The organism is Streptomyces sp. CNX435 (assembly GCF_059570575.1).
In genome coordinates this window covers 169,577-214,567 of sequence record NZ_JCANTA010000012.1, presented here as the reverse complement: position 1 = coordinate 214,567, position 44,991 = coordinate 169,577, and the positions used below count along the sequence as shown (strand labels likewise).

Annotated in this window: 39 protein-coding genes, 1 tRNA gene and 2 pseudogenes; 26 read left to right on the top strand and 16 right to left on the bottom strand. The window is 72.7% G+C overall.

All coding sequences use genetic code 11. The features are described 5' to 3' along the window. Positions 1-397: pseudogene (locus T328_RS21245) on the bottom strand (MmyB family transcriptional regulator); the annotation flags it as partial. After that, entirely contained in the window at positions 343-1,557 is a 1,215-nt protein-coding gene (locus T328_RS21240) for a P1 family peptidase (RefSeq protein WP_496497695.1), read from the bottom strand. The gene T328_RS21240 and the pseudogene T328_RS21245, both read right to left, overlap by 55 nt. Positions 1,558-1,916: 359 nt before the next feature. On the opposite strand from T328_RS21240, the gene T328_RS21235 reads away from it, so the two are divergent. After that, entirely contained in the window at positions 1,917-2,075 is a 159-nt protein-coding gene (locus T328_RS21235) for a hypothetical protein (RefSeq protein ID WP_496497694.1), read from the top strand. A gap of 97 nt (positions 2,076-2,172) precedes the next feature. Here T328_RS21235 and T328_RS21230 read toward each other — a convergent pair whose 3' ends face one another. The 5 genes from T328_RS21230 to T328_RS21210 all read right to left on the bottom strand — a co-directional run bounded on the left by T328_RS21230 (position 2,173) and on the right by T328_RS21210 (position 6,871). Next, positions 2,173-2,685, bottom strand: a complete 513-nt coding sequence (locus T328_RS21230; protein WP_496497693.1) for an MscL family protein — start codon at positions 2,683-2,685, stop codon at positions 2,173-2,175. 114 nt (positions 2,686-2,799) lie between these two features. After that, positions 2,800-3,723: a hypothetical protein gene (locus T328_RS21225; RefSeq protein WP_496497692.1), complete on the bottom strand. Its 924-nt coding sequence runs from the start codon at positions 3,721-3,723 to the stop codon at positions 2,800-2,802. 154 nt (positions 3,724-3,877) lie between these two features. Next, positions 3,878-4,726 carry an S-methyl-5'-thioadenosine phosphorylase gene (locus tag T328_RS21220; protein ID WP_496497691.1) on the bottom strand — a complete coding sequence of 283 codons (849 nt, stop codon included), beginning with the start codon at positions 4,724-4,726 and terminating at the stop codon, positions 3,878-3,880. Positions 4,727-4,756: 30 nt separating this feature from the next. Beyond that, positions 4,757-5,152, bottom strand: coding sequence for an FmdB family zinc ribbon protein (locus T328_RS21215; protein ID WP_496497690.1), 396 nt, complete (start codon positions 5,150-5,152; stop codon positions 4,757-4,759). A gap of 198 nt (positions 5,153-5,350) precedes the next feature. Beyond that, positions 5,351-6,871, bottom strand: coding sequence for a potassium/proton antiporter (locus tag T328_RS21210; RefSeq protein ID WP_496497705.1), 1,521 nt, complete (start codon positions 6,869-6,871; stop codon positions 5,351-5,353). Positions 6,872-7,027: 156 nt separating this feature from the next. Here T328_RS21210 and T328_RS21205 point away from each other — a divergent pair, with 156 nt between their 5' ends. After that, a complete protein-coding gene (locus T328_RS21205) occupies positions 7,028-9,715 on the top strand; it encodes a penicillin acylase family protein (RefSeq protein ID WP_496497689.1) in 2,688 nt (895 codons plus the stop codon). Positions 9,716-9,831: 116 nt separating this feature from the next. On the opposite strand, the gene T328_RS21200 is transcribed toward T328_RS21205, so the two are convergent. Further along, positions 9,832-10,446: a 5-formyltetrahydrofolate cyclo-ligase gene (locus T328_RS21200; protein ID WP_496497688.1), complete on the bottom strand. Its 615-nt coding sequence runs from the start codon at positions 10,444-10,446 to the stop codon at positions 9,832-9,834. 30 nt (positions 10,447-10,476) lie between these two features. On the opposite strand from T328_RS21200, the gene galU reads away from it, so the two are divergent. From galU to T328_RS21165, 7 genes are all read left to right on the top strand, one after another. After that, a complete protein-coding gene (gene galU, locus T328_RS21195) occupies positions 10,477-11,385 on the top strand; it encodes a UTP--glucose-1-phosphate uridylyltransferase GalU (RefSeq protein ID WP_496497687.1) in 909 nt (302 codons plus the stop codon). 224 nt (positions 11,386-11,609) lie between these two features. Beyond that, positions 11,610-12,989 carry a molybdotransferase-like divisome protein Glp gene (glp, locus tag T328_RS21190; protein WP_496497704.1) on the top strand — a complete coding sequence of 460 codons (1,380 nt, stop codon included), beginning with the start codon at positions 11,610-11,612 and terminating at the stop codon, positions 12,987-12,989. Between the two features lie 74 nt (positions 12,990-13,063). Continuing rightward, positions 13,064-13,555, top strand: coding sequence for a cyclic pyranopterin monophosphate synthase MoaC (moaC, locus tag T328_RS21185; protein ID WP_496497686.1), 492 nt, complete (start codon positions 13,064-13,066; stop codon positions 13,553-13,555). Further along, positions 13,552-14,115 carry a MogA/MoaB family molybdenum cofactor biosynthesis protein gene (locus T328_RS21180; protein ID WP_496497685.1) on the top strand — a complete coding sequence of 188 codons (564 nt, stop codon included), beginning with the start codon at positions 13,552-13,554 and terminating at the stop codon, positions 14,113-14,115. Before moaC ends, T328_RS21180 begins: the two co-directional genes overlap by 4 nt. Before the next feature lie 35 nt (positions 14,116-14,150). Then, positions 14,151-14,729, top strand: a complete 579-nt coding sequence (locus T328_RS21175) for a GNAT family N-acetyltransferase (protein WP_496497684.1) — start codon at positions 14,151-14,153, stop codon at positions 14,727-14,729. Positions 14,730-14,853: 124 nt separating this feature from the next. Then, positions 14,854-16,296, top strand: coding sequence for a SepX/GlpR family protein (locus tag T328_RS21170; protein ID WP_496497683.1), 1,443 nt, complete (start codon positions 14,854-14,856; stop codon positions 16,294-16,296). Positions 16,297-16,376: 80 nt separating this feature from the next. Further along, positions 16,377-16,450 (top strand) — tRNA-Ala (locus tag T328_RS21165). A gap of 106 nt (positions 16,451-16,556) precedes the next feature. On the opposite strand, the gene T328_RS21160 is transcribed toward T328_RS21165, so the two are convergent. The 5 genes from T328_RS21160 to T328_RS21140 all read right to left on the bottom strand — a co-directional run bounded on the left by T328_RS21160 (position 16,557) and on the right by T328_RS21140 (position 20,765). Then, on the bottom strand, positions 16,557-17,423 hold the full coding sequence (locus T328_RS21160; protein ID WP_496497703.1) for an MFS transporter: 867 nt from the start codon (positions 17,421-17,423) through the stop codon (positions 16,557-16,559). Between the two features lie 679 nt (positions 17,424-18,102). Then, complete coding sequence (locus T328_RS21155; protein ID WP_496497682.1) at positions 18,103-18,759, bottom strand: ATP-binding protein; 657 nt, start codon at positions 18,757-18,759, stop codon at positions 18,103-18,105. A gap of 392 nt (positions 18,760-19,151) precedes the next feature. Further along, the gene (locus T328_RS21150; protein WP_496497681.1) at positions 19,152-19,559 is read right to left on the bottom strand and encodes a Rid family detoxifying hydrolase; all 408 of its coding nucleotides are present in this window, start codon (positions 19,557-19,559) and stop codon (positions 19,152-19,154) included. Between the two features lie 31 nt (positions 19,560-19,590). Then, positions 19,591-20,223, bottom strand: a complete 633-nt coding sequence (locus T328_RS21145) for a helix-turn-helix domain-containing protein (RefSeq protein WP_496497680.1) — start codon at positions 20,221-20,223, stop codon at positions 19,591-19,593. A 74-nt stretch (positions 20,224-20,297) separates the two neighbouring features. Then, positions 20,298-20,765 carry a MarR family winged helix-turn-helix transcriptional regulator gene (locus T328_RS21140; protein ID WP_496497679.1) on the bottom strand — a complete coding sequence of 156 codons (468 nt, stop codon included), beginning with the start codon at positions 20,763-20,765 and terminating at the stop codon, positions 20,298-20,300. 354 nt (positions 20,766-21,119) lie between these two features. Between T328_RS21140 and T328_RS21135 the strand changes: the two genes are divergently transcribed. From T328_RS21135 to T328_RS21100, 8 genes and pseudogenes are all read left to right on the top strand, one after another. Beyond that, a complete protein-coding gene (locus T328_RS21135) occupies positions 21,120-21,428 on the top strand; it encodes a GNAT family N-acetyltransferase (protein WP_496497678.1) in 309 nt (102 codons plus the stop codon). Positions 21,429-21,458: 30 nt separating this feature from the next. Beyond that, entirely contained in the window at positions 21,459-21,881 is a 423-nt protein-coding gene (locus tag T328_RS21130; protein WP_496497677.1) for a (4Fe-4S)-binding protein, read from the top strand. 104 nt (positions 21,882-21,985) lie between these two features. Beyond that, positions 21,986-22,825, top strand: a complete 840-nt coding sequence (locus T328_RS21125; protein WP_496497676.1) for an alpha/beta fold hydrolase — start codon at positions 21,986-21,988, stop codon at positions 22,823-22,825. Between the two features lie 59 nt (positions 22,826-22,884). Continuing rightward, entirely contained in the window at positions 22,885-23,955 is a 1,071-nt protein-coding gene (locus T328_RS21120) for an LLM class flavin-dependent oxidoreductase (protein ID WP_496497702.1), read from the top strand. A gap of 8 nt (positions 23,956-23,963) precedes the next feature. Then, a complete protein-coding gene (locus T328_RS21115; RefSeq protein WP_496497675.1) occupies positions 23,964-24,632 on the top strand; it encodes an NADPH-dependent F420 reductase in 669 nt (222 codons plus the stop codon). 231 nt (positions 24,633-24,863) lie between these two features. Beyond that, a complete protein-coding gene (locus T328_RS21110) occupies positions 24,864-26,735 on the top strand; it encodes a glycoside hydrolase family 2 protein (RefSeq protein ID WP_496497674.1) in 1,872 nt (623 codons plus the stop codon). A 122-nt stretch (positions 26,736-26,857) separates the two neighbouring features. Next, complete coding sequence (locus tag T328_RS21105; RefSeq protein WP_496497673.1) at positions 26,858-27,844, top strand: NHL repeat-containing protein; 987 nt, start codon at positions 26,858-26,860, stop codon at positions 27,842-27,844. 102 nt (positions 27,845-27,946) lie between these two features. Beyond that, positions 27,947-30,308 (top strand): annotated as a pseudogene (locus tag T328_RS21100) (WD40/YVTN/BNR-like repeat-containing protein); the annotation flags it as partial. Here T328_RS21100 and T328_RS21095 read toward each other — a convergent pair. After that, complete coding sequence (locus tag T328_RS21095) at positions 30,293-30,886, bottom strand: hypothetical protein (RefSeq protein ID WP_496497672.1); 594 nt, start codon at positions 30,884-30,886, stop codon at positions 30,293-30,295. The pseudogene T328_RS21100 and the gene T328_RS21095 sit on opposite strands and share 16 nt — an antisense overlap. Before the next feature lie 469 nt (positions 30,887-31,355). On the opposite strand from T328_RS21095, the gene T328_RS21090 reads away from it, so the two are divergent. From T328_RS21090 to T328_RS21070, 5 genes are all read left to right on the top strand, one after another. Further along, on the top strand, positions 31,356-33,068 hold the full coding sequence (locus T328_RS21090) for a DMT family transporter (RefSeq protein WP_496497671.1): 1,713 nt from the start codon (positions 31,356-31,358) through the stop codon (positions 33,066-33,068). After that, the gene (locus T328_RS21085) at positions 33,046-33,738 is read left to right on the top strand and encodes a glutaminyl-peptide cyclotransferase (RefSeq protein ID WP_496497670.1); all 693 of its coding nucleotides are present in this window, start codon (positions 33,046-33,048) and stop codon (positions 33,736-33,738) included. Before T328_RS21090 ends, T328_RS21085 begins: the two co-directional genes overlap by 23 nt. A 110-nt stretch (positions 33,739-33,848) precedes the next feature. Further along, positions 33,849-34,205 carry a YciI family protein gene (locus tag T328_RS21080; protein WP_496497669.1) on the top strand — a complete coding sequence of 119 codons (357 nt, stop codon included), beginning with the start codon at positions 33,849-33,851 and terminating at the stop codon, positions 34,203-34,205. Positions 34,206-34,278: 73 nt separating this feature from the next. Then, entirely contained in the window at positions 34,279-35,580 is a 1,302-nt protein-coding gene (locus tag T328_RS21075) for an RNA polymerase sigma factor (RefSeq protein ID WP_496497668.1), read from the top strand. Positions 35,581-35,768: 188 nt separating this feature from the next. Next, positions 35,769-37,988 carry an ATP-binding protein gene (locus T328_RS21070; protein WP_496497667.1) on the top strand — a complete coding sequence of 740 codons (2,220 nt, stop codon included), beginning with the start codon at positions 35,769-35,771 and terminating at the stop codon, positions 37,986-37,988. Between the two features lie 43 nt (positions 37,989-38,031). Here T328_RS21070 and T328_RS21065 read toward each other — a convergent pair whose 3' ends face one another. After that, on the bottom strand, positions 38,032-39,036 hold the full coding sequence (locus tag T328_RS21065; RefSeq protein WP_496497666.1) for a sigma-70 family RNA polymerase sigma factor: 1,005 nt from the start codon (positions 39,034-39,036) through the stop codon (positions 38,032-38,034). 152 nt (positions 39,037-39,188) lie between these two features. Between T328_RS21065 and T328_RS21060 the strand changes: the two genes are divergently transcribed. Further along, the gene (locus tag T328_RS21060) at positions 39,189-40,193 is read left to right on the top strand and encodes a DUF6528 family protein (RefSeq protein ID WP_496497665.1); all 1,005 of its coding nucleotides are present in this window, start codon (positions 39,189-39,191) and stop codon (positions 40,191-40,193) included. 75 nt (positions 40,194-40,268) lie between these two features. On the opposite strand, the gene T328_RS21055 is transcribed toward T328_RS21060, so the two are convergent. Then, a complete protein-coding gene (locus T328_RS21055; RefSeq protein WP_496497664.1) occupies positions 40,269-41,039 on the bottom strand; it encodes a MerR family transcriptional regulator in 771 nt (256 codons plus the stop codon). Positions 41,040-41,297: 258 nt separating this feature from the next. Between T328_RS21055 and T328_RS21050 the strand changes: the two genes are divergently transcribed. The 3 genes from T328_RS21050 to T328_RS21040 are packed head-to-tail and all read left to right on the top strand — an operon-like array spanning position 41,298 to position 44,838. Continuing rightward, entirely contained in the window at positions 41,298-42,836 is a 1,539-nt protein-coding gene (locus T328_RS21050; RefSeq protein WP_496497663.1) for a flavin-containing monooxygenase, read from the top strand. After that, complete coding sequence (locus T328_RS21045) at positions 42,833-43,942, top strand: alpha/beta fold hydrolase (protein ID WP_496497662.1); 1,110 nt, start codon at positions 42,833-42,835, stop codon at positions 43,940-43,942. The genes T328_RS21050 and T328_RS21045 overlap by 4 nt, the downstream gene beginning before the upstream one ends. Continuing rightward, on the top strand, positions 43,939-44,838 hold the full coding sequence (locus T328_RS21040; protein WP_496497661.1) for an SDR family oxidoreductase: 900 nt from the start codon (positions 43,939-43,941) through the stop codon (positions 44,836-44,838). Before T328_RS21045 ends, T328_RS21040 begins: the two co-directional genes overlap by 4 nt. Positions 44,839-44,991: the final 153 nt, after the last annotated feature.

Sequence of the window (44,991 nt, the reverse complement as noted above, 5' to 3'; positions counted from 1 at the left end):
CGGTGAACCAGCGGTAGACCAGGCTCGCCCGGGGTCCGCTCTGCGCCGGGGGGCGGCCGACGAGGGCGACGGCCAGGGGGTTCTGGACGAGGATCTCGTGCAGGTCGGTGATGATCTGGGCGGGGGTGGCGGTGAGCTGGTCCAGCAGGCCGAGGAGGCCGGGCTGTACGTGTGCGGTCGTGCCGTACGCGGCCGGGGGGAGGGGCCGGTCGGCGAGGTGGAAGAGGTGGTCGCGTTCGTCGCCGTCGAGCCGCAGCGCGCGGGCCAGCGCGGCCAGAACCTGGGCCGAGGGCTGGGCGCCGCCACCGGGCAGAAACCGGTGGACCTGTCCGGTCACAGCCTTTAGACGGAGCCGGGGCCGTAGAGGTCGGCGTACGACGGGAAGACGCCGCCCGGGCCGTCGACGCCCTCGACGGCGCGCAGCGCCTTGGCCATGGCGCGGGTCAGGACGTCCGCCCCGGCCGCGAAGATCTCGTTGAGCGCCCCGGCCTCCTGGTGCACGGCGAATGCCGGGTCGGCGGCGACGGCGTCCGCGGGCTGCAGCGGCCGGGCGCAGGTGGCCAGCGCGAAAACGGTGTCGCCGTCGGAGAGCAGGTGCGCGGGGCGTACGGCCCGGGCGAGGCCGTCGTGCGCCGTGCCGGCCATCTTCTGCGCCTGCGCCTTGCCGAGGGTGGCGTCCGTGGCGACGACGGCCAGCGTCGTGTTCAGCGGCGGCCGGGCCGACGCGGCGAACCGCCGCGCGGTCTCCTCCCGCGCTGCCGCCAACCGCCGCAACGCCGCCGCGTGCACCGCCGGCTCGGGGAGCACCCGCGGGACGACCCCCGGGACGACCTCCGGGACGACCTCCGGGGAAACCTCTGGGGGGACCCCCCGCCCCCCATCCCCTCCCCTTGCCCCGTCGGGCGTCGCGGGACCGCCCTCGGTCCCGCCGGCGTCGCCCTGCAGCTCGGCGTACAGCGCGCCCGTGGCCGGGTCGACGCCGGAGCCGGCGGCGTTGACGATCGCCAGCGCGGCGACCGTGCTGCCGGACGGCAGCACGGTGCTCGCCGTGCCGGCGCCGCCCTTCATCGCCCCGCACACCGCGCCCGTGCCCGCGCCGACGTTGCCCTGCGCCACCGGGGCGCCGGGTGCCGAGGCCGCCGCCGCGGCGGCGGCCTCCCGGCCCATGGCGGCGTCGGGGCGGGCCCGGAAGTCTCCGCCGCGGCCCAGGTCGAACAGGGCCGCCGCCGGCACCACCGGGACCACCTGCGCGGGGTCGGGCCCGACCCGGAAGCCGCGGCCCTGCTCCTCCAGCCAGGCGAGCACGCCGGACGCGGCAGCCAGCCCGTACGCGCTGCCGCCCGTCAGCACCACGGCCTCCACCCGCTGCACGAGGTTCCGCGGGTCGAGGGCGTCGGTCTCCCGTGTGCCGGGCCCGCCGCCGCGTACGTCCACGGAGGCGACGGCGCCGCCCTCGGGAGCGAGCACCACCGTCGTCCCGGTCAGCCACCCGTCCCCGGCCCGGGACGCGTGCCCGACGCGCACCCCCGCCACATCCGTGATCCCGTCCACGCCCATGCGACGCACCCTAACCGCCATCCGCGCCCCCTCGACCGCACCCGAGCCCGACTGCGCACCCGGACTCAGGGCGACCGCCGTGCCAGGGCCGCAGGCCGGTCCGCGGGCTTCGCAGGCGGGGCTGAGAGTTTGGTGCTTTACCCCAAACTCTCTAGAGAGTTTGGGGTAAAGCCCGTCGCGGCTCTCTCCCGGCCCGGGGTACTCACCTCCGGCACCGGACCCACGCCGCTCGTCCGCTACCCCGCCCCACCGGACCACCGGACCTCAGCCCGTCCGAGGCCGACCGCGCCGGCGCCGGGCGCCGGTGCCCGGCCCTGCCCGCGCGGCGGGGCGCTGCGGCGCCGCGTACCCTGGGGCGTATGAGTTCCGAGCCCGAAAACCCGCTCGTCTTCGACGACCCGCTGACGCAGCAGAGCCGGGACGACACCGACGAGGGCTGGGGGGAGCGGCCCGCCGCCGAGGGGAGCGCCGCCGACCTGGCCCGCTTCCTCGACGAGAAGCCGCCGCACCACATCTGACGCCGATCGGGCCCGCGCGGGCCTGCGCCAGGCCCGCACGCCGGCGGCCCAGCCGCTGCCCGGCCCCCGCCGCTGCCGGGTCCCCCGCTGCGACGCCCTACTTCTGCGTCGGCAACGTCCCGGCGTCGACGCTCGGCGAGGAGCCGTTCCGCTGGGCCACCAACTCGTCGCGGATCTGCGTCAGCAGCTCGACCTCCGTGGCCTCCACGGGCGTCTCCTCCGCCGGCGCCTTCGCCGCCTGCCGCTCCCGGAGCTTGTTCATCGGCAGGATCATCGCGAAGTACACGACGGCCGCGGTCATCACGAACGTCAGCGTGGCGCTCAGCACCGGGCCCCAGAGGATCGCGACGCCCTCGGTGACCTCGCCCTCCGGGCTGGTCGTGCAGACGTCGCTGAAGCACGAGTGGTACTTGTCGAGATTCTTCGAGCCGAAGATCCCGACGACGGGGTTGATGACGCCCTTCACGACCGCGTTGACAATATTCGTGAACGCGGCGCCGACGACGACGGCGACCGCGAGTTCCATCACGTTCCCGCGTGTCAGGAACTGCTTGAACCCGGCGATGACGCCCTGATTGCCCGAGGTGCTCCCGGCGCCCTGCGTGCTCAATGCCCTTCCTCGCTTCACTCTCGACGGGCCGGCCGACCCAGCAAGGTATGGCAGAGATACGGAAGGATTGTCCAATCCTTCCACTCGGGCCGGTGACGGTCCGCGCAGCCGTCGTCATTGCAGTGTCACCGCCAGCTGCCGGTCGGCCGCTGTCCCGGCGAGCGCCGCGGCCGTCGCCCGCGGCACGGACAGCACCACCAGCGTTCCGCCGTCCCAACTGGTCAATCCCGCTGCCCCCGAGGGCGATTGCACCTCCGCAGCCTCCGGGATTTCCAGCCCGTCCGGCGCCTCTATCGGCTCTGTCGCTTCCGCCGGGCCCCCCGTCTCCGCACCCTCCGACGCATCCGCCCGTGGCTGCTCCGCATGCGACGTCTCGGCCGCCCCCGGGATCTCCGCCACCCGGGCCGCCCGCGCCACGACCGATGCCGGCTGGCCGTCCTCGGTGCCGACGGCCAGCACGTCCACCACGTCGCCCGGCTCCAGCAGCCCGACCACCCCGGCGTCCGCGATCCGCACCGGCGCCCGCACCTCGCCGCCTGCGGCCCGGCCGGCGCCGCCTCCGCCTCGCTCTTCGAAGGTCGCGTCAGCGGCCTCAGCGGGGGCGCCGGCCTCGGAGCCGTCCGGCGCGGCGGCGGACGGCGGGCTCTCCGCGTCGCTGTGCGGCGCCGCGGCCAGCGCTGCCGCCGCCATCGCGAGCACGGCGGCCAGCAGCCGGCGGCGGCCCGCCACTGCCCGGCGCAGCCGGGCACCGCGCGCCGGCCGCAACGGCTCGAACTCCGGCACCCCGCGCGGCGGCGGCGCCCCACGCGGCAACGGTCCCGGCCCCGCCGTGACTCCGCCGCCACCGCCCGAAGTCGCCGCCCCACCCGGGCCGTTGTCCCCGGTGTCGCCCTCGCCGTACCGCAAGCCGGGGCCGACACCGGGGCCGATACCGGAGCCGATACCGGGGCCCATGGTCGGGCCGGCGCCGGAGCGGGCGCGCGGGGCGGAGGGGAAGGCCGGAGAAGGGCCGGGCAGAGTGCGGGGCAGGGCAGACATGGCGGTCACCACCTGTACGTGACGAGTCGATCGCGTTCCGTGACGCCCTCAACTCTGCCCGATCCCCGCCCGCCCCGCTCCGGCCTGTGGATAACTCCCCGGTTGTGGACAACATCGCCCCGAGCGACACCGCCCGGGGCAACGCCACCCGCCCCTACGGCAGCTCGATCCCCGGGTCCATGCCCGCCAGCGCCCCCGCGCACAGACAGTCCCGGTCCGCCGCCCCCGGCAGCCGCCCCACCGCGTCGAAGAGGACGTCCCGCAGCCGCCCCACGTTCGCCGCGAAGACTTCGAGCACCTCCTCGTGGGAGACTCCCTCGCCCGTCTCGGCGCCCGCGTCGAGGTCCGTCACCAGCGTCATCGACGTGTAGCAAAGCTCCAGTTCGCGGGCCAGCACCGCCTCCGGGTGCCCGGTCATCCCGACCACGGCCCACCCCTGTGCCCGGTGCCACAACGACTCGGCCCGGGTGGAGAACCGCGGCCCCTCCACCACGACGAGCGTCCCCCCGTCGACCGCCTCCCAGCCGCTCTCGTGCGCGGCCTTCAGTGCGGCCCGGCGCCCTGTCGTGCAGTACGGGTCGGCGAGGCTCACGTGCACGACGTTCGGCGTGGCACCGTCGGGCAGTTGCACGCCGTCGTAGTACGTCTGCGCGCGCGACTTCGTACGGTCCACGAACTGATCCGGTACGAGTAGCGTGCCCGGCCCGTGCTCCGGCTGCAGCCCGCCAACGGCGCACGGCCCCAGCACCTGCCGTACGCCCAGCGAGCGCAACGCCCACAGGTTGGCGCGGTAGTTGATGAGGTGCGGCGGCAGATGGTGCTTGCGGCCGTGCCGGGGGAGGAATGCCACGCGGCGCCCCGCGATCTCGCCGAGGAAAAGAGAGTCACTCGGTGGTCCGTACGGTGTCTCGACGGCGATCTCCGTGACGTCCTCGAGGAACGAGTAGAACCCGGAGCCCCCGATGACGCCTATCTCTGCCTGCTCTGCCACTGCGTCAGCCATTCCGCAACGATAGCCGCAGGGCTCGGCGGCTCAGGCCGCGGACGTACCGCTGGACGACTTGGACGGCGACGAGGACGACGACGAGGAGGAAGTGGACGAACCCGAAGAGGGAGAGGAGGAAGAAGAATTCGACGACGACGACGAGGAGGACGACGAAGAAGAGGACGAAGTCGACGATTCCGAGCTCTTCTTCTCACCCGACCCCGACCCCGACCCGGACCCGCCCGATCCGGAGCCCGCCCCCGAGCCGCTGCGGCTGTCCGTCCGGTAGAACCCGGAGCCCTTGAAGACGACACCGACCGCGGAGAACACCTTGCGCAGCCGCCCCTGGCAGGCGGGGCACACCGTCAGCGCATCGTCGGTGAACTTCTGCACCGCTTCGAGGCCCTCGCCGCACTCGGTGCACTGGTACTGGTAGGTCGGCACGTGCTTCCTCCTGGCACTCTCAACTGTTGAGTGCTAACGACGCTTCATCATGCAGCATTCCCGCCCGTCAGTCCACCGAGGCGGGTACGGGAGGCCACCGCCACGGAACGTGATCGTCCCCTGGCTCTCCGCGGGGCCGTAGCAGACAGAGATAACTGTTCGTACGAATTCCACCCCGGCGGTACCGAGCGCCACCCCCTACCGCGTCCCCCCGCCCAGCCCGCCTCCCCGCTCGTTCCCGCCCAGCCACCGCGCCAGCTTGCCGCCCCGCCCCACGTCCCGCAGCCGCTGCTCCGCCGCGTCCCGCACCTCGTCCGTGGCCACCACCAGCAGCTCGTCCCCCCGCCGCAGGATGTCCGTCGGCGACGGCACGAAGCTCGCCTCGTCCCGCACCACCAGCGTCACCGCCGCCCCCGGCGGCAGCCGCAGCTCCCCGACCTCCACCCCGTGCATCCGCGAGCGCTCCGGCACCGACAGCGACAGCAGGTGCCCCCGCACCCGTTCCAGCGGCGCCGACTCGATGCCCAGGTCGTACGCCGCGTCCCCCTCCCCGAGCCGCAGCCACCGCGCCATCAGCGGCAGCGTCGGCCCCTGCACCACCGTGTAGACGATGACGAGCACGAAAACGATATTGAAGACGCGTCCGGAGTCGGGGACGTGGTTCACCATCGGGATGGTCGCCAGGACGATCGGCACCGCGCCGCGCAGCCCCGCCCACGACATCAGCGCCTGCTCGCGCCACGAGACGCGGAACGGCAGCAGGCTCACGATCACCGAGGCCGGCCGCGCCACCATCGTCAGCACCAGCCCCACGACCACCGCCGGCAGGATGTCGTCGCCCAGCTCGTGCGGCGTCACCAGCAGCCCGAGCAGCACGAACATCCCGATCTGCGCCAGCCAGCCCACCCCGTCGGCGAAGCCGCGGGTGGCCGACCAGTGCGGCAGCTTCGCGTTCCCCAGGACCATCGCCGCCAGATAGACGGCCAGGAAGCCGCTGCCGTGCGCCAGGGCGCCGACGGAGTACGCCACTATGGCCAGGGCCATCACCGCGATCGGGTACAGGCCGGAGGCCGGCAGTGCCACGTGCCGCAGCGCGAACGAGCCCAGCCAGCCGATCGCCAGCCCCAGCGCCGCCCCGATGGCCAGCTCCAGCACGATCTCGCCGAGGAGCACGTACCAGCTCTCCACGTGCCCCGTGGTGGAGAAGGCGACGACCAGGATGACCACGGGGGCGTCGTTGAACCCGGACTCGGCCTCCATCACGCCCATGACCCGCTTGGGCAGCGGCACCCTCCTCAGTACTGAGAACACCGCCGCGGCGTCCGTGGAGGAGACGACGGCGCCCATGATGAGCGCCTGCTTCCACTCCAGGCCGACGAGGTAGTGCGCGCCGGTGGCCGTCACCCCGACGCTCGTCGCGACGCCCACGGTGGACAGGACGGCGGCAGCCGGCAGCGAGGGTTTGATCTCACTCCACTTCGTACTGAGGCCGCCCTCCGCGAGGATCAGCGCGAGGGCCGCGTAGCCGAGGACCTGGGTCAGTTCCGGGTCGTTGAAGGCGTAGCCGAACAGCCCGTCCTCGCCGACCATGATGCCGATGCCCATGTACAGCAGGAGGCTGGGCAGGCCGCTGCGGGAGGCGAGCCGGACGGCCGCGACCGCGACCAGCAGAACCAGGGCGGCGACGAGCGCGAGCTTGTTGAGTTCTTCGACTGACAGCTTTCTCCCTCTCGTCGTTGCGTGCTTGACTGAGAATTTACCCGGAGTGTCCGTCCGTCTGCTGCTTCGGGGGACAGTCCAGGGGCCGTTCGGAGCCCCTTGACCGGGCGCCTAAGGTTGCTCCAGCAATGCTCCGCTGGCTCCAGAAGGACAGGCATGCCCGTCAACGAGAACGGCCGCACGGCAGGCAAGAGGCGCCGCCTCATCTTCGTCGCGATCGGACTCGCCGCCGCGCTCGTGCTGGGTCTGGGTGCCGCCGCGTTCTGGACGGTCAGCACGGTGCGTGACTCCTTCCCGCAGACCACCGGGTCGCTCAAGCTGCCCGGCCTGGGCTCGCCGGTCACGGTCAAGCGCGACGCCCGCGGCGTGCCGACGCTCTACGGGGACTCGGCCGAGGACCTCTTCCGGGCCCAGGGCTTCGTGCACGCGCAGGACCGCTTCTGGGAGATGGACGTCCGCCGGCACATGACGTCGGGCCGGCTGGCGGAGATGTTCGGCGCGGACCAGGTCGAGACCGACGAGTTCCTGCGCACGCTGGGCTGGCGGGAGGTGGCGCAGAAGGAGTACGACGAGGAGCTGTCGGCGGAGACGAAGAAGTACCTGCGGGCGTACGCCGACGGGGTCAACGCCTACCTCGCGGACCACAGCGGCTCCGCCCTGTCCGTGGAGTACGCCGCCCTGGGGTTCGTCAACGACTACGAGCCGGAGGAGTGGACCCCGGTCGACTCCGTCGCCTGGCTGAAGGCGATGGCATGGGACCTGCGGGCCAACGTCGAGGACGAGATCGACCGCTCGCTGCTCTCCCAGCGCTTCGACGAGGACGAGATCGCCGACCTCTACCCCCCGTACCCGTACAAGCGCAACAAGCCCATCGTGGAGGGCGGCTCCGCCACCGAGGACGGCTACGACCCCGAGGGCGCCCAGAACACGTACAGCTCCGCCGCGCAGGGCCTCAGCACCCAGATGGGCGCGCTGGCGGAGACCATGGACGACATACCCGCCCTCCTCGGCCCCAGCGGCAGCGGCATCGGCTCCAACTCCTGGGTGGTCTCCGGCGACCTGACCACCACGGAGAAACCGCTGCTCGCCAACGACCCCCACCTGTCCGCGCAGCTGCCCTCCGTCTGGTACCAGATGGGCCTGCAGTGCACGAGGATCAGCGACGACTGCCCGTACGAGGTCAGCGGCTTCTCCTTCTCCGGCATGCCGGGGATCGTCGTGGGCCACAACGCCGACATCTCCTGGGGGCTGACCAACCTCGGCGCCGACGTCGCCGACCTATATCTGGAGAAGGTCGAGGACGACGGTTATCTGTACAAAGGCGAGTCGCACGAGTTCGGCACCCGCGAGGAGCTGATCAAGGTCGCGGACGGCGAGGACAAGCGCATCACCGTACGCACCACACGCAACGGACCCGTAGTCTCCGACCGCGGCGACGAACTCGCCGAAGTCGGCAAGAAAGCCCCCGTGGGCAACTCCGCGCCCGACCGCGGCGACGGCTACGCCGTCTCGCTGCGCTGGACCGCCCTGGAACCGTCCAACACCATGGACGCCGTCTTCGGCATCAACAGGGCCGCGGACTTCGGGGAGTTCCGGAACGCCGCCCGCGACTTCGCCGTGCCCTCGCAGAACCTCGTCTACGCCGACACCGAGGGCAACATCGGCTACCAGGCGCCCGGCAAGATCCCGCGGCGCGGCAGCGGCGACGGCAGCCTGCCCGCGCCCGGCTGGGACCCGGCGTACTCCTGGGACGAGTACATCCCCTTCGACGAGCTGCCCTGGGAACTCAATCCCGCACGCGGGTACGTCGTCACCGCCAACCAGGCCGTCGTGAACGAGAACGACTATCCGTACCTGATCACCACCGACCCCGGCTACGGCACCCGCAGCCAGCGCATAGCCGACATGATCGAGGAGAAGATCAAGGACGGCGGGAAGATCTCCCCGGACGACATGCGCACCATGCAGCTCGACAACCACAGCGAGATCGCCGAGCTGCTCACCCCGCTGCTGCTGAAGATCAAGATCGACGACCCGATGGTCCGCGAGGCCCAGGACCTGCTGAAGGACTGGGACTACAGCCAGGACACCGACTCCTCCGCCGCCGCGTACTTCAACGCCGTCTGGCGCAACGTCCTCAAGCTCGCCTTCGGCGACAAGATGCCCAAGGAGCTGCGCCCGGACGGTGAGTGCCTGAACGTGCCCCCCGCCAACCCGGCGGCCGACCCGGACGGCCCCCCCACCGTGCGCGAGTGCGGTGAGCGCGACGCGGACGCCGCCCAGCCGGACGGCGGGGACCGGTGGTTCGAGGTCGTACGGACCATCCTCAAGGACGAGGACAACCGCTGGTGGAAGACCACCGGCAGCGACGGCAAGCTCCGCGACGGGAACCGCGACGAACTCCTTGAGCACGCCATGATCGACGCCCGCTGGGAGCTGACCGCCGAGCTGAACAAGGACATCGACACCTGGTCCTGGGGCCGTCTGCACCAACTGATCCTGCGCAACCAGACGCTGGGCACCGAGGGGCCCGGCATCGTGCAGTGGCTGCTGAACCGCGGCCCGTGGAACCTCAGCGGCGGCGAGGCCGCCGTCAACGCCACCGGCTGGAACGCGGCGGGCGGATACGACGTGCTGTGGGTGCCGTCGATGCGGATGGTGGTGGACCTGGCGGACTTCGACGGCTCCGGCTGGGTCAACCTCTCCGGCGCCTCGGGGCACGCCTTCCACCCGCACTACACGGACCAGACGACGGCGTGGGCGAAGGGCGAGCTGTACGAGTGGCCGTTCAGCGACAAGGCGGTCGAGGAAGCGGCGGAGGACACGATGACGCTGTCGCCGTGACGGCCGTACGGGACGTCGGCGGGACGTCGGCGGGACGTGGCGGGACGTGCGCGGTGAGGCGGGCGGTGACGTGCGTACGGGACGGTGGCCGCCGGGCCGCGGCTGCGCGAACCCGCCTACGGCCGCGGGAAGCGGTGCACCGCGGAGGGCGTGACGGCGGCGGTCACGGGGCGGTCGTGGGGCTCGGCGGGTACGCGGTCGAGCACCTCGCCGTCGTAGAGCAGCACGACGAGGGCGACCCCGCCCCCGTCGTGCCCGTCGCCCCCGCCCCCCGCGAGCCGCGCCAGCACCCGGTCGTACGACCCGCCGCCCCGCCCCAGCCGCATCCCCCGGCCGTCCACCGCGAGCCCCGGCAGCAGCACCGCCTGCGCCCCCCGCACCGCCGCGGGACCCAGCCGCGCCCCGGCCGGCTCCAGCAGCCCGCGCCCCGCGGCCCGCAGTGCGTCCGGGCCGCCGTACTCCGCCCAGTCCAGGTCGCCGTCCGCCAGCAGCACCGGCAGCAGCACCGCCGTCCCGCGCCCTCGCAGCTCCTCCAGCAGCTCCCGCGTGGCCGGCTCGCGCCCCACCGACACGTACGCCGCCACCGTCCGCGCCTGTGCCAGCTCCGGCAGCTCCAGCGCCCGCCGGGCCAGCCGCCGCCCCGCCGCCTCCGCCTCATCCCGCGGCACGGCGGCCCGCGCCGCGAGTAGGGTGCGGCGCAACGCCGCCTTTCCGGCCTGGTCGCTGCCCACTTGTCCGTACCTACCCTTATGGTGCTGAACATGGATTCATCGCGTACTCGGATCACCAAGGCTGTCATCCCGGCCGCCGGCCTCGGGACCCGCTTCTTGCCGGCGACCAAGGCGACGCCGAAAGAGATGCTGCCCGTGGTCGACAAGCCCGCGATCCAGTACGTCGTCGAGGAGGCCGTTTCGGCCGGACTCACCGACGTTCTCATGATCACCGGGCGGAACAAGCGACCGCTCGAAGACCACTTCGACCGCAACTACGAGCTGGAAGAGGCTCTCCGTAGGAAGGGCGACGACAGACGCCTGGCCAAGGTCGCGGAGTCCAACGACCTGGCGAACATCCACTACGTCCGCCAGGGTGACCCGCGCGGCCTCGGCCACGCGGTGCTGTGCGCCGCCGAGCACGTCGGCGACCAGCCGTTCGCCGTCCTCCTCGGCGACGATCTCATCGACCCGCGCGACCCGCTGCTGGCCCGCATGGTGCGGGCCCAGGCCGACCACGGCGGCAGCGTCATCGCGCTGATGGAGGTCGACCCGGAGCAGATCCACCTCTACGGCTGCGCGGCCGTGCAGACCACCGCGGACAGCGACGTCGTACGCGTGACGAACCTCGTGGAGAAGCCCTCCGCCGCCGACGCCCCCAGCAACTACGCGGTCATCGGGCGCTACGTCCTCGACCCCGCGATCTTCGACGTGCTGCGCACGACGGAGCCCGGCCGGGGGAACGAGATCCAGCTCACCGACGCGCTGCAGCGGCTGGCGACGGAAGCGGAGCTGCAGAGCCCGGTGTACGGCGTGGTGTTCAAGGGCCGGCGGTACGACACGGGCGACCGCGGCGACTACCTCCGCGCCATCGTCCGCCTCGCGTGCGAGCGCGAGGACCTCGGCGCCGACCTGCGTGCGTGGCTGCGGAAGTACGTCGCGGAGGAGATGGCGGATTGAGCGGCGAGGCCGTGAAGGAGGCGGGGGAGCAGGAGCCGGAGTCCGGCGCCGCGGTGCGGGAGTCCGACGCCGCGGTGCAGGAGTCCGGCGCCGGGCAGCAGCCGGAGCCCGACGCCGGGCTGCAGGACACCGACGCCGGGGTGCAGGAGACCGACGCTGGGCTGCAGGACACCGACGCCGGGGCGCAGGAGTTCGACGCCGGGGCGCAGGAGTCCGACGCCGGGGTGCAGGAGACCGGCGCCGGGCAGTCGGGGCGCCGGTCCTCCGGACTGTGGTCCGTGGAAGAGCACCTCGACGACATACTGCGGCAGATCCGTCCGCTGGATCCGCTGGAGATGCAGCTGCTCGACGCCCAGGGCTGCGTCCTCGTCGAGGACGTCACGGCCGCCGTCGCCCTCCCCCCGTTCGACAACAGCTCCATGGACGGCTACGCGGTGCGCACCGTCGACGTCGAGCGCGCAAGCGACGAGTTCCCCGCCGTCCTGCGCGTCATCGGCGACGTCCCGGCGGGCGGCGGCGCCGAGTTGCCGCACGTCGGCGCCGGTGAGGCCGCCCGGATCATGACCGGCGCCCCGCTGCCGCCCGGCACGCAGGCCGTCGTCCCCGTGGAGTGGACCGACGGCGGTACGGGCCGCGGTCGCGTCGACGCCATGCGCCCGCACAGCGAGTCGCCCGCCGGCGCCGGCGGCGAGGTGCGGATCTACGCCCCTGCCGACACCGGCCGGCACGTACGCACCCGCGGCAGCGACGTCCTCGCCGGCGACCTGGTGCTGCGCGCCGGCACGGTGCTCGGCCCGGCGCAGATCGGGCTGCTCGCCGCCATCGGCCGCGGCACGGTGCGGGTCCGCCCGCGCCCCCGGGTCGTCGTACTGTCCACCGGCAGCGAGCTGGTGCCCCCCGGCGAGCAGCTCTCCCCGGGACGTATCCACGACTCCAACAGCTACGCGCTGACCGCCGCCGCCCGCGACGCGGGCGCCATCGCCTATCGCGTGGGCGCCGTCGCCGACGACGCCGAGACCCTCCGCGCCACCGTCGAGGACCAGCTGATCCGCGCGGACGCGCTGGTCACCAGCGGCGGCGTCAGCGTCGGGGCGTACGACGTGGTGAAGGAGGCGCTGGCCGAGCTGGACGGCGAGGCGGGCGGCGGCGTGGAGTTCCGCCGGCTGGCCATGCAGCCGGGCAAGCCGCAGGGCTTCGGCCGCATCGGCGCGGACCGCACCCCGCTGTTCGCCCTCCCGGGCAACCCTGTCAGCGCGTACATCTCCTTTGAGATGTTCGTACGCCCCGTGATCCGCAGGCTGATGGGCGTGGAGCCGGTGCACCGTCCGGTGGTGCGGGCCAGGCTCGCCGCCGACGAGCCGCTGACGTCGCCGGCGGGCCGGCGGCAGTTCCTCCGCGGCTGGTACGAGCGGGAGCCGGCGGACACCGGCCCGGACGCCGGCACCGCCCCCGCGGAGGCCGCCCCCGCGGAGGTCGCCCCCGTGGGCGGCGCCGGATCGCACCTCGTCGCGGCGCTGGCCCGCGCGAACGCGCTCGTCGTCGTACCGGAGGAGACCACGGAGGTCGCGCCGGGCTCGCCCGTCGACGTCGTACTCCTCGACTGAGCCGCGGGCCGCCGCCGTGGAGGTGTGGAGGTACGGTGGCTCCGCGCGAATTCACCCCGGGAGCTCCTGACGCCATGAGCCAGCACAGCCGCCTGACCCACCTCGACGACACGGGCGCCGCCCGCATGGTCGACGTCTCCGCCAAGGACGTCACCGCGCGCACCGCCCGCGCCTCCGGGCGCGTCCTCGTCTCGGCGCGCGTCGTCGAACTGCTCCGCGGCACCGCGCCCGGGGAGACGCTGCCGAAGGGCGACGCCCTGGCCACCGCCCGGCTCGCCGGCATCATGGGCGCGAAACGCACCCCCGAGCTGATCCCGCTCTGCCACCCGCTCGCCCTCTCCGGTGTCACCGTCGACCTGGGCGTCGCCGACGACGCGGTGGAGATCGCGGCGACCGTGCGCACCACGGACCGTACGGGGGTGGAGATGGAGGCGCTGACCGCGGTGTCGGTGGCGGCGCTCACGGTCGTCGACATGGTCAAGGCCGTCGACAAGGGGGCGGTCATCACGGACGTACGGGTCGAGGCGAAGACCGGCGGCAAGTCCGGGGACTGGAGCCGGTCATGAGGGCCCTGGCGGTCACGGTGTCCAACCGGGCGGCGGCGGGGGTGTACGCCGACACGGGCGGGCCGCTGCTCGTCGCGGGCCTGGCGGAGATGGGCTTCGCCGCCGACGGGCCGCGGGTGGTGCCGGACGGCGAGCCCGTGGAGGCGGTGCTGCGCGAGGCGGTCGCCGCCGGTTACGACGTCGTCCTGACCACCGGCGGCACGGGCGTCTCGCCCACCGACCGCACCCCGGAGATGACCGCCCGGGTGCTGGACCGGCAACTGCCGGGCGTACCGGAGGCGATCAGGGCGTACGGGTACGAGAAGGTGCCCACGGCCGCGCTGTCCCGCGGCCTCGCCGGGGTCGCGGACCGTACCGTCATCGTCAACCTCCCGGGCTCGTCGGGCGGCGTACGCGACGGGCTCGCGGTACTGGCGCGGCTGCTGCCGCACGCGGTCGACCAGGTGCGCGGCGGTGACCACGTGCGCTCTCCGGAGACCCGGGGCGCGGACCACGCGGCGGGCGACGGCCGCCCCCGCGCGGGGGACGACCGCCCCAGACACCCCGGCGGTGCCCACTGAGCGCGTCCTGGCCCGCGGTGCTGGTGGAGGGACCGGTGACCCTCCGCCCCATCCGCGTGCGCGACCAGCGCGCCTGGCGGGAGATCAACAAGCGCAACCGCGACTGGCTGCGCCCCTGGGAGGCCACCGTCCCGCCCCCGCCCCCCGGCACCCCGCACACCCGCCGCCCCACGTTCCGGCAGATGGTCCGGCATCTGCGGAGCGAGGCGAGCGCCGGGCGGATGCTGCCCTTCGTCATCGAATACGAGGGCACGCTGTGTGGGCAGCTGACCGTGGCGGGCATCACGTGGGGCTCGATGCGTTCCGGGCATATCGGTTACTGGATCGACCGGGATTACGCGGGCCGCGGTGTGATGCCCACCGCCGTGGCGCTTGCCGTGGACCACTGTTTCCGGACCGTGGGCCTGCACCGCATCGAGGTCTGTATCCGGCCGGAGAACATGCCGAGCCGCCGGGTGGTGGAAAAGCTGGGCTTTCGTGAAGAGGGTGTGCGCCCGCGCTACCTGCACATCGACGGTGCCTGGCGCGACCACCTGGTGTACGTGCTGACCACCGAGGAAGTGCAGGAGGGGCTGATCACCAGGTGGCGCGGGCTGCGCCACTCGGAGAAATAAAACAAAGATTCGATAGTGCGAGCCGTAAAAAGTCAGAAGAAAAGGTCGAGATATCAGCCAGATGGTGCGACACACCGAGCCAATTGGCCCATGCGCTGACGCCGCGGCCTCTACCGTGTAAGGCGTGAGCAGCAGCGGCCTCATCTACGCAATGATCGTCGGGGCCTGGGCCGCCTACTTGGTGCCGATGTGGCTCCGTAGGCAGGACGAGCTGAACGAAGCCCGTCCGACGGAACGCTTCAGCACCGCCATCCGGCTGCTGACCGGGCGGGGCGGCGCGGACCGTACCCAGGACCGGGACGGCTCCGGAGAGGACGCCGGAGGCGACGACGACAGCCCGGACGCCGCGCCCGCCGCAGGCGGCGTGGTGGACGTCCGGGCCGCTGCCGTGCCCGCAACCGACCCCCGCGCCACCGCCCCGCCGCCGCGCCGTACCCGCAAGCAGAGCCCGGCGGCGTCGGCGGCCCGCCCGGGCGCGGCGGCGGAGGCGAGGGTGGACGAGGAGCCGGACGGGCCCGCGGCGGGGCGCACGGATGCACGCGCGGGTACGAGCCCGAGCGCACATGCGGGTACGAACCCGAGCCCGCGCGCCGTCGACAACCCGGCACCCGCCCCCGCGCCCGCGCCCGCCGAGCCGACCACCCCCGAACCCGCGTCCTCGGCGGCGCCCGCCCCGGCCCCCGCCGCGGCCCGGAACCAGTCGCCGCAGGCCACCGCGGAACGCCGGGCCCGGGCCCGGGTGCTGGCCCGCCGCCGGCGCACGCTCACGCTGCTCTTCGTGGCGCTCACCGCCGGCGCCGTCGCGGCCTCGGTGGGCGGGCCGCGCTTCCTGTGGGCCGTGGTGGTCCCGGGGCTGCTGCTCACGGCGTACGTCGTCCGCGTACGCACCCAGGAGCGCCGCCGCCGTACGTTCACCGCCGACCCGGCCCGCGGCGAGGCGGCGGCCCGCCGGCTGCGCGAGGGCCGCGCCGCACGCCAGAGCGGCGAAGCGCGGCGCCGCGCCGGAACGGTGTCGGACGAGGCCGACGCGGAAGCGGCCTACGACGACGCGCGGGACGGGCACGCGGGTCACGCCGGTCACGCAGCGAACGACGCCCACGACGTCCACGACGCCTACGACGTCCGCGACGCCCACGACGCGCACGACGGCGACGACCACGACCCCTCCGCCACGGCCCCGTTCGACGCCCCGGCGGCGGCGTACGAGGCGGACCGCCGGGCGCTGGTGGAGCAGACCGACCACGCCGAGTGGGTCGACCAGCAGCGCGAGCGCGACCGCCCCGCGGACGCCGGCTGGGACCCCGTACCGGTCCCGCTGCCCACGTACGTGACGGCCCCCGTGGCCCCCCGCGCCACCCGCGGCCTGGACCTCGACGCCCCGGACACCTGGAGCTCGGCCCGCTCCAGCACCGCCGAGCCCCACCCCCCGACGCCGGAGACCCCGCCCACCGACCCCCACCCCGCCGAGGACCCCACCCCGGACACCCCGCGCCGCCGCCCCGCCAACCGCACCCCCCTCTTCGACCAGTACGCCGACCCACCTCGCCGCCGCGCCGCCAACGAGTAACCCCGCGCCCCACCCCGCCTGACGGCCGGAACCGATTGGCTGGCCAGGGGGCCGGGATGCTAGGGTTCCTTCCGTTGTGAGGGCCTGTAGCGCAGTCCGGTAGCGCACCTCGTTCGCATCGAGGGGGTCTGGGGTTCAAATCCCCACAGGTCCACTTCACTACTTCAGGACCGTTCACGAGTCCAGGTGTGAGCGGTTGACGAGATCCCGTCCGATCGATCCGATCGGGCGGGATCTTGGCGTTCATGGGGTCAGAGCCATTATCGGCCCGGATGCTGCGGCTCTGTGGATCTCTCGCCGAGGGCCAGGGGGAACACCGTGGCGATCGCGGTGGCGAACGCGACGATCAGGAAGGCGGTGCTTATCGCGCTGGACATGCCTTCGAGGATGGGGGCCGACAGGCGGGGGTCCAGGTCGTTCAGGAACGAGGTGTCGTTCAGGTCGATGTCGGCGGTTCCGGCGCGCATGTTCGCCACCAGGACCTGGTCGACGGGGGGCGAGGTCGCTGCCGGGTCGTCCAGGGCCGCTTGGAAGTCGGGGGTCGCCCGCGCGGCGTCGATGGCGGCGGCGATGCGCCCGCCCACGATGTCGAACAGCACCGAGGTGAGGACCGCGACCCCGGCGGTACCGCCGATCTGGCGGAAGAAGGTGAAGAGTCCACTGGCGACGCCGATGTCCCGCGCCGGAACGCCGTCCTGCAACGCCGTCATCACGACCTGGAAGAACATGCCGATACCCAGTCCCATGACGGCGGCGAGCACGCCTGGCTGCCAGAGCGGGCTCCGCGTGCCAAGGCCGCTGAACCCGAAGGCGGATACGGCCACCAGTGCCACCCCCAGCATCAGGAACCCCTTGTAGGAGCCGGTCCTGACGACGATGGGGCCGGTGATCCGGCCGGCGAGGATGATGGCCGCGGTCTGCGGAACGAGCATCAGTCCGGCCGCGGTCGGGCCGAGCCCCTTGACGATCTGAAGGTACAGGGGCAGGAGAATCATGCCACCGAAGATCCCGATGCCGACCACGAAGTTGATGACGTTGACCAACGTGAAGATCCGGGCGCGGAACAACCGGGGCGGCAGGAGCGCCTCGTCGCCCATCCGGCGTTCGGCGGTCACGAACAGCGTCAGCCCGGCGATTCCCAGGGCGAGCAGAGTGACCGAGCGGGTGGACCACCATCCCCAAGCGCGCCCGCTCGCCCGGCCAGCGAAGCCGCCCGCTCGGTTCGACCGGCGGTGATCGCCGACTGGGCGGCAAGGGTCAGCCGCCTGGCCCGCTCGGCCTGATCGGGGCTGAGCTGGGCGGCCTGTTCGAAGACCGAGACCGCAGTGGCCAGTGCCCCGCGGGCTCGCGCGCCCTCCGCGGCGCGCTCCAACCCGGCTGCGATGCTCTCGTCCGGCGCCGTGACGGCCGCGGCGCGATGCCACACCCTCCGGTCCCCGTCGAGCGCGTCGGCCAGGGCGTCGTGGACGGCGAGACGAACGGTGAGCGGGGCGCTCTGATAGATGACCGAGCGAATCAGCGGGTGCCGGAAGGCGACCGACGTGCCCGTGACACGCAGCAGCCCAGCCTGCTCGGCGACCTCAAGGTCGGTCACGGATACCCCGAGCGCTCGGCCCGCGTGGAGCACGGTCCCCAGGTCGCCGGTGCCCTCGGCGGCGGCGACGAGCAGGAGCAGTCGGGACTCGTCGGGCAACCGGCCGATCTGGTCGCCGAAGACGGAGAGCACCCTGCTCGTCACGGGGAGCGTGGCCGACGCGGGCGCCCGCCCGGCCCTCTGCTCCGCGCTGAGCCCGGATGGCAGCTCGATCAGCGCCAGCGGGTTCCCGGCCGACTCCTCGATGATCCGGTCTCGTACGCCCGTGGCGAGGTCGGGCGCGTGCTCCGCGAGGAGATCGGCGGCGGCGGCCTGGTCAAGACCGTCCAGCACCAGCTCGGGCAGGCCGGGCGCGACGAAGGCACTCCGGAGCCATCGTCCCTGGCCGCGAACACGAGCGCGATGCCGTCGGCGTCGAGACGGCGAGCGGTGAACAGCAGGGCCTCGGCGGAGGCCGGGTCGAGCCAGTGGGCGTCGTCGATCAGGCGAAGGATCGGACGTTCCTCGGCAAGGTCCGACAGCAGCGTGAGCACGGCCAGCCCGACGAGGAACCGGTCGCCGCCCCCGGCGTCCGAGAGCCCCAACGCGCCGCGCAGCGCGGCCGCTTGCGGACCCGGGAGTCCGTCCAGCCGACGCAGCGCGGGGCGCAGCAACATCTGCAAGGTGGCGAACGGCAGAGCCGCCTCCGCCTCCACCCCGACGGCGCGCAGCACCCGCAGCCCGGTCGCCTCGCGTACGGCCTGTTCAAGCAGCGCCGACTTGCCGACGCCCATCTCTCCTCGCACGACCAGGGCCCGGCTTCGACCCGCGTCGGCCTCCTTGACGAGCCGCGCGATCGCGGTCCTCTCTTCGTCTCGCCCCAACAACATGTGTCGGAGGCTACCGGCCGGGTGGCGCACCGCCCCGGTCGTTCTGGCCTCAGCGGCGGCCCAGTGGCCGCCCACCGCCGGGCGGAGCCCGGGACCGCGAGCTGGCCAGGTTCGTCGCCGACGCGGCTTTGGCGCGCCGTCCGCGCCGGACTGTGCTGGTCATCACCATGGTCCTGGCCCGGTCTGGAGCACCCGCACCAACCGTGACTGACGACCAGGTTCGGGCACTGGCCGAGACCGCGAAACCCTACAGCCTGGCGCTCCTTCAGTGGGGGCCGGAACGGACCATGGACGGCGCGGACGCAGTCGAACGCGAACACCGAGCCAACAAGCCCGGCCCTTCAGGGCCGAGTAGTTGACCGGTCCTTACGGGGACGGCCGGGAGTCCCGGCTCACCGTGCGGGGAGGTGGGCGATGGCGTCGATGTCGACGAGGAAGCCCAGCGGCGGCGGGGACTGCATCGTCATCCGGGCTGGAAGGTAGTCGTCGAAGTACGTCTCGTAGACCGCGTTCATCTTGGCCCAGTCGTCGACGTCCTTCATGTGGATGGTGACCTTCACGAGGTCGTCCAGTGTGCCGCCGGCCGCTTCGAGTATCGCTCGGATGCTGCCCATGACGTGCGCCGTCTGCTCCTCGATGCCGCCCTCGACGACCTGCTCGCGAGCCGAGTCGTAGGGGACGGTGCCGGAGATGAACAGGAAGTCGCCGGCCTGGACCGCCTGGGGGAAAGGGCCGAGGGGGAGCACCGCGTGCGGCGTGGTGATGACGCGCTTGGCGGGTGTGCGCTGTGTGTCCTTCACGAACCACCTCCGGGTCGGGTCGGGCGGTGCTTCAACCGCCCCGCTGCGTGGCTGTCGTGGCTGTCTGGTCCGGCTCCGGGCTGCCGCCCGCGCCGCCGTATCGCGCGGGCGGATAGCTCATGACCGAGAGCACGCGGGCCCCTTGGCGGGAGAAGTACCGGTGCGTCACATCACCTGGGAACCAGAGGGCATCGCCTGCCGACAGTTCCGCCTCCTGACCCTGTGGGCCCGCCTCCAGCGAGCCCTCGATGCAGTACACGAGTTCCTCGGTGCCGGGCGGATGCAGGCTGGTGTACGGGATCCCGGCCAGGACGCGGACGTCGTAGATCTCGGTGCGGTGACTGCGGCCCTCGGCGAGGACCAGACGCGCCACCAGGCCGCTCTCGGATGTCATGGACGGACCGTCGTCGGCCCGGACGAGCCGGGTCTGTGGCAGGTTCTCTTCGCCGAGCAGTGTTCCGAGCGTGATGTCGAAGGCGCGTGCGAGGCGCCACATCGTCTCCAGCGACGGGTTGCCGGCGCCGGATTCGAGCGTCGACAACAGAGTCTTCGACAGGCCGGTCCGGCCCGCCAGCGCACCGAGGGACCAGCCGCGGGCCTCACGGTGAGCCCTGACGGTCCGGGCCACGCCGCTGCTAGCGGAGGCGAACGCGCTGTCCATCATAGTTTTCAATCGTACAGTTGAGTTGCCGCCTCGTGAAGCCCGCGGATCGGGCCGCGGCGTGATCGTCCGATGCGTCAGTCGGGCTGCTTCTCCATGTGCGCGAGGACTCGGTCCGAGATCCGGGCGAGCGTGTCGAGTTCTTCGCGGGTGAGGGCGTTGATGAACAGTCGGCGGACGTGTTCGACGTGTACAGGCGCGGCGTCTTCGATCGCCTTGTAGCCGGCCGCGGTGGCGACGATGAACGCTCCTCGTCCGTCGTCGGGACACTCTTCCTTAGCCACCAGTCCGCGTTTCACCATCCGCCCGACCTGGTGGGACATACGGCTCTTCTCCCACTCCACCACCTTCACCAGGTCCATGAAGCGCATCCGCCTGCCGCTGGATTCGGTGAGTTTGACCAACACGATGTAGTCGGAGGCGGACATCCCGGAGTCAGCCTGGACTCGCCGGGAAAGCCGTCCGATGAGCTTCTCCTGCATGCGGATGAAACTGTCCCAGGCGGCGGACTGCTCCGAGGTCAGCCAGCGAGGCGGTGCGTCCATGGTGGGAGCGTAGCGAGATCGTTGACAGCTCATCCATCCCCAGGGGCGGCCGATTCTGATTTCAAAGCCTCACTTTCCGTTATGAGTCGCAACGTTCCGTACTGCAGCGCTCTCCTGGGTGGACGGCTCCAGCGGTGGTGGCCTGGGCCGGGTGTCCATGCGTCCGGCAGGCGTCGGCGGGTCGGCAACTCGGCATCTAGTTGACGATTCAACGACTGGCCCGCTAATGTAGATGACACATCAACCAAATGTGTAAGCGTCGAGACGCCGGCGCACCGCGGCTCGACGCGCTGCTGACGCCCGAGGAGAGCGTCCTCGTGCTGATCGACCACGCGGAAGGCACTTGGAGGACACGTGGCAGTTGAAGTGAGTGACGTTCCCGAAGCCAAGCGGTACGAAGCCCGGGTCGAGGGAGAGTCCGAGGTCGCGGGCATCGCGGATTACATCCGCACGACGGAACTCGTCGCGTTCGTGCACACCGAGGTCTCGCCGGAGTACGAGGGCAGGGGGATCGGGGCGGCACTGGCTCGGACCGCCCTCGACGAGGCGCGCGCCGCGAACCTGCGGGTGCTGGCGACCTGTCCGTTCTTCGCGGGGTGGATCGCCCGGCACCCCGACTACCAGGACCTGCTGTATCAGTCCCGCAGCAGAGTCAGCGACTGAACACCGGGCATGGCGGCGACGGAGGCCGGTATGAGCAGCGGAACCGAGAAGAAGGCGTACGAGGGCCAGTCGATCACCGTGACATTCGAGGCCGGGCGCTGCCTGCACGCCGCCGAATGCGTCCACGGTCTGCCGGAGGTCTTCGATCCGGACAAGCGCCCGTGGATCCGGCCGGACGGCGCCGAGGCCGAGCGCCTGGCCGAAGTGGTGCGGCGCTGTCCCTCGGGTGCGCTGCAGTACGAACTCGTGGACGGCGGGGCGGAGATTCCGGACCGGCCTACGCGGATCACACGCAACTCCGTCGGACAGGTGGTCGCGCGCGGCGAGCTGAGCGTGGACTCGGCGGCAGGCTCGCGCGCGGAGACCAGGGTCGTTCTGTGCGGCTGCGGCCAGAACCGTCTGCAGCCGTACTGCGACCACGCGGGGCCATGCGGTCAGTCAGCGTCCGGGTGACCCGCCCTCACCTGAACTCGTGGACCGAGGCCGGAGGCGCCGCGACCGACGCGACCCTCAGCGGCAACCCGAAATTCACACAACGACTCGGAAGGAACGAGTAAATGGGCTACATCACCGTAGGAAACGAAAACAGCACGCCGGTCGAGCTCTACTACGAGGATCAGGGCGCGGGCCAGCCGGTCATCCTCATCCACGGATACCCACTGAACGGGCACAGCTGGGAGCGCCAGACGCAAAGTCTCCTCGCCGCCGGATACCGCGTCATCACCTACGACCGCCGGGGCTTCGGCAGGTCGTCGAAGGTGAACTCCGGGTATGACTACGACACCTTCGCCGCAGACCTCAACACCGTGCTGGAGACGCTCGACCTTCGCGACGTCGTCCTGGTGGGCTTCTCGATGGGTACGGGCGAGGTCGCCCGTTACGTCTCGCGGTTCGGCCATGAAAGGGTCGCCAAGCTGGCGTTCCTGGCCTCCCTGGAGCCTTTCCTCGTCGCCCGGGACGACAACCCCGAGGGCGTGCCGCAGAAGGTCTTCGACGGAATCGAGGCGGCGGCGAAAGGCGACCGGTACGCCTGGTACACGCAGTTCTTCTCGGACTTCTACGATCTCGACGAGAACCTCGGCAACCGGATCAGCCAGGAGGCCGTCACCGCAAGCTGGAACGTGGCGACGTCGAGTGCCCCCGTGGCAGCCTACGCGGTCGTCTCCGCCTGGATCGAGGACTTCCGCGCCGACGTCGAAGCGGTCCGCGACAGCGGCAAGCCGGCGCTGATCCTGCACGGCACGGCCGACAAGATCCTGCCCATCGACGCTACCGCCCGCCGCTTTCGACGGGACCTGCCCGACGCGCAGTACATGGAGATCGAGGGCGCCCCGCACGGGTTGCTCTGGACACACGCGGACGAGGTCAATTCAGCCCTGCGCTCCTTCCTCGGCTAGATCCGCGACGAGACCCGGCGACGGCACGCGCACGACGAAAGATCTGAAGGACTTGAATGATGGATGTTTCGCAGATCGAGTTCGGTATCGACAGCTTCGGGGACCGGCCCCGTGACGACCGCGGGGAAATCGTCTCGTACGCGCAGGCGATCCGCGCGGCCGTGACCGAGGCGGTGCTGGCCGATCAGGTCGGCATCGACGTGGTCGCGCTGGGAGAGCACCACCGGCCGGAGTTCGCGATCTCGAGCCCTGAGACCGTGCTGGCCGGCATCGCGACCGCCACGGAGCGCATCCGGCTCGCCTCGGGGGTAACGGTTCTGTCGTCGGACGATCCGGTGCGGGTGTTCCAGCGCTTTGCCACTCTCGACGCGCTCTCCGGCGGTCGCGCCGAGGTCATCCTCGGACGGGGTTCGTTCACCGAGTCGTTCCCGCTGTTCGGGTACGACCTGAAGGACTACGAGGTGCTGTTCGAAGAGAAGATCGACCTGTTCCACCGACTTCTGGACGAGAAGCCGGTCAGCTGGGAGGGCACCACCCGTGCCGCCCTGCAAGATGCGGACGTGTACCCGAAGACCGAGTCCGGACGTCTCGAAAGCTGGGTGGGAGTCGGCGGGTCACCTCAGTCCGTGGTCCGCACCGCCCGCTACGGATTTCGGCTCATGCTCGCCATCATCGGCGGCGCCCCCGACCGGTTCGCTCCCTATGTCGACCTTTACCGGCGGGCGAGCGAGCAGCTCGGCACCACCGCACAGCCGGTCGGGATGCACTCGCCGGGGTTCGTCGCCGCGACCGACGCCGAGGCGAAAGAACTCTTCTACCCCGGGTTCAAGGAGACCCGCGACCGGATCGGGGCGCTGCGCGGCTGGCCGCCGATCCGCCGGGAGGAGTTCGACGCCGAGGTGGCACACGGATCGCTGTATGTCGGCTCGGTGGAGACGGTCGCGGACAAGATCGCCCACGCGATCCGGGCGCTCGGCGTAGGCCGGTTCGACATGATCTACTCGGCCGCCGGCACCGTCTCCGCCACCGCCCGGCTGCGTTCGGTCGAGCTGTACGGAACCCGCGTCATCCCCCGGGTCCGCGAGCTTCTGGCCGAACAGCCCACCGTCACGGCGGGGGCGAAACGATGACACCCCCTGTGACCACCACGGTCGCCACCGTCGGGATCCTGGGGGCCGGGAAGGTCGGCACCGTCCTGGCGCGCCTGGCGGTCGCGGCCGGATACCGGGTCCTGGTCTCCGGATCCGGAGATCCGGCGAAGATCGCGCTGACCACCGAGATCCTCACCCCCGGCGCGACCGCCGTGTGGCCGGACAAGGCCGCGGACGCCGCCGACGTGGTCATCCTCGCCCTCCCGCTCGGCAAACACCGCAACCTCCCGATCCCGGAGCTGAACGGGAAGCTGGTCGTCGACGCGATGAACCACTGGTGGGAAATCGACGGTCCCCGCGAAACGGTCGTCCCGTCCGACACCTCCTCAAGCGAGGCCGTGCAACGGTTTCTGACGGGCGCGCGAGTCGTGAAAGCCCTCAACCACATGGGTTACCACGACCTCGAAGACGGGGCCCGCCCAGCCGGAACCCCCGGGCGCAAGGCGATCGCGATCGCCGGCGACTCACCCGAGGATCTGGCCGTCGTGTCGGAACTGGTCGAGACGCTGGGATTCGACCCGCTCACCATCGGCGACCTCGCGGCGGGTGCCCGGCTCGAACCCGGCACCCCCGCCTTCGGCGCCAACGTCGGCGCCGACCGGCTTCGCACTCTCACCGGCATCCCCGCTCCGGCCGTACTCCTGGAGCGCCCGTAAGCCGACAGTCGGCACCCCCGGCCGGACGGTGACCCCTCTCTGGTCTCCCCACCGCCGCCGACATCCGGGCCGTCCGGGGGTGAACCGGCGCCGGCCGGCCGCGGTTGCCACGTTGAAAGCGGGCTGGCGGAGCCTCTTCGGCGCATGGTTTACAACGTTGCATCGAGATGTTGGGATGGTGGGGACGGCACCCTGTCCGACCTGACGTCCTCCTTCAGGAGAACCTTCGCCATGCCCGATTCGTACGCCCCGCCCGCCCCCGCGGGTACGCCCCGTCCGGAATACCCCCGGCCCAGCTTCGTCCGCACGGACTGGCTCAACCTCAACGGCACCTGGCAGTTCGCCCGCGATCCCGGCGACAGCGGGCTGGAGCGCGGGCTCGTCGGGGCCGAGCTGCCCGAGCGCATCGTCGTGCCGTTCTGTCCCGAGTCGGAGCTGTCCGGGATCGGGGACACCGACTTCCACCACGCCGTCTGGTACCGCCGCACCGTGCGCATACCCGCCGAGTGGGCCGGGCGGCGGGCCGTGCTGCACTTCGGGGCCGTCGACCACGACGCCACGGTGTGGGTCAACGGCACCGAAGTCGTCCGGCACAGCGGGGGGTTCACCCCGTTCAGCGCCGACCTCGGCGATGTCGTACGGGCCGGGGAGGAGGCCGTCGTCGTCGTGCGGGCGCGGGACGCCGCGCGGGGGCCGCAGGCGCGGGGCAAGCAGTCGACCGCGTACGACAACCACGCCTGCTTCTACACCCGTACCACCGGCATCTGGCAGACCGTCTGGCTGGAGCCCGTCGCGGACACGCACCTCGGGCGGCCCCGCATCACCCCCGACCTGGCGGCCGGCTGCTTCCACGTCGAGGCCCCTCTTGCCGGCCCTGCCGGCAGCCGCACCGGCCACCGCGTGCGCGCCCGGCTGCATGACGCGCACGGCGTCGTCGCCGAGGCGGACGTCGCGGCGGACTTCGACCTCGCGCCGCGCCTCGTGCTGCCCGTACCCGACGACCGGCGCCGCCCCTGGTCTCCCGAGGACCCCCATCTGTACGAACTGACCCTGGAACTGACCGGTCCCGACGGTACCGTGACCGACCGTGCCGTCTGCACGGCCGGCCTGCGCGCGGTGACGATCGACGGGAAGCGGATCCTGATCAACGGCAAGCCCGTCTTCCAGCGGCTCGTGCTCGACCAGGGCTGGTACCCCGACGGACTCATGACCGCCCCCGACGACGCCGCCCTCGTCCGCGACATCGAACTCTCCCTCGCCGCCGGCTTCAACGGCGCCCGTCTGCACCAGAAGGTCTTCGAGGAGCGCTTCCTGCACCACGCCGACCGCCTCGGCTACCTGGTCTGGGGCGAGTTCGGCGACTGGGGCGCCAGCACCGGGGGACCCGTCGGTCCCGACAACCAGCAGCCCACCGCCGGCTTCGTCGCCCAGTGGCTGGAGGCCGTCGAACGCGACTACTCCCACCCCGCCCTCATCGGCTGGTGCCCGCTCAACGAGACGCGGCAGCAGCTGACCGACCGGCAGAGCGTCCTCGACGACGTCACCCGCGCGATGTTCCTCGCCACCAAGGCCGCCGACACCTCCCGGCCCGTCCTCGACGCCTCCGGCTACGCCCACCGCGTACCGGAGACCGACGTCTACGACTCGCACTGCTACGAGCAGGACCCGGAGGTCTTCGGCGCGCTGATGGCGGGGCTGCGCGCGGGCACGCCCTTCGTCAACCCGCAGGACGAGGCGGCGGGGCAGACCTGGTCGCTGCCGTACGGCGGACAGCCCTACTTCTGCAGCGAGTTCGGCGGCATCTGGTGGAACCCGGAGGACGCGGCGTCCGCTGGGGAGGACCGGCTGGTGTCGTGGGGGTACGGGCAGCGGCCGCGCGACGAGGAGGCGTTCCACGAGCGCTTCGCCGGGCTGACCGGGGTACTCCTGGAGGACCCGGACATGTTCGGGTACTGCTACACGCAGCTGACGGACGTCTTCCAGGAGCAGAACGGCATCTACCGGTTCGACCGGTCGGAGAAGCTGGACGTGCGGCGCGTACGGGAGGCGCAGCTGCGGCCGGCGGCGTTCGAGGCGGAGGGGGGCGTGGGGGAGGGGGCATAGCGGCCGAGGGGGCGCGGGGCGGGGGAACTTTGGGAGGCGGACAATCCGTTGTGCCGAGAGTTCGCAGAGTTACCTCAGGTGCGCAGCCCCCTACCGTCCACTGTCACGGAAGGCCCGCAACCATGGCTCCGAACCACCACCCCCGCCTCTCCCGCCGCGTGCTCCTCGGCGCCGCCGCCGGCGCGACGCTGGCCGCCGGTACGGGCACGGCGTACGGCGCGAGCAGTACGAGCCGCCCGTACGGTACGACCCGCCCCCGCGCCGCCAGCGCCTGGCCGACCGAGTTCCCGCTCCCCGACGGCTGGCTCCCCGAGGGCATCACCATCGGCAGCCGCCCCTACGCCTACATGGGCTCCCGCGCCAACGGCGCCATCCTCCGCGCCGACCTGCGAACCGGCGCGGGGGAGGTCGTCTACGCCGGCGCCCCGGGCACGGCGTCCATCGGCCTGAAGCTGGACAGCGACGGGCTCCTCTACGTCGCGGGCGGCGCCGGCGGCACGGCGAGCGTCATCGACGCCGGCACCGGCACCCTGGTCACCACCCACCAACTGACGCCCTCGACCGGCCACTTCGTCAACGACACCGTCCTCCTCGGCGGCACCGCCTGGTTCACCGACTCCCGCGACGCCGTCCTCTACGGCGTCCCCCGCGGCCGGACCGGCGAGGTCCGCGCCCTCCCGCTCACCGGCGACTGGGTCCAGACCCCGGACGTCAACAACGCCAACGGCATCGTCGACACCCCCGACGGCAGCGGCGTGATCGTCGTCAGCAGCAACCCCGGCCGCCTGTACCACGTCGACCTGCGGACCGGCCACGCCACGGAGATCGCCCTGAGCGGCGCGGCGGACGTCGTCAACGGCGACGGCCTCGTCCGCGTCGGCCACACCCTCTACGTGGTCCAGAACCGCAACAACCTGGTGGCGGCCTTCCACCTGGACCGCGCCGTCCGCACCGCCACCCTGCACCACACGATCACCGACCCCCGCTTCGACGTCCCCGCCACGGCGGCCCGCTACGGCGACCGCCTCTACCTGGTCAATGCCCGCTTCACGTCGCCCCAGGAGCCGGACACCACCTTCAACGCGGTGGCGGTGCCGCTGTCGAACTAGTTCGATCCCGTACGCATCTTGACCCCTCTCCGGCGGCGCCGCATTCTCCTGGGAGCGCTCCCACGCGGCGCGGCAAGCCAACCCGTGGAGAGGACCCCCAACGTGCGCAGGATCAGCAGACTCAGACTCGCCGGATCGCTCGCGCTCGCCGCCGGCCTGCTCGTCAGCGGGCCCGCGGCGGCCGAGCCGTTCGCCGGGCCGTTCGCCGAAGGCAGACAGAACGACGCGACGACCGCCGCCGTCCCCTACGACTGGCGCAACGCCCGCATCGACGGCGGCGGCTTCGTTCCCGGCATCGTCTTCAACCGCACCGAGCCCGACCTCGCCTACGCCCGTACCGACATCGGCGGCGCCTACCGCTGGCAGGAGGCCGACAAGACCTGGAACCCCCTCCTCGACTCCGTCGGCTGGGACGACTGGGGCCACACCGGCGTCGTCAGCATCGCCTCCGACCCCGTCGAGCCGGACAACGTCTACGCCGCCGTCGGCTCGTACACCAACGACTGGGACCCCGGCAACGGCGCCGTCTACCGCTCCGCCGACCGCGGCGCCAACTGGCAGAAGTCCGCGCTGCCGTTCAAGCTCGGCGGCAACATGCCCGGCCGCGGCATGGGCGAGCGCCTCGCCGTCGACCCGCACGACAACGACGTGCTCTACCTCGGCGCCCCCAGCGGCCACGGCCTGTGGCGCTCCACCGACGCCGGCGCCACCTGGGCCGAGGTGACCGCCTTCCCCAACCCCGGCAACTACGTCGAGGACCCGAGCGACACCACCGGCTACGCCTCCGACAACCAGGGCATCGTCTGGGTCACCTTCGACGAGTCCACCGGCACCCCCGGCAGCCCCACCGGCACCGTCTACGTCGGCGTCGCCGACACCGAGAACTCCGTCTACCGCTCCACCGACGCCGGCGCCACCTGGACGCGGGCCTGGGACTACACCTCGTACCGTTCCTCGTGACTGTGCAGGACTGAGTCTTGTACAGCCGCACGCCCCGAACGGTCTTGGGCGCACTGGTCCCCGGCGTACTCAGCCCCCGGGCGGCGACACGCATCATGTGCGTGGTCCGCTCCAGGGAGGCCGGATCCCTGACGACCTGGCCAGTTGGGTACGGACAGAGGGCGACGGAGAGGCCCCGGACCTTCACTCCGGAGGCAAGGGGGCTCCGCACGCTGGCTCCGTTCCCGGTGTCCCAGATCGCACAAGCACGCTAACCCGGACAGCCCGGAGCGACGCAAGCAGGCGAGTAGACCGTCACACGATCGAGCTACCCCAGCCCTCTGCACACTCCTCGGCGAACAGCTGCCACCCCAACCGCGAGAACCGCTTCACCATGGACGTCTCCTCCGTCCCCTGGCTCTCCTGGGGCGCCAACCCGCAGCCGCCCGAGCAGACGCCGAAGCTGGGCTGGATGACCGAGGCGCTGGAGATCGACCCGTTCGACTCCGACCGGATGATGTACGGCACGGGCGCCACGGTCTACGGCACCGAGAACCTCACCGCCTGGGACACGGGGGCGAAGTTCACAGTCACGCCGATGGTCCGCGGTCTGGAGGAGACCGCCGTCAACGACCTCGTCTCACCGCCTACCGGCGCCCCGCTGCTCAGCGCGCTCGGCGACGTCGGCGGCTTCCGGCACACCGACCTGACCGAGGTGCCGGAGCTGATGTTCACCCAGCCGAACTTCACCACGACGACCAGCCTCGACTACGCCGAGACGAACCCCGACACCGTCGTACGCACCGGAAACGCCGACTCCGGCCCGCACGTCGCGTTCTCCACCGACAACGGCGCCAACTGGTTCGCCGGCCAGGACCCCGGCGGCGTCACCGGCGGCGGCACGGTCGCCGCGGCGGCCGACGGCAGCCGGTTCGTCTGGAGCCCGCAGGGTGCCGGCGTCCACACCACCGCCGGCTTCGGCACCTCCTGGACACCCGCCACCGGCATCCCCGCGGGCGCCACCGTGGAGGCCGACCGCGTCGACCCGCAGAAGTTCTACGGGTTCGCGGCCGGCACGTTCTACGTCAGCACCGACGGCGGCGCGACGTTCACCGCCCAGCCGTCGGCCGGCCTGCCCGCCGCGGGCGACGTGCGCTTCAAGGCCGTCCCCGGCAGCGAGGGCGACGTCTGGCTCGCCGGCGGCAGCGGCGACACGTACGGGCTGTGGCACTCCACCGACTCCGGCGCGACCTTCACCGCCGTGTCCGGCGTCGACGAGGCCGACACGATCGGCTTCGGCAAGGCCGCGCCGGGCGCGACGTACCAGGCGCTCTACACGAGCGCCAGGATCGACGGCGTACGCGGCATCTTCCGCTCCACCGACGCCGGCGCCACCTGGGAGCGCATCATCGACGACGCCCACCAGTGGGGCTGGACCGGCGCCGCCATCACCGGAGACCCGCGGGTCTACGGCCGGGTGTACGTGTCGACCAACGGACGGGGGGTCGTCTACGGCGACGCCTCCTCGAAGTAGGCGTCGAGGGCCGCCTCCAGGTCGACCGCCCACGCCTTCAGCTCCGCCTTGTCCTGGGCCTCCACCTCGGCCGGGCAGATGCCGCGGCTGTCGTGGACGCTGAGGACGAGGCGGCGGCCGAACCGGGAGGTCTTGTACTCGACCGCGCCGATCTCGGGCCACGTGAACTCGGTCTCGGTGTCGTCCAGCTTGAAGCGGACGCCGGTGCTGTCCACGGTCACGGAGCCGCGGCGGTCGGTGGCCTTGAAGACGGGGCCGTCGTCGTCGCCGGCTTCGGCGGTGGTGTCGGTGTCGGTGTCCGTGTCGTCGTCGGAGTCGCCGTCGTCGTCGGCGGTTTCCGAGTCCTCGGAGTCCGCTGCGTCCTCTGCGTCCTCCGCGTCCTCGGACTCCTCCGTCTCGTCGTTCTCCTCGTTCTCCTCGTTCTCCTCCGCGTCGGTCGCGGTCGCTTCGTCCTTGTCCTTCTCCTCCTCCGGGTCGTCCAGCGGCGACGGTACGAGGCCGGGCAGAGCGGCCGGGTCCGTCGCGGCGGCGTTGACGGGCGTGACGTTCAGACCTTTGTTCTCCTCCACGGTGCAAAGTATGGCCGCTGACCCCCCTCGCGGTCCCTGGGTCCGGTCACCTGCACCGGGATGCCCGGTTCGGCACCGGGCGCCGGCTTCGTACCACCCCGACGCGGTCGGGCTGAGTGACCGGCTCCAGATCGAGTACGGCGAGCACCCGCGCCGGACGCCGGGGGAGCGGTTCGCGTCGCCGGAGCTGCCGCGCGAGAAGGTCGCGCGGGGGTGAGCTGGGGCGCAAGGCGGGACAGGGGTTCTACGCCTGGCCCTGATCCGCCCGGCGCGCGCCCACCCGGCACGCCACCCTGCGTACGCCCCGCGTACGCCGTACGGACCAGGTGGCAGGCCCGTACGGAGATACCCCGAGCCGTGAATAAGACCGTGGAGGCATCTTCTCCGGGGGGCGTACTGCTCTAGCAGTACGCCCCAGAGCATCCGCCAGGATGACGACTTTCGCCACCGATCGCGGGATCGTTGGGGTATGAGCCCACTCATGCTGTCGGTGCTGCTTTCGCTGGTGTCGGCGGTGGCCTATGCCGGCGCCGCCCTCGTCCAGGAGCGGGTCGCGGCCACCACCACCGACGCCGACGGGGCGGGCGGGTCGTTCGCGCCGCTGCACCGCGGCAGCTGGTGGGCCTCCGTCGTCCTCAACAGCTCGGGGGCGCTGCTGCATGTGGTGGCGCTCGCGTACGGGCCGTTGAGCCTGGTGCAGCCGCTGGGCGCGCTGACCATCGTCTTCGCGCTGCCGATGGCGGCGGTGTTCCTCGGCCGGCGCGCCGGGCGGGCCGCCTGGCGCGGGGCGCTGCTGTCCACCGTGGGCCTGGTGGTGCTGCTGGCGCTGGTCGACCCGGTGGAGTCGCGGGAGCTGGGCGGGACGACGGCCGTGGCGCTGGCCGTGGCCACGGTCGCCGTGCTCGCCGTGCTGACGCTGGCGGCCACGCGGGTACGCCGGGTGGCGGTCCGTAGCGTGACGCTGGCGGTGGGCTCGGGCGCGGCGTTCGGCATGGCGTCGGTGTTCACCAAGGATGTCACCGCGGACTTCACCGACCCGCTGGCGATCGGCATGGTCGCGATCCTCGCCCCGGCCGGGCTGATGCTGTCGCAGGCGGCGTACCGCGGTGCGGGCCTGTCGGCGCCGCTGGCGACGCTGACGGTGGTCAACCCCGTGATAGCGGCGGCGGTCGGCGTCACGGCGCTGGGCGAGACGGTGCGGTACGGGGCGCTGGGCGCCCTGTTCGCCATCGCGGCGGGTGTGGTCGCGGCGGCCGGGCTGATTGAGCTGACGGTGCAGGCGCACCGGGCACCGGCGGACGAAGCGTCGGCGGACCAGGCGTCGGCAGACCAGGCGCACGCAGACCAGGCGCACGCAGACCAGGCGGCGGACGGGCAGCCCGCAGCCGAGCCCGCCGCGGCCCCGGAGGACGCGCCCGCCGCGCCGGCCACCGGCAGGGTGCCCGCGCCCCCCGAGCCGGTCGCCCCGGCCCCGGCCCCGGCCGCGCCCGGGGGCCCGCCGGCCTCCGTACCCGCGCCTTCTCCGGCGTACCACGCCGGCGTGGCAGCCGCGGCGGCGCTGTACGACGGGGCGCCCGCCGCCGGCACCGGGACGGGTGCGCCCGAAAGCCGGGGAGCCGACAGCCACGGCGCCGACAGCCACGGCGCCGACAGCCACGGCGCCGACAGCCACGGCGCCGAAGGCCGGGACCCGGGCATCCCCGCCCAGACCCCGGCGCCCGAGACCCCCGCCACCCGGGTCCCGGCGCCGGAGAACGCCGCCCCCGCGGGCCCGTCGCTCGCGGTGGCGGCGCTCATCGCCGCAGGTGCCGCCTCCGGCGGCGCCGCGCTCGCGCCGCACCACGCCGGCTGCTCCGCGTTAGCCGCCGTGCCCGGTCCCCGCCCGGCCACGGCGGCCGGCGCCCCCGCCCCCGTAGCCGCCGCTCCCCTGGACTCCCCGGACTCCGTCGACTCCGCGGCCGACACCGAAGCCGCGCCGTCTTCCTGCCGCGCGCACGCTGTGCCAGGGTGGCCCCATGCGACGCATCGCCGTGACCGCCACCGCCTTCCTCGTCGCGCTGCTGGCCGCGTGTTCGACGGGGGAACTCGAAGCGGCGACGAGGGGGAGCGGCCCGAGCCCGGCGCCCACGGATCCGGTCGTTCAGGAGCTACGGGTACAGGTGCTGGAGCGCCTGCCGCATGACACCGAGGCGTTCACGCAGGGCCTGGAGCTGCGCGGGGACGACCTCTACGAGGGCACCGGCCTGGTGGGCCACTCCTCCATACGCCGCGGCCCCGCCGGCGGCGAACCCACCGTCCGCCGCGACCTGCCCGCCCCGCTCTTCGGCGAGGGCCTGACGCTCGTCGGCCCCCGGCTCTGGCAGCTCACCTGGCAGAACGGCATCGCCATCGAGCGCGACGCGGACACCCTGGAGGAGCTGCGCCGGGTGAGCTACGAGGGCGAGGGCTGGGGCGTGTGCCACGACGGTACGGCCGGCGGCGCCGGCGGCCGGCTCGTCATGAGCGACGGCAGCTCCCGGCTCACGTTCCGCGACCCGGAGACGTTCGAGCCCACCGGCCACGTCGACGTCACCCGCGACGGCGCCCCCGTCGACCGGCTCAACGAGCTGGAGTGCACCGACGACGGCAGCGTCTACGCGAACGTCTACCAGACCGACACCCTCGTCCGTATCGACCCCGCCACCGGCGCCGTCACCGCCGACATCGACGCCTCCGGCCTGCTCACGCCAGCCGAGATAGAGGCCGGGGCGCTCCAGCTCAACGGGATCGCCGCCGTCCCCGGCGGCGACGAGTTCCTGCTCACCGGCAAGTACTGGCCCCGGATGTTCCGGGTCGCGTTCGTGACGCGCTGACGCCGCCGGAAAAAAAACTTCGCGCGGGTGTCGATCCGGCAGGGTGGCGTTCGACGCATGGGCAGAAGGACGGCACACCGCCGCCCGTGACGAGATCGAGGAGACGCGCGATGCGCTACATGATGCTGATCGAGCCGGACCTGGAGCGCAGCCCCCAGGACGGGATGCCCAGCCAGGAGATCATGGACGAGATGGGCAAGCTGCTGGAGGAGATGACCAAGTCCGGTGTGCTGCTGGACACCGCCGGGCTGAAGCCCGCGGAGGAGGCCGTGCGGGTCACCTCCGACCGCGGGAGGCTGTCGGTGGTCGACGGGCCGTTCACCGAGTCCAAGGAACTGGTCGGCGGCTATCTGATCGCCCAGGTCAAGTCGAAGGAAGAGGCCCTGGAGTGGGCCAGCCGCTTCCTGAAGGTGCACGGTGAGGAGTGGGTCATCACCGTCGAGCTGCGGGAGATCATGGAGCCGTAGCCGATTGTGACGGCCCAGGTCAGGGCCGTCACGAGTTGCCTCCGGCCGGGCCGGGCTGTTCTGATGTGGGGCTGTGACGGCTTCGCAGGACGCCCGCGCCCGGCGGGCCACCGACAGCGCCGTGGCCGCGGTCTGGCGGATCGAGTCCGCGCGCATCATCGCGGGCGTGGCCCGTATCGTGCGCGACGTGGGCGTGGCGGAGGAGCTGGCGCAGGACGCGCTGGTCGCCGCGCTGGAGCAGTGGCCCGAGTCGGGCGTGCCCGACAACCCCGGCGCGTGGCTCACGGCCACGGCCAAGCGGCGCGCCATCGACCTCGTACGCCGCAAGGAGCGCTACGCCCGCAAGCTCGCGGAGATCGGCCACGACCTGGAAAGCCGCCGGCCGGACAGCGAGGCGCAGCTCGCCGCGGTCCTCGACGACGACATCGAGGACGACCTGCTGCGGCTGGTCTTCACGGCCTGCCACCCGGTGCTGTCCACGCCCGCGCGGGTGGCGCTCACGCTGCGGCTGCTCGGCGGGCTGACGACGGACGAGATCGCGCGGGCGTTCCTGGTGCCGGAGCCGACGGTGGCGCAGCGCATCGTACGGGCCAAGCGGACGCTGGCGACCGCGGAGGTGCCGTTCGAGCAGCCGCAGGGCGCGGAGCGGGCGGAGCGGCTGGCGTCGGTGCTGGAGGTCATCTACCTGGTCTTCAACGAGGGCTACTCGGCGACCGCCGGCGACGACTGGATGCGCCCGGGGCTGTGCGAGGACGCGCTGCGGCTGGCGCGGGTGCTGGCGGGGCTGATGCCGAAGGAGCCGGAGGTGCACGGGCTGGCGGCGCTGCTGGAGATCCAGGCGTCGCGGGCGGGCGCGCGTACGGGCCCGGACGGGGCGCCGGTGCTGCTGCTGGAGCAGAACCGCAGGCGGTGGGACCAGCTGCTGATCCGACGCGGGTTCGCGGCGCTGGCGCGGGCGCAGTCGCAGGTCGCGGCCGGGGCGCCGGGGCCCGGGCCGTACGCGCTGCAGGCGGCGATCGCGGCCTGCCATGCCCGGGCGCCGCGGGCCGGGGACACGGACTGGGGGCAGATCGTCCGGCTGTACGAGGCGCTGGCGCGGGTGGCGCCGTCGCCGGTGGTGGAGCTGAACCGGGCGGTGGCGGTGTCCATGGCGTACGGGCCCGGGGAGGCGCTGCGGATCGTGGACGGGCTCGCGGACGAGCCGGCGCTGAAGGACTACCACCTGCTGCCGAGCGTGCGCGGCGACCTGCTGCGGCGGCTGGGGCGGGCGGAGGAGGCACGGGCGGAGTTCGCGCGGGCGGCGGAGCTGACGCGGAACACGCAGGAGCGGACGCTGCTGCAGACCCGCGCGGAGTCCTCGCCGGACGGGCCATAGCGGGTGGGTCCGGCGCGTCTCCACCGCGGAAGTACCTGCGATTCGGGGCACTGGTGACACGACCGCCCAGCGTGCGACGATATATCCGTCTTGGATGACAGCGCTGGCGGCGACGTGCCGCACGAGATCACGGCATGCAGGGCGTAAGTTCGGCGACGCGGCCGCGCTGGGCTTACGGAGGCGTTGTGATGGCGACGGACGACCAGCGGGACGGGCCCGGGCCGGGCCGACCGACGACACGGAACGAGAGCACCGACACGTCGGTCGCGGGGCACCTGCTGCAGGCCGGATCGGTCACCGGCGGGGTGCACCTGTACGGGGTGCCGGACGAGGTGCCCGTGCCCCGGCAACTGCCCTCCGCGCCCAGGTCGTTCGTCGGCCGCGACAACGAGCTGGCGGTGCTGTCCGGCTCACTGGACCACGGCGCTCGGCCCGTCGGCGCGGTCACGATCTCCGCCCTGGCCGGCACCGGCGGGATCGGCAAGACAGCGCTCGCCCTGCACTGGGCGCACCGCAACATAGACCGGTTCCCCGACGGGCAGTTATTCATCGATCTGCGCGGCTTCGACCCCAGGAAGGCTCCTGTGCCCCCCGACGCGGCGCTGCACGCGTTCCTGCTGGCGCTGGGCGTCGACGCGCAGGCCATCCCGCCCGATCTCGACGGGAAGACCGGGGTGTACCGCACCCGGGTGGCCGGCAAGCGGATGCTGATCGTGCTGGACAACGCCGCCACCGCCGACCAGGCCGAGCCGCTGCTGCCCGGCAGCCCCTCCTGCACCGTGCTGGTCACCAGCCGCAGGATGCTCACCGCCCTGGGCACCCGCCACGGCGCCCGCCATGTGGCGCTCCCCATCCTCAGCCCGGAGGAGGCCCACGCGCTGCTGGCCGAACGCATCGGCGAGACCCGGCGGAACGCCGAGCCCGAGGCGGCGGCCGAGCTGATCCGGCTGTGCGGGTGCCATCCCCTGGCGCTGGCCCTCATAGCCAGCCGCGCCGACGGCGAACCGGACCTCTCCCTGACCGAACTGGTCGAGGACCTGCGTGACTCCGTCCTGGTCGCGCTGGAGGACGGCGGCGACCCCACCGTCAGCCTGCCCGACGTGCTGTCCTGGTCCCTGCGCGGCCTCACCGACCAACAGCGCACGGTGTTCGGGCTGCTGGGCATCGCCCCGGGCCCCGACATCAGCCTCGCGGCCGCCGCCGGCCTCACCGGCCTGCCGGGCCCGCAGGCGAAGAAGATACTGCGCGAACTGGGGCAGGCGTCGCTGCTGAACCAGCCGCTGGGCGGCCGGTACGCGATGCACGACGTGATCCGCGCCTTCGCCGCCGACACCGCCACAGGCGAGGCCGGCCTGGAACTGACCGGGAGGGCCCCCGACCTGACGCTGGCGAAGGAGGTGCGGGACGCGGCGCTGCGCCGGGTGACCGACTTCTACCTGCACACCGCGTTCGACGCCGCCCGCGTCCTGGCCCCCCACCGCAAGCCCGTCGAGCTCGAACCGTCCGTCCCCGGCTGCGGCGCCCTGCCGGTCCCCGACACCCGAGCGGCCCTGGCGTGGTTCGCCGCCGAGCATTCCTGCCTGCTGGCATCCCAGCGCACCGCCGCCGGTCTCGGCCGGTTACCGACCGTATGGGCCCTGGCCTGGGCCCTGCACACCTTCAACCGCAGGCAGGGACACCTCCAGGCCGAGGTCACCTCGTGGACCGCCGCCCTGAAGGCCGCCTCCGACCTCCCCGATCCCGCCACCCGCGCCCTCGCCCACCAGTACCTCGGTCGGATCTACGCCTACCTGAAGCGACACGAGGAGGCGAGCGAGCACCTGCGACGGGCCCTCGCCCTGGCCGAGGAGCGGCAGGACCCGGCGAACCAGGCCCACGCCCACATCCTGTTCTCGTGGGCATGGGAACAGCGGGGGGACGAGCGGCGGGCACTGGAAGCCGCCGAACGCGCCCTCACTCTCTACCGCACCCTCGGCGACCCGGTGTGGGAGGGCCGTGCGCTCAACCAGGTCGGCTGGTACGCCGCCCACCTCGGTGACTACGACCGGGCCCGCGAACTCTGCGAGGCCGCGCTCCCCCTGCATCACGACCGCTACCCCGCCGGCGAGGCGTCCACCCTGGACACCCTGGGCTACATCGGCCACTGCACCGGTCGCTACCGGCAGGCCGTCCAGCGCTACCGGCAGGCCATCGCCCTCTGCCGCGAACTCGCCGACACCTACTCGGCCGCCAACTTCCTCGGCAGGCTCGGCCATTCGCACGCCGCCCTCGGCGACCACGACCAGGCCCGCGCGGTGTGGCGGGAGTCGTTGGCTCTGTGCCGGGCCCAGCACCGCACCGAGGACGCCGAACGGCTCCAACGGCAACTGGACGCTCTCGGGCAGCCCTCCCACGGCCGGTCCGCCTAGGGAGGGTCACCCGCTACGAGAAGACAGATCCAGAAGAAACGCCCTAGTCCGCCAGCCGCAGCGGCAGGCCGAAGAGCGGGAACAGCCGGTCGACGTCCATGAAGTTGTTCAGCCCGGTGACCTTGCCGTCCGCTATCTCCAGGACCTGGAGCGCCCAGCCGCGGTGGCCGCCCTCGGGGTCCGGGTGGTACTGCGCGAAGGCCGGCATGCCGTTCGCCGAGCAGGGGACCAGTCGGGAGCCGCGGCAGACCGCACCGGTGCCGAGGAACCAGGTGCGGATGTCCTCCTGGCCCTTGAGCCACAGCGGCAGCGGGGGCATGGAGAGGACGACGTCCTCGCGCATCAGCGCCGTGAGCGCATCCAGGTCGTAGCGCTCGAAGGCGTCCACGTACCGCTCCAGGAAGCGCTGCTGGTCCGCGTCCAGCGGCTTGGCCGGCTCGGTGTCGGCCGGGGCCTCGGTGGCCAGGGTGGCGCGGGCGCGCTGCAGCGCGCTGTTCACCGAGGCCACGGAGGTCTCCAGCAGCTCCCCGACCTCACTCGCCTTCCACGCGAGCACGTCCCGCAGGATCAGCACCACGCGCTGCCGCGGCGGGAGGTGCTGCAGCGCGGCGACGAAGGCGAGCCGCACGGAGTCGCGCTGGGCCGCCACCTCGGCGGGGTCGCCGCCCTCGGGGAGGACCTTCGTGTCCGGCATGGGCTCCAGCCACGTGGCCTCCGGGAGGGCCGAGCCGAGGGCGGCCTCCGGGGACGTGTTGGCCGAGCCGGGGGAGGACAGGTCCATCGGGCGGGCACGGCGCTGCGGGCTGCCGTGCATGTCGAAACAGACATTCGTCGCGATGCGGTACAGCCAGGAGCGCATGGAGGCGCGGCCCTCGAAGCGCTCGAAACCCTTCCAGGCGCGCACCATCGTCTCCTGGACCGCGTCCTCCGCCTCGAAGGCGGAGCCCAGCATGCGGTAGCAGTACCCGGTCAGCTCGACGCGGTGGGACTCCAGGCGCTTCTCCACCGGCTCTTCTGCGGCGGTGTCCGCCACCGTGTCTCTGGTCACGTTTGCCATCGTACGGGCGGGCACCGACAACGGTCATGGGGTGCCACAGATGGGCAGAATTCACCGACCGGCCATCGCAAGGGCTTACTTCCCGCCGGCCCCCGTGGCACTGTGCGGATGATGTTGATCAGAGAACCCGATCAGGAGTGCCCATGACCGGCAGACCCACCCGTCGTACGGCCCTGCTCACCGCGCTCGGTGCGGGCGCCGCCGCCACCCTTCCCGCCGCCGCCGCGCACGCGGCCGGCGGAAGGCCGGCACCGCCCGTCGTCGTCACCGACCAGAAGTCCCGCCGCGTGCTCGTCCTCGACTCCCGGCAGCCGTGGGACTCGGAAGCCGCCGTGCGCTGGGCCTTCTCACCGGAGGGCGACGAGAGGTACGCGGACCTGGCGCCGCAGGCGAGCTGGACGTACGTCAACGAGGCCAAGGCCCGCCGTCGCGAGGGCCGTACCTACCTGCTCACCACCGCCTCCTTCGGCTTCGCCGCCGTCGTCGAGGTGCCCACCGGCCGCCGCTACTGGGCCGGTGCCCTCGCCGGCGGCACGGACACGGTCAACCCGCACAGCATCGAGCTGCTCCCCGGCGGCAACGTCGCCGTCGCCGGCAGCACCGGGGACACCATCCGCCTCTACACCGCCTCGCAGGGGCCGGCCGGCGACACGTACGTCGAGTACCGCTTCGACGACGCGCACGGGTTGCAGTGGGACGACAGTCGCGGCGTGCTGTGGGCGATAGGCCACGACGAACTGATCGCCCTGAAGGTCGGCGGCACCCCCGCCGAGCCCACGCTCACCCGCGTCGACGCCGTCGCCCTGCCGCACCCCGACGGCGTCACGGCCGGCGGCCACGACCTCAGCCCGGTGGTGAGCCGCCCCGGCCGGCTGTGGCTGACCACGAACCACGGCGTGTACCAGTACGTGATCTCCCGGCGCGAGTTCCGCCAGGACTTCGCCGGCGCCGCGCAGATCAGCCGGCGCAGTGTGAAGGCCGTCAGCGACGCCCGGGAGAGCGGCCGGGTCGTCACGACCGTGCCGGAGCCGGGTCTCGGCGAAACGTGGTGGACGACGACGGTTTCCGCCCACAACCCCGAGGGCGCGTACAAGCTCCCGGACGGCGGGATCTACAAGGCCCGTTGGTGGCAGGCGGAACCCCGGTGACCGAAGCCGGCCACCTGACGCCGGCGGCCGGGCCTGCGGTGACGGTGACGTCACGCCGGTGCCGTCACAGCCGGTTCAGGCTCCCGGCTCCTCGGCGGTGGACCCGGCGCGCGTGCGCCGCCACTCCTCGAACTCCCTGCGCACCCGCCGGTCCATCGCCATCGCCACCTCCGCCTCCAGCACCTGCATCGACACCGGCCGCAGCTGCTCCAGCGCGTCCGTCAGCCGCTCCACCTGCTCCGCCGTCAGCTCGCCGGCCGGCGTCCGCAGGACGTCGGCCAGCACGTGCTCGCGTATGAGCGCGGTGAACAGCTCGGCGAGGTCGTCGGCGTGCGCGCGCACCTCGCGGGCGGCGGCGAGCACCGCGGCCAGCGGTACGCCCTTGGCCACCAGCTTCGACGAGGCGTCCAGCAGCCGCCGGCTGACGTGGATGAACTCCTCGCCCTCCACGGCGACATAACCCATGTCGATGGACGTCGCCAGGTTCTCCGGGGAGGCCTCGCCCGCGAACCGGTCGGCCAGCTCCTCCGGCGTGATACGCACCGGGGTCTCCTCCGACCACGGCTTCGCCGGCGACTCCTCCAGGCCGAGCAGCTCGGCCGCGCCGCGCACGTCCCGGCCGCTCTCGAAGGCGGAGATCAACTCGGCTATGCCGCCGAGCGTGTGCCCGCGGTCCAGCAGTGCGGCGATCGTCCGCAGCCGGGACAGGTGGTCCTCTCCGTACCAGGCGATACGGCCCTCGCGGCGCGGCGGTTGAAGGAGCTTGCGCTCGCGGTAGAAGCGCAGGGTGCGGACGGTGATGCCGGCGTGCTCGGCCAACTCCTCCGTCCGGTATTCGCGTCCCACCGTCTCTCTCGCCTCCGCCGGTCCCTGGTCGGTTCGTCGTTCGGTCTGCCGTCGGTCTGCCGTTGGTCTCGCGTCGGTCCTCGCAGGTCTGTGCCGTACGCCCCGACCACCAGGGTAGGACCTCGCACCGACACCCCACCCGCGGGCGGAAGTCGATCAGGCCGGCCCCCTACCCATCGGTAAGAAGGGGGCCTACCCTCTCATCGTGCCAGTAAATGCTGGCGCAATCGCGACTCCACTCCTGGGAGGACGACGGCGATGACGCGCGAACACGTCAGGGTGGCGGTGATCGGATCCGGCTTCGGCGGCCTCGGCGCCGCCGTACGGCTGCGCCGCGAGGGGGTCACGGACTTCGTCGTGCTGGAGCGCGCGAGCGCGCTCGGCGGCACGTGGCGGGACAACAGCTACCCCGGCTGCGCCTGCGACGTCCCCTCCCACCTGTACTCGTTCTCCTTCGCGCCCAACGCCGAGTGGCCGCGTACCTTCTCCGGCCAGCGGCACATCTGGGACTACCTGGAGCAGGTCGCCGACGTCTTCGGCGTACGGCAGCACATCCGCTTCGACCACGAGGTGCGGAGCATCCGCTGGGACGACGACGAGCTGCACTGGGAGATCGAGACCGGGCACGGCGAACTCACCGCCGACGTCGTGGTCTCCGCCACCGGCCCGCTGTCCGACCCCAAGGTTCCGGACGTCCGCGGCCTCGACACCTTCCCCGGTAGGGTCTTCCACTCCGCCCGCTGGGACCACGACGTGCCGCTCGGCGGCAAGCGCGTCGCCGTGGTCGGCACCGGCGCCTCCGCCATCCAGATCGTGCCGTCCCTCCAGCCCGAGGTCTCCCGGCTCACGGTCTTCCAGCGCACCCCGCCGTGGGTCCTGCCGCGCGTGGACCGTGCCATCAGCGCCCCGGAGCGCTGGCTGCACACCCGCGTCCCCGCCACCACCAAGCTGCGCCGCGGCATCCTGTGGGGCATCCGCGAACTCCAGGTGCAGGCGTTCACCAAACACCCGGGCGAGCTGGGATTCCTGGAAGGTCTGGCCAAGCGGAACCTGGGCCGGGCGATCAAAGACCCCGGGCTGCGGCGCAAGCTCCTACCCGACTACCGCATCGGCTGCAAGCGGATCCTGCTGTCGAATGATTACTATCCGGCGCTCGCCCAGCCCAACGTCGACCTCGTCGCCTCCGGCCTGAAGAAGGTACACGGTTCGACCCTCGTGGCCGCCGACGGCACCGAGTCCGAGGCCGACGCGATCATCTTCGGCACCGGCTTCCACGTCACCGACATGCCCATCGCCGACCGCATCAAGGGCCGCGACGGCACGACGCTCGCGGAGGCGTGGGGCGGCGGCATGGCGGCGCTGCGCGGCGCGAGCGCGGCCGGCTTCCCCAACCTGCTGACGATCATCGGCCCCAACACCGGCCTCGGGAACAGCTCGATGATCCTCATCATCGAGGCGCAGCTGAACTACCTGGCCGACTTCGTACGCCACCTCGACCGGCTCGGCGGTTCCGGCCGTCCCGGCGGCCGGGTCGCGCTCGACGCGCGGCCGTCGGCGGTGAAGGACTGGAACGAGCGGGTGCAGGAGCGGATGAAGCGCACGGTGTGGAACACCGGCGGCTGCGACAGCTGGTACCTGGACGCGAGCGGGCGCAACACGACCGTGTGGCCGGGCACGACGAGCGAGTTCCGGAAGGTGACGAGGAAGGTGCACGTGGCGGAGTACGAGGTGCTGCGGCCCGGGACCGGGCAGGGGAAGACCGGCGCCGCGCGCCGGGGCGCGGAGGCCGTCCGGTGACCCGGCTCAGGCACGTCACCTCCGGCCCGTACGCCCCGCCCGTGCCCCGCCGCGAGCTGACCGCCGTCTCCGCCGACGGCACCCGGCTGCACGTCGAGGAGCATGGCCCGAAGGACGCGCCCACCGTCGTCCTCGCCCACGGCTGGTGCTGCTCGACGGCCTTCTGGGCGCCGGTCGTCCGGCAGCTCGCGCCCGGCCACCGCGTCATCGCGTACGACCAGCGCGGCCACGGCCGCAGCCCGGCCGGCGGCGACGGCTCGTACCACACCGCCACCCTCGCCGACGACCTCGGCGCCGTGCTCGACGCGGCGCTGGCGCCCGGCGAGAAGGCCGTGCTCGGCGGCCACTCGATGGGCGGCATGACGCTGATGGCCGCCGCGGGCCGGCCGTATCTAGGCGAGCGGGCCGCCGCGGTGCTGCTGTGCAGTACGGGCAGCGCGCGGCTGGTGCCCGAGTCGCGGGTGGTGCCGCTGCGGGCCCGGGCGCTGCGCTCCGCGGTGCAGCGGGCGCTGCTGGTCTCGCGGCTGCCGATGGGGCCGGTGACGCCGCTGTCGAAGAAGGTGCTGGGCCCGGCGATCCTGGGGCGCGGCGCCACCCCGGCGCAGATCGAGGCGAGCGTCCGTATCGTCTTCGCCACCCCGCGCAAGCCGCGCGGCTCGTGGGGGCGGGTGCTGGCGACGCTCGATCTGGACGCCGAGGTGGCGCGGATGCCGGTGCCGGCCGCGGTGGTGCACGGCGCCGCCGACCGGCTGACGCCGGTGCGGCTGGCGCGGAAGATCGCCGGGCTGCTGCCGGACTGCGCGGGGTTCACCGAGCTGGACGGGCTGGGGCACATGACGCCGATCGAAGCGCCGTACGCGGTCGCCGAGGTGCTGCGCGGGCTCGTACGCGACCACCTGGCGGGCGCGCCGGCGGCGGCGCAGGCTGAGGGTGGCGGCGAGACGGCCGGCGAGACGGGCGGCGAGACGGACGGCCGGCCGGTCACCGACGGGGCCGCCGGCAGGGCCGCCGGCAGGGCCGCCGGGAAATCCGCCGGGAAATCCGCCGGGAAATCCGCCGGGAAAGCCGCCGGGAAGGCCGTCGAGAAGGAGGAGGCGGGCGCATGAGCCGCGGACAGGGACTCCAGGGCAAGACCGCCGTCGTCACCGGCGCCGCCCGTGGCGTCGGCGCGCTCCTGGCGCGCCGGCTGGCCGCGCGCGGGGCGCGGCTGGCGCTGGTGGGGCTGGAGCCGGACGAGCTGCGGAAGGTCGCCGACTCGCTGCCGGGCGAGGCCGCCCACTGGCACGCGGACGTCACCGACCACGACGCGATGGCCGGCGCCGCCGCCGCCGTCGAGGAGCGCTTCGGCGGAGTCGACGTCGTCGTCGCCAACGCGGGCGTCGGCCTCGGCGGCCCGTTCCTCGACTCCGACGCCCGCTCCTTCGACCGCGTCATCGAGGTCAACCTGCTGGGCAGTGTGGCCACCGCCCGCGCCTTCCTGCCGGCGCTGGGCCGTTCGCGCGGCTACCTTCTCCAGATCGCCTCGCTCGCCGCGGTGACGCCCGCGCCGATGATGGCGGCGTACTGCGCGTCGAAGTCCGGCGTCGAGGCGTTCGCGCACTGTCTGCGCGGCGAGGTCGGCCATCTGGGTGTGGACGTCGGGGTCGGCTATCTCAGCTGGACCGACACCGACATGGTGCGCGGCGCCGACCAGGACGAGGTGCTGCGGGACATGCGGGCGCGGCTGCCGTGGCCGACGAACAAGACGTATCCGCTGGCGCCCGCCGTGGAGCGGCTGGTCGCGGGCATCGAGCGGCGGTCGCCGCACGTCTACGGGCAGTGGTGGCTGCGCGGCATGCAGTCGGTGCGCGGCGCGCTGCCGTCGGTCGTCACCGGTCCGCTGGGGCGGCGGGAGATGCGGAAGCTGGCGCCGCGGCTCGCGGCGACGCGGGAGGCGCGCGGCGGCCTGGTGGGCGCGGGTGGCGCGGCGGACGAGCGGGCGCGGGAGGCGCGGGGCACGTAGCGGCGGGCGGGGGCCGGCGCGCACGGCGCGGAGGGCAAAAGCCCGTACGCCGCACGCCCGTTCGCGCGTCACGGGCCTCCGCGCGCTCGTACGCGCCCGTGCGTGAGGCAACGGCGGAGGGGCGCACCCGCGGCGGTGCGCCCCTCGTGCGTG

Bases quoted from the DNA above. Each gene is read 5' to 3' on its own strand.
- T328_RS21240 (WP_496497695.1), bottom strand. From the start codon at position 1,557: ATGGGCGTGGACGGGATCACGGATGTGGCGGGGGTGCGCGTCGGGCAC.
- T328_RS21235 (WP_496497694.1), top strand. From the start codon at position 1,917: ATGAGTTCCGAGCCCGAAAACCCGCTCGTCTTCGACGACCCGCTGACG.
- T328_RS21225 (WP_496497692.1), bottom strand. From the start codon at position 3,723: ATGTCTGCCCTGCCCCGCACTCTGCCCGGCCCTTCTCCGGCCTTCCCC.
- T328_RS21220 (WP_496497691.1), bottom strand. From the start codon at position 4,726: ATGGCTGACGCAGTGGCAGAGCAGGCAGAGATAGGCGTCATCGGGGGC.
- T328_RS21205 (WP_496497689.1), top strand. From the start codon at position 7,028: ATGCCCGTCAACGAGAACGGCCGCACGGCAGGCAAGAGGCGCCGCCTC.
- galU (WP_496497687.1), top strand. From the start codon at position 10,477: ATGGATTCATCGCGTACTCGGATCACCAAGGCTGTCATCCCGGCCGCC.
- moaC (WP_496497686.1), top strand. From the start codon at position 13,064: ATGAGCCAGCACAGCCGCCTGACCCACCTCGACGACACGGGCGCCGCC.
- T328_RS21180 (WP_496497685.1), top strand. From the start codon at position 13,552: ATGAGGGCCCTGGCGGTCACGGTGTCCAACCGGGCGGCGGCGGGGGTG.
- T328_RS21155 (WP_496497682.1), bottom strand. From the start codon at position 18,759: ATGTTGTTGGGGCGAGACGAAGAGAGGACCGCGATCGCGCGGCTCGTC.
- T328_RS21145 (WP_496497680.1), bottom strand. From the start codon at position 20,223: ATGATGGACAGCGCGTTCGCCTCCGCTAGCAGCGGCGTGGCCCGGACC.
- T328_RS21140 (WP_496497679.1), bottom strand. From the start codon at position 20,765: ATGGACGCACCGCCTCGCTGGCTGACCTCGGAGCAGTCCGCCGCCTGG.
- T328_RS21130 (WP_496497677.1), top strand. From the start codon at position 21,459: ATGAGCAGCGGAACCGAGAAGAAGGCGTACGAGGGCCAGTCGATCACC.
- T328_RS21125 (WP_496497676.1), top strand. From the start codon at position 21,986: ATGGGCTACATCACCGTAGGAAACGAAAACAGCACGCCGGTCGAGCTC.
- T328_RS21120 (WP_496497702.1), top strand. From the start codon at position 22,885: ATGGATGTTTCGCAGATCGAGTTCGGTATCGACAGCTTCGGGGACCGG.
- T328_RS21110 (WP_496497674.1), top strand. From the start codon at position 24,864: ATGCCCGATTCGTACGCCCCGCCCGCCCCCGCGGGTACGCCCCGTCCG.
- T328_RS21105 (WP_496497673.1), top strand. From the start codon at position 26,858: ATGGCTCCGAACCACCACCCCCGCCTCTCCCGCCGCGTGCTCCTCGGC.
- T328_RS21090 (WP_496497671.1), top strand. From the start codon at position 31,356: ATGAGCCCACTCATGCTGTCGGTGCTGCTTTCGCTGGTGTCGGCGGTG.
- T328_RS21080 (WP_496497669.1), top strand. From the start codon at position 33,849: ATGCGCTACATGATGCTGATCGAGCCGGACCTGGAGCGCAGCCCCCAG.
- T328_RS21070 (WP_496497667.1), top strand. From the start codon at position 35,769: ATGGCGACGGACGACCAGCGGGACGGGCCCGGGCCGGGCCGACCGACG.
- T328_RS21060 (WP_496497665.1), top strand. From the start codon at position 39,189: ATGACCGGCAGACCCACCCGTCGTACGGCCCTGCTCACCGCGCTCGGT.
- T328_RS21050 (WP_496497663.1), top strand. From the start codon at position 41,298: ATGACGCGCGAACACGTCAGGGTGGCGGTGATCGGATCCGGCTTCGGC.
- T328_RS21040 (WP_496497661.1), top strand. From the start codon at position 43,939: ATGAGCCGCGGACAGGGACTCCAGGGCAAGACCGCCGTCGTCACCGGC.